49 protein-coding genes are annotated in these 42,102 nt (G+C 70.4%); 21 read left to right on the forward strand and 28 right to left on the reverse strand.

Annotated features, from left to right (window positions below; translation table 11 throughout):
- The first annotated feature begins 42 nt into the window (after positions 1-42).
- Positions 43-153 carry a TetR/AcrR family transcriptional regulator gene (locus H5411_RS36750; RefSeq protein ID WP_376772272.1) on the forward strand — a complete coding sequence of 37 codons (111 nt, stop codon included), beginning with the start codon at positions 43-45 and terminating at the stop codon, positions 151-153.
- A 53-nt stretch (positions 154-206) separates the two neighbouring features.
- Here H5411_RS36750 and H5411_RS36755 read toward each other — a convergent pair whose 3' ends face one another.
- Genes H5411_RS36755 through hisF form a run of 3 tightly spaced genes read right to left on the reverse strand, consistent with a single transcriptional unit; the run spans position 207 to position 1,695 of the window.
- On the reverse strand, positions 207-569 hold the full coding sequence (locus tag H5411_RS36755) for a DUF1304 domain-containing protein (protein ID WP_101434929.1): 363 nt from the start codon (positions 567-569) through the stop codon (positions 207-209).
- Positions 566-925 (reverse strand): phosphoribosyl-AMP cyclohydrolase, encoded by a 360-nt coding sequence (hisI, locus tag H5411_RS36760; protein WP_101434930.1) that lies wholly within the window; start codon positions 923-925, stop codon positions 566-568. The genes H5411_RS36755 and hisI overlap by 4 nt, the downstream gene beginning before the upstream one ends.
- Positions 922-1,695 (reverse strand): imidazole glycerol phosphate synthase subunit HisF, encoded by a 774-nt coding sequence (gene hisF, locus H5411_RS36765; protein WP_101434931.1) that lies wholly within the window; start codon positions 1,693-1,695, stop codon positions 922-924. The genes hisI and hisF overlap by 4 nt, the downstream gene beginning before the upstream one ends.
- Positions 1,696-1,793: 98 nt before the next feature.
- On the opposite strand from hisF, the gene H5411_RS36770 reads away from it, so the two are divergent.
- The 3 genes from H5411_RS36770 to H5411_RS36780 all read left to right on the forward strand — a co-directional run bounded on the left by H5411_RS36770 (position 1,794) and on the right by H5411_RS36780 (position 3,871).
- The gene (locus H5411_RS36770) at positions 1,794-2,309 is read left to right on the forward strand and encodes a SigE family RNA polymerase sigma factor (RefSeq protein ID WP_101434932.1); all 516 of its coding nucleotides are present in this window, start codon (positions 1,794-1,796) and stop codon (positions 2,307-2,309) included.
- Positions 2,306-3,274, forward strand: coding sequence for a hypothetical protein (locus H5411_RS36775; RefSeq protein WP_101434933.1), 969 nt, complete (start codon positions 2,306-2,308; stop codon positions 3,272-3,274). The genes H5411_RS36770 and H5411_RS36775 overlap by 4 nt, the downstream gene beginning before the upstream one ends.
- Before the next feature lie 213 nt (positions 3,275-3,487).
- Entirely contained in the window at positions 3,488-3,871 is a 384-nt protein-coding gene (locus H5411_RS36780; RefSeq protein WP_101434934.1) for a PPOX class F420-dependent oxidoreductase, read from the forward strand.
- Between the two features lies 1 nt (position 3,872).
- Here H5411_RS36780 and H5411_RS36785 read toward each other — a convergent pair whose 3' ends face one another.
- Both H5411_RS36785 and H5411_RS36790 read right to left on the reverse strand, forming a co-directional pair.
- Positions 3,873-4,214, reverse strand: coding sequence for a DUF1330 domain-containing protein (locus H5411_RS36785; RefSeq protein WP_101434935.1), 342 nt, complete (start codon positions 4,212-4,214; stop codon positions 3,873-3,875).
- Positions 4,215-4,300: 86 nt separating this feature from the next.
- Positions 4,301-5,227, reverse strand: coding sequence for a helix-turn-helix transcriptional regulator (locus tag H5411_RS36790; protein WP_101434936.1), 927 nt, complete (start codon positions 5,225-5,227; stop codon positions 4,301-4,303).
- 88 nt (positions 5,228-5,315) lie between these two features.
- On the opposite strand from H5411_RS36790, the gene H5411_RS36795 reads away from it, so the two are divergent.
- On the forward strand, positions 5,316-5,741 hold the full coding sequence (locus H5411_RS36795; protein WP_101434937.1) for a VOC family protein: 426 nt from the start codon (positions 5,316-5,318) through the stop codon (positions 5,739-5,741).
- Positions 5,738-6,064, forward strand: coding sequence for a YdeI/OmpD-associated family protein (locus H5411_RS36800; RefSeq protein WP_101434938.1), 327 nt, complete (start codon positions 5,738-5,740; stop codon positions 6,062-6,064). The genes H5411_RS36795 and H5411_RS36800 overlap by 4 nt, the downstream gene beginning before the upstream one ends.
- Positions 6,065-6,093: 29 nt before the next feature.
- On the opposite strand, the gene priA is transcribed toward H5411_RS36800, so the two are convergent.
- Positions 6,094-6,825 (reverse strand): bifunctional 1-(5-phosphoribosyl)-5-((5-phosphoribosylamino)methylideneamino)imidazole-4-carboxamide isomerase/phosphoribosylanthranilate isomerase PriA, encoded by a 732-nt coding sequence (priA, locus tag H5411_RS36805; RefSeq protein ID WP_009074946.1) that lies wholly within the window; start codon positions 6,823-6,825, stop codon positions 6,094-6,096.
- Between the two features lie 143 nt (positions 6,826-6,968).
- Complete coding sequence (hisH, locus tag H5411_RS36810) at positions 6,969-7,592, reverse strand: imidazole glycerol phosphate synthase subunit HisH (RefSeq protein ID WP_101434939.1); 624 nt, start codon at positions 7,590-7,592, stop codon at positions 6,969-6,971.
- A 130-nt stretch (positions 7,593-7,722) separates the two neighbouring features.
- Between hisH and H5411_RS36815 the strand changes: the two genes are divergently transcribed.
- Positions 7,723-7,908 carry a hypothetical protein gene (locus tag H5411_RS36815; protein WP_101434940.1) on the forward strand — a complete coding sequence of 62 codons (186 nt, stop codon included), beginning with the start codon at positions 7,723-7,725 and terminating at the stop codon, positions 7,906-7,908.
- Positions 7,909-7,941: 33 nt separating this feature from the next.
- On the opposite strand, the gene H5411_RS36820 is transcribed toward H5411_RS36815, so the two are convergent.
- Positions 7,942-8,832 (reverse strand): transketolase family protein, encoded by an 891-nt coding sequence (locus tag H5411_RS36820; RefSeq protein ID WP_183126458.1) that lies wholly within the window; start codon positions 8,830-8,832, stop codon positions 7,942-7,944.
- Complete coding sequence (locus tag H5411_RS36825) at positions 8,832-9,530, reverse strand: thiamine pyrophosphate-dependent enzyme (RefSeq protein WP_183126459.1); 699 nt, start codon at positions 9,528-9,530, stop codon at positions 8,832-8,834. The genes H5411_RS36820 and H5411_RS36825 overlap by 1 nt, the downstream gene beginning before the upstream one ends.
- Before the next feature lie 53 nt (positions 9,531-9,583).
- On the opposite strand from H5411_RS36825, the gene soxR reads away from it, so the two are divergent.
- From soxR to H5411_RS36840, 3 genes are read left to right on the forward strand one after another with little or no spacing between them, the layout of a single operon-like run.
- Complete coding sequence (gene soxR, locus H5411_RS36830; protein ID WP_037713059.1) at positions 9,584-10,045, forward strand: redox-sensitive transcriptional activator SoxR; 462 nt, start codon at positions 9,584-9,586, stop codon at positions 10,043-10,045.
- A gap of 46 nt (positions 10,046-10,091) precedes the next feature.
- Positions 10,092-10,640, forward strand: a complete 549-nt coding sequence (locus H5411_RS36835) for an RNA 2'-phosphotransferase (protein WP_183126460.1) — start codon at positions 10,092-10,094, stop codon at positions 10,638-10,640.
- 35 nt (positions 10,641-10,675) lie between these two features.
- The gene (locus H5411_RS36840; protein WP_183126461.1) at positions 10,676-10,894 is read left to right on the forward strand and encodes a hypothetical protein; all 219 of its coding nucleotides are present in this window, start codon (positions 10,676-10,678) and stop codon (positions 10,892-10,894) included.
- Positions 10,895-10,926: 32 nt separating this feature from the next.
- Here H5411_RS36840 and H5411_RS36845 read toward each other — a convergent pair whose 3' ends face one another.
- Positions 10,927-11,742: a class I SAM-dependent methyltransferase gene (locus tag H5411_RS36845; protein WP_183126462.1), complete on the reverse strand. Its 816-nt coding sequence runs from the start codon at positions 11,740-11,742 to the stop codon at positions 10,927-10,929.
- 70 nt (positions 11,743-11,812) lie between these two features.
- On the reverse strand, positions 11,813-12,388 hold the full coding sequence (locus H5411_RS36850; RefSeq protein ID WP_183126463.1) for a TetR/AcrR family transcriptional regulator: 576 nt from the start codon (positions 12,386-12,388) through the stop codon (positions 11,813-11,815).
- A gap of 194 nt (positions 12,389-12,582) precedes the next feature.
- On the opposite strand from H5411_RS36850, the gene H5411_RS36855 reads away from it, so the two are divergent.
- Positions 12,583-14,766 (forward strand): MMPL family transporter, encoded by a 2,184-nt coding sequence (locus tag H5411_RS36855; protein ID WP_101434947.1) that lies wholly within the window; start codon positions 12,583-12,585, stop codon positions 14,764-14,766.
- 64 nt (positions 14,767-14,830) lie between these two features.
- Complete coding sequence (locus H5411_RS36860; protein WP_101434948.1) at positions 14,831-15,475, forward strand: GNAT family N-acetyltransferase; 645 nt, start codon at positions 14,831-14,833, stop codon at positions 15,473-15,475.
- A gap of 405 nt (positions 15,476-15,880) precedes the next feature.
- Here the strand turns inward: H5411_RS36860 and H5411_RS36865 are convergent, their stop codons facing one another.
- Positions 15,881-16,039: a hypothetical protein gene (locus tag H5411_RS36865; RefSeq protein ID WP_162836028.1), complete on the reverse strand. Its 159-nt coding sequence runs from the start codon at positions 16,037-16,039 to the stop codon at positions 15,881-15,883.
- 17 nt (positions 16,040-16,056) lie between these two features.
- On the opposite strand from H5411_RS36865, the gene H5411_RS36870 reads away from it, so the two are divergent.
- Positions 16,057-16,794, forward strand: coding sequence for an MBL fold metallo-hydrolase (locus H5411_RS36870; RefSeq protein WP_101434949.1), 738 nt, complete (start codon positions 16,057-16,059; stop codon positions 16,792-16,794).
- A gap of 379 nt (positions 16,795-17,173) precedes the next feature.
- Here H5411_RS36870 and hisB read toward each other — a convergent pair whose 3' ends face one another.
- The 3 genes from hisB to hisD are packed head-to-tail and all read right to left on the reverse strand — an operon-like array spanning position 17,174 to position 20,201.
- Positions 17,174-17,773 (reverse strand): imidazoleglycerol-phosphate dehydratase HisB, encoded by a 600-nt coding sequence (gene hisB, locus H5411_RS36875; RefSeq protein ID WP_101434950.1) that lies wholly within the window; start codon positions 17,771-17,773, stop codon positions 17,174-17,176.
- On the reverse strand, positions 17,770-18,879 hold the full coding sequence (locus H5411_RS36880; protein ID WP_183126464.1) for a histidinol-phosphate transaminase: 1,110 nt from the start codon (positions 18,877-18,879) through the stop codon (positions 17,770-17,772). The genes hisB and H5411_RS36880 overlap by 4 nt, the downstream gene beginning before the upstream one ends.
- Complete coding sequence (gene hisD, locus H5411_RS36885; RefSeq protein WP_101434952.1) at positions 18,876-20,201, reverse strand: histidinol dehydrogenase; 1,326 nt, start codon at positions 20,199-20,201, stop codon at positions 18,876-18,878. The genes H5411_RS36880 and hisD overlap by 4 nt, the downstream gene beginning before the upstream one ends.
- 84 nt (positions 20,202-20,285) lie before the next feature.
- Here hisD and H5411_RS36890 point away from each other — a divergent pair, with 84 nt between their 5' ends.
- Positions 20,286-21,080, forward strand: coding sequence for a carbon-nitrogen hydrolase family protein (locus H5411_RS36890; protein ID WP_183126465.1), 795 nt, complete (start codon positions 20,286-20,288; stop codon positions 21,078-21,080).
- A 43-nt stretch (positions 21,081-21,123) separates the two neighbouring features.
- Positions 21,124-21,525 carry a DUF302 domain-containing protein gene (locus tag H5411_RS36895; RefSeq protein WP_183126466.1) on the forward strand — a complete coding sequence of 134 codons (402 nt, stop codon included), beginning with the start codon at positions 21,124-21,126 and terminating at the stop codon, positions 21,523-21,525.
- A 16-nt stretch (positions 21,526-21,541) separates the two neighbouring features.
- Here the strand turns inward: H5411_RS36895 and H5411_RS36900 are convergent, their stop codons facing one another.
- The 3 genes from H5411_RS36900 to eccB all read right to left on the reverse strand — a co-directional run bounded on the left by H5411_RS36900 (position 21,542) and on the right by eccB (position 24,308).
- On the reverse strand, positions 21,542-22,195 hold the full coding sequence (locus H5411_RS36900) for a response regulator (protein WP_009074915.1): 654 nt from the start codon (positions 22,193-22,195) through the stop codon (positions 21,542-21,544).
- The gene (locus tag H5411_RS36905) at positions 22,192-22,827 is read right to left on the reverse strand and encodes a response regulator transcription factor (RefSeq protein WP_167442129.1); all 636 of its coding nucleotides are present in this window, start codon (positions 22,825-22,827) and stop codon (positions 22,192-22,194) included. The genes H5411_RS36900 and H5411_RS36905 overlap by 4 nt, the downstream gene beginning before the upstream one ends.
- A gap of 74 nt (positions 22,828-22,901) precedes the next feature.
- Positions 22,902-24,308 carry a type VII secretion protein EccB gene (eccB, locus tag H5411_RS36910; RefSeq protein WP_183126467.1) on the reverse strand — a complete coding sequence of 469 codons (1,407 nt, stop codon included), beginning with the start codon at positions 24,306-24,308 and terminating at the stop codon, positions 22,902-22,904.
- Between the two features lie 153 nt (positions 24,309-24,461).
- On the opposite strand from eccB, the gene H5411_RS36915 reads away from it, so the two are divergent.
- Positions 24,462-25,544, forward strand: a complete 1,083-nt coding sequence (locus H5411_RS36915; protein WP_183126468.1) for a type VII secretion protein EccE — start codon at positions 24,462-24,464, stop codon at positions 25,542-25,544.
- Between the two features lie 155 nt (positions 25,545-25,699).
- On the opposite strand, the gene H5411_RS36920 is transcribed toward H5411_RS36915, so the two are convergent.
- On the reverse strand, positions 25,700-25,966 hold the full coding sequence (locus tag H5411_RS36920) for a hypothetical protein (RefSeq protein ID WP_101434957.1): 267 nt from the start codon (positions 25,964-25,966) through the stop codon (positions 25,700-25,702).
- A gap of 53 nt (positions 25,967-26,019) precedes the next feature.
- Between H5411_RS36920 and H5411_RS36925 the strand changes: the two genes are divergently transcribed.
- Positions 26,020-26,790, forward strand: a complete 771-nt coding sequence (locus H5411_RS36925) for a MerR family transcriptional regulator (protein WP_101434958.1) — start codon at positions 26,020-26,022, stop codon at positions 26,788-26,790.
- On the opposite strand, the gene H5411_RS36930 is transcribed toward H5411_RS36925, so the two are convergent.
- Positions 26,732-27,322 (reverse strand): NIPSNAP family protein, encoded by a 591-nt coding sequence (locus tag H5411_RS36930; protein WP_312878686.1) that lies wholly within the window; start codon positions 27,320-27,322, stop codon positions 26,732-26,734. The two genes, H5411_RS36925 and H5411_RS36930, sit on opposite strands and share 59 nt — an antisense overlap.
- A gap of 85 nt (positions 27,323-27,407) precedes the next feature.
- Here H5411_RS36930 and H5411_RS36935 point away from each other — a divergent pair, with 85 nt between their 5' ends.
- Complete coding sequence (locus H5411_RS36935; protein ID WP_183126470.1) at positions 27,408-28,361, forward strand: helix-turn-helix domain-containing protein; 954 nt, start codon at positions 27,408-27,410, stop codon at positions 28,359-28,361.
- On the opposite strand, the gene H5411_RS36940 is transcribed toward H5411_RS36935, so the two are convergent.
- On the reverse strand, positions 28,306-29,625 hold the full coding sequence (locus H5411_RS36940; RefSeq protein WP_183126471.1) for an MFS transporter: 1,320 nt from the start codon (positions 29,623-29,625) through the stop codon (positions 28,306-28,308). The two genes, H5411_RS36935 and H5411_RS36940, sit on opposite strands and share 56 nt — an antisense overlap.
- Before the next feature lie 95 nt (positions 29,626-29,720).
- Between H5411_RS36940 and H5411_RS36945 the strand changes: the two genes are divergently transcribed.
- On the forward strand, positions 29,721-30,668 hold the full coding sequence (locus H5411_RS36945; RefSeq protein ID WP_183126472.1) for an Lrp/AsnC family transcriptional regulator: 948 nt from the start codon (positions 29,721-29,723) through the stop codon (positions 30,666-30,668).
- On the opposite strand, the gene eccD is transcribed toward H5411_RS36945, so the two are convergent.
- Genes eccD through H5411_RS36975 form a run of 6 tightly spaced genes read right to left on the reverse strand, consistent with a single transcriptional unit; the run spans position 30,658 to position 36,017 of the window.
- Positions 30,658-32,034, reverse strand: coding sequence for a type VII secretion integral membrane protein EccD (gene eccD, locus H5411_RS36950; protein WP_183126473.1), 1,377 nt, complete (start codon positions 32,032-32,034; stop codon positions 30,658-30,660). The genes H5411_RS36945 and eccD overlap by 11 nt on opposite strands.
- A complete protein-coding gene (locus H5411_RS36955) occupies positions 32,031-32,354 on the reverse strand; it encodes a YbaB/EbfC family nucleoid-associated protein (RefSeq protein WP_101434964.1) in 324 nt (107 codons plus the stop codon). The genes eccD and H5411_RS36955 overlap by 4 nt, the downstream gene beginning before the upstream one ends.
- Positions 32,347-32,838: a hypothetical protein gene (locus H5411_RS36960; RefSeq protein WP_101434965.1), complete on the reverse strand. Its 492-nt coding sequence runs from the start codon at positions 32,836-32,838 to the stop codon at positions 32,347-32,349. The genes H5411_RS36955 and H5411_RS36960 overlap by 8 nt, the downstream gene beginning before the upstream one ends.
- A gap of 5 nt (positions 32,839-32,843) precedes the next feature.
- Positions 32,844-34,190, reverse strand: coding sequence for a WXG100 family type VII secretion target (locus tag H5411_RS36965; protein ID WP_183126474.1), 1,347 nt, complete (start codon positions 34,188-34,190; stop codon positions 32,844-32,846).
- 3 nt (positions 34,191-34,193) lie between these two features.
- Complete coding sequence (locus H5411_RS36970; RefSeq protein ID WP_183126475.1) at positions 34,194-35,213, reverse strand: WXG100 family type VII secretion target; 1,020 nt, start codon at positions 35,211-35,213, stop codon at positions 34,194-34,196.
- Between the two features lie 27 nt (positions 35,214-35,240).
- On the reverse strand, positions 35,241-36,017 hold the full coding sequence (locus H5411_RS36975; protein ID WP_183126476.1) for a WXG100 family type VII secretion target: 777 nt from the start codon (positions 36,015-36,017) through the stop codon (positions 35,241-35,243).
- 135 nt (positions 36,018-36,152) lie between these two features.
- Here H5411_RS36975 and eccCa point away from each other — a divergent pair, with 135 nt between their 5' ends.
- Complete coding sequence (gene eccCa, locus H5411_RS36980) at positions 36,153-40,097, forward strand: type VII secretion protein EccCa (protein WP_183126477.1); 3,945 nt, start codon at positions 36,153-36,155, stop codon at positions 40,095-40,097.
- 24 nt (positions 40,098-40,121) lie between these two features.
- Here eccCa and H5411_RS36985 read toward each other — a convergent pair whose 3' ends face one another.
- Positions 40,122-40,559, reverse strand: a complete 438-nt coding sequence (locus H5411_RS36985) for a WapI family immunity protein (protein ID WP_183126478.1) — start codon at positions 40,557-40,559, stop codon at positions 40,122-40,124.
- A 630-nt stretch (positions 40,560-41,189) separates the two neighbouring features.
- On the opposite strand from H5411_RS36985, the gene H5411_RS36990 reads away from it, so the two are divergent.
- Positions 41,190-41,894, forward strand: a complete 705-nt coding sequence (locus tag H5411_RS36990; RefSeq protein WP_101434971.1) for a S1 family peptidase — start codon at positions 41,190-41,192, stop codon at positions 41,892-41,894.
- Positions 41,895-42,102: the final 208 nt, after the last annotated feature.

The following is a 42,102-nucleotide window of genomic DNA, read 5'->3' on the forward strand; positions in this document are numbered from 1 at the left end:
CGGGGGGGGGGGTGGTGCGCTCCGGGGGGGGTGGGGAGGGGGTTGTCCGGGTCCGGGGCGCGGTTCCCGCCGATGGCGTCGGCGGAGGTGGACACGCTGGTCGCGGCGGTGGCGCCGACGTTGCAGCGCTACCTCACCGGCGACATCGACTAGCGCGCTCGTGAGTGGCTATCCCGGTTAGAACCGGGATAGCCACTCACGAGCCACTAGCGCGACAGCAGCAGGAAGAGCAGCGCGAGCGCGCCGGGCAGCACCTGGACGAGCAGGATCCGCTTCGACGAGGTCGCCGCGCCGTAGAGACCGGCCACGATCACGCACGCCAGGCCGTACAGCTTCAGCTGGAAGCCCGCCGGGTCCGCGGCGATGAGGCCCCAGATCAGCGCGGCGGCGAGAAAACCGTTATACAGCCCCTGATTCGCGGCAAGCGTCTTGCTCTCGCGGGCGAATTCCTCGGTGGTGCCGAACGCCGCGCGCGCCCGCGGAGTCGTCCACAAAGCCATTTCCAGCACCACGATGTACAGGTGGATCAGGGCGACGAGCGCGATCAGCACGTTCGCGACGACCGTCATCGTGCGCCTTCCTCGGCGAGCAGCAGCCGTTCGTCGGTGTCGAAGCAGGTGCGCGTGCCCGTGTGGCAAGCCGGACCGGTCTGGTCCACTCGGAGCAACACCGTGTCGCCGTCGCAGTCGATGCGGACTTCGCGCACGTGCTGGACGTGGCCCGAGGTCTCGCCCTTCACCCACAATTCCTGCCTGCTGCGCGACCAATAAGTGCCGCGGCGCGTGGTGAGCGTGGCTTCGAGCGCGTCGTCGTTCATCCAGGCCATCATCAGCACGTCGGACGTCGCGTGGTCCACCACGACGGCCGCGATCAACCCGTCCGCGTTGCGCTTGAGCCGTGCGGAAAGTTCCGGCGAAAGGCTCATCGCACGACCACCCCGCCGGTGCGCAGCGCGCCCTTCACTTCCCCGATCGTCAACTGTCCGAAGTGGAATACGCTCGCCGCGAGCACCGCGTCCGCACCGGCTTCCACGGCGGGAAGGAAGTGCTCGGTCGCGCCCGCGCCGCCGCTGGCGATCACCGGGACCCGGACCGCCTTCCGGACCAGGCCGATCAGTTCGAGGTCGAAGCCGGTTTTGGTGCCGTCCGCGTCCATCGAGTTGAGCAGCACCTCGCCCACGCCGAGTTCCTCGCCGCGCGCGGCCCATTCCACCGCGTCGATGCCGGTGCCGCGCCGGCCGCCGTGCGTGGTGACCTCGAAGCCGGACGCCGTCGGTTCGCTGCCTTCGGGCACGCGCCGCGCGTCCACGGACAGCACGACGCACTGCGCCCCGAACCGGCGCGACGCCTCGCGCAGCAGCTCCGGGCGGGCGATCGCGGCCGTGTTGATGCTCACTTTGTCCGCGCCGGTGCGCAGCAGCCGGTTGACGTCGTCGGTCGAGCGCACGCCGCCGCCGACGGTGAGCGGGATGAAGACCTGTTCGGCGGTGCGGCGGACCACGTCGAAGGTGGTTTCGCGGTCGCCGGAGGACGCGGTGACGTCGAGGAAGGTCAGCTCGTCCGCGCCCTCGGCGTCGTACCGCCGCGCGAGCTCCACCGGGTCGCCCGCGTCGCGCAGGTCGGCGAAGTTGACGCCCTTCACGACCCGGCCCGCGTCGACGTCGAGACAGGGAATCACCCGAACCGCCACAGCCATGCCGCCCAGCCTAGTCGGCCGCTCACTCAAGCCCGCCGCCACGGCTTCGTCACTATTTCGCGGAACCGAAGCATCAAAACCGGGGGCTCGCGCGTCTGATGATCGTGACCACCGGTTTCGACGAGTTCGTGGCGGAACGCCTCGACGGGCTCCTGCGCTACGCGACCGTCCTCGCCGACGACCCGCATCTGGCGCAGGACATCGTGCAGGACGTGCTGCTGCGCGCGCAGCAACGCTGGGCGAAGATCGATTCGCCGCCCACCTACGTCCGCCGGATGATCACCAACGAGTACCTGTCGTGGCGCCGCCGCGCCGCCCGCCGCGTGGTGCCGTCGAACCATTCGGTGCTCGATTCGCTCGGGCCGCCGACCGCCGATCCCAGCACCGCCTACGACGAACGCGACGAAATGCTCGCCTTGCTGGCCACTCTGCCGCGGAAACAGCGCGCCGCGGTCGTCCTGCGCTACTACGAGAACTACACCGACGCCGAAATCGCCGATTTCCTCCGCTGCGGCGTCTCGACCGTGCGCAGCCAGATCTCGCGCGCGCTGGCCACATTGCGCGCCGGAATGCCCTCGTTGCCGTCCGCCCTCACCACCGGAGCAGGAGAATGACCCCCTCGAACGAGACCGAGACGCTGGTGCGCGACAGCCTCGAACGGCTCGCCGAGCGGGCGCCGGACGGCAACGACGTGCTCAATGCGCTCGCCCGCGCCCGGCAACGCCGACGCCGTCCCCGTCTCGCGCTCGTCGCCGCGGCCGCCGCGGTGATCGCGGTCGCCGCCGGGGTGCCGCTGGTGGTCAACACGGTCACCGAAGCGCCCTCGCAGGTCACGCCCGCCGCCGGACGGCCGGTGCTCGCGTACACGCCGGGCTGGCTGCCGGACGGCTTCACCGAGCAGTACCGCTCCGGCGGGCCTGGGAACACCGCGCAGGTGCGGCAGTGGCAGGCCGGCGCGAGCAGGCTGGAACTCGCCGCGCATTCCACGGCGGATCCGGAATGGGCGCAGACCGCGCTGCGCATCTCGGCGTTGAAGGACCAGGTCGTGGTGCACGGGCGGGTCGCCATGGTGACCGGGCCGACCGACACGATCGCCACGCTGACCTGGATGCCGGACGACCACCACGTGCTGACCGCCAAGGTGGAAGGCGTCCCGGACGCACGCGCGGCGGCCGAGCGAGTGGCCGATTCCGTGACCATTGAGCCAGTCCAGGTCCGCGGCGAGGCTCGGTTCGGTCCATTGCCCGCCGGTCTTCGCGAAGAAGCCACGACGGTGCGCGGCAGCAGTTCCGACAACGCGACGACCGTGCTCGACGCCAGCGGCCCGAGCGGCAAGGTGCGCGTGACGATCGGCGGCGGTTCCCCGGCACTCGGCGGATCCGGGCCGGTGCGGGTGCGCGGTCTCCCCGGGGCTTACGTGCCCGCCTCCGGACCGGCCGACGCGCTGGTCGCCGTGCGGCTGTCGTCCGGACGCTGGCTGACCGTTTCCGGCCGGTTGCCGCGCGAACAACTCGTCGCGGTGGCGGACGGGATCGTGCTCGATTCGGCACCGGATTACGCCTGGCTGGGCTCCCGCTGACCACTACCGTGAAGCGATGTCCGAACTGGAGCGTCTCGGAGCACGCTTTCGCGGGTGGCGCACGCCGTCGGGATCTCGTGCCGTTCCTCCTCGCCGGGGCCGGGATTTCCGCGCTCCTCGGGCGGCTCACGGCGCGAAAGGCGGCTCGGCGTTTGCGCGGCACTCGGCCCGCCGACCGCTGCCATGGACTGTGCCGCCGTCTACCGTAGGGCTATGTCCGAACTTGAGCGTCTCGGCGCCGAGAAGTACGTCGTGCTGACCACTTTCCGCCGCGACGGCCGCGCGGTCCCGACCCCGGTGTGGGCTTCCCGCGACGGCGACGAACTGGTGCTGTTCTCGGAACGCAACGCGGGCAAGGTCAAGCGGATCCGCAACAACGGCGAAGTCCGCCTGCAAGCGTGCGACGTCCGCGGCCGCCGGGTGCACGGCGCCGAGGCGAGCGGGACCGCCCGGCTGCTCGCCGCCGCCGAGACCGAGCGCGTTCGCGGGGTGATCGCGCGGGATTACGGCATCGTCGGGCGGGTGACGATGTTCTTCAGCCGGCTCCGCGGCGGGCCGGAGCGGACGATCGGAATCGCGGTCAAGATCGCGGAGTGAGTCACCCGGCCGCGCGGAGCCGGGCGCCCAGCGCGGCCGAATCGTGGTCCGGCCCGCAGCCCTCGGCCAGGATCACGTCGCCCACCAGATGGTCGGTGCGCAGGTGCAGGATCTTGCGGTACTCCGCCGAGTCGTACCACGCCTCGGCGGCGGCGAAGTCGGGGAATTCGATCACGACCGTCGCGCCCGGCCAGGTGCCTTCCAGCACGCGGGTCTGTCCGCCGTGGACCAGGAACCGGCCCCCGAACGGGTCGAGCGTGGCCTGGATGAGCTCGAGGTAGTCGTAGACCTCGGGGTGCACGATTCCGGGCTGGCGCAGGTGGGCGATGGCGTAAGCGGGCATGTCCGGCTCCTCGGGTCGATTTCGTTGCCTGCCCAGCAATCTTGTCCGCTCGGATGCATGCCGTCGATTACCTCGCGGGTAATCGCTCAGCTCCCGTACCGGCCCGTCAGTTCCCTCCCGATACGGGCGAGTTCGGCGCGGACCGGCTCCGGTTCCACCACTTCGACCAGGTCGCCCCACCCCGCCAGCTGTTCCGCGATCGAGCGCACCCAGTGCGCCGCCACCTTGACCGTGACCCGGCCGTCCCGCTCCCCGAGCACCTCGCAGTGCCGCCCGAAACGCGACCGCAGCACGGGCAGATACCGCGCGTCGACCAGCACAGTCGCCGACACGAGCGAACGCCGTTGCTCCATCTCCTCCACGACCCGCGCCCACTGTTCGCGGAGATCGAAGTCGTCCGGCCGTTCGGAAGGCAGGTCCGTGATCTCCGCCGCCGACATCCGGTCGACGCGGAAAGTTCGTTGTCCCGCAGGGGTTCCGGCGAGGAAATACCAGACGCCGTCCTTGTCCGCGAGACCGTACGGATCGACCAACCGGCCTTTGCCGCTGTAGTCGAACCGCACCTTGCGCCGGTGCACCACCGCCTGCTGGAGGGATTGGACGAGTGCGGGCGGCTCGCGATCCCGCTCGCCCCACCTCGCCGGATCGGACACGACGGCTCGCGCGGCGGCTTCGGCGTCGGCTCGGAAGGTCGCGGGCAGCGCACGGACGAGCTTGCGCAACGCGGACGACAGTTCCGGACCGCCGGACGCCGCCGGGCCCAGCATCAAGAACAACGCCTGGGATTCGGCCGCGGTCAGCCCGCTGAGGTCGGTGCGCGCCCCGCCGACGAGCGACCATCCCCCGCCGCGCCCGGGCTGCGGATAAACCGGGATCCCGGCGGACGACAACGCCTCCAGGTCGCGGCGGGCCGTGGCCACGGAGATCTCCAGGTCCTTTGCCAGTTCGGCAGCAGTCACCCGGCCGCGGGCCTGAAGCAGCAGGACGGCGGCGACAAGACGGTCAGCTCGCATGTTTTCGATTCTCCCGCGCAAAGTGCTCAGAAGATGAGCACTTTGACGGAGAAGCTAGTCCTGCCACCGAGCAGACAAGGAATCAGAAATGCTTAAGGGACTCAGCACCGTCACCTTCTACTCCCCCGACTTCGAGGCGGCGAAGCGCTGGTACACCGACCTTCTCGGCGTCGCGCCGTACCTGGACACCCCGGCGTATATGGAGTGGCGCATCGGCGACTACCAGCACGAATTCGGCATCGTGCACAGCTCGTATGCCACCAGCGAGCTCTCCCGGACCGCCGACCTGGCCACCGTGGGGCAGCCCGCGGGCGCGGTCGTGTTCTGGCACGTCGAGGACGTCCCCGCGACGCTGGAGCGCGTTGTCGCGATGGGCGCGAAGGTCCACGACGCCCCGCGCGACCGCGGGACCGGATTCATCACCGCGTCGGTGATCGACCCGTGGGGCAACATCCTCGGCCTGATGTACAACCCGCACTACGTGTCGGTCCGGGAAACGCTGGTGCAGGCATGATGATCTTCGCCGACACCGCGTCGTGGCGGGACTGGCTGGCCGAGCACCACGACTCCGCCACCGAGATCTGGGTAGTGCTGGCGAAGACAGGCGCGCCCGGCCTCACCTACGAGCACGCATTGCAAGAAGCGCTCTGCTACGGCTGGATCGACGGTCTGACCCGCCGTCGCGACAGCTCGACCTACATCCAGCGGTACACGCCAAGACGGCCGAAAAGCCCTTGGTCACCGCGAAATCTCGCCCGGGCCGAACTGCTCCGGCAACAAGGACGGATGCACCCGGCCGGGCAGCTCGCGCTCGACCGGGCCGCGGTTCCGGCGTGAATTCCGTTTCCCGCCAACGATTCCCGCGATCAGCGGACCGCGGCGAGGGCCTCCGGCAGCGTGAAAGCGCCCGCGTACAGCGCCTTCCCCACGATCGAACCCTCGACACCGTCCGACGCCAGCGCGGCCAGCGCGCGCAGGTCGTCCACACTGGACACTCCGCCGGAGGCGATCACCGGCGCGTCGGTGCGGGCGGTGACCTCGCGCAGCAGGTCCAGGTTCGGGCCGCGCAGCGTGCCGTCCTTGCTCACGTCCGTGACGACGTACCGGCTGGCCCCGTCGCGGTCGAGCCGCTCCAGGACCTCCCACAGGTCGCCGCCGTCGGACGTCCAGCCGCGAGCGGACAGCCGGTGCCCGGCCTCGGTGATCCGCACGTCGAGGCCGATCGCGACGCGGTCGCCGTACTCCGAGACGACCTTCGCCGTCCAGTCCGGGTCCTCGAGCGCCGCGGTGCCGAGGTTGACCCGGCGCGCGCCGGTGGCGAGCGCCGCCTCGAGCGACGCGTCGTCGCGGATGCCGCCGGACAGCTCCACCTGCACGTCGAGCCGCTTGACGACGTCGGCGAGCAGCTCGCGGTTGCTGCCCTTGCCGAACGCGGCGTCGAGGTCCACGAGATGGATCCACTCGGCGCCGTCGCGCTGCCACTGCAGCGCCGCCTCGAGCGGACTGCCGTAGGAGGTCTCGGTGCCCGCCTCGCCCTGGACGAGTCGGACCGCCTGGCCGTCGGCAACATCAACTGCGGGAAGGAGCGTGAAAGTCACGCGCACAGACTAAGCGGCCGCCTCGCGCCCCCTGTCCGGGGGATATGCGCTCGGTCCGACGGCAGCGGCGACTCAGGCGGCCGGTCCGTGGCGACGACGTGAGCAGCAGCACATCCGCCAGGCCGATCCGGGCGGAACTCCCGCTACGCCAGCGTGCCGAGCCAGTTGCGCAGCAGCTGCGCCCCGGCGTCGCCGGACTTCTCCGGGTGGAACTGGGTCGCCCACAGCGGCCCGTTCTCGACCGCGGCGACGAAGTCCTCGCCGTGGTTCGCCCAGGTCACCTTGGGCTGCTGACCGGCGAGGCCGGAGTCCAGTTCCCACTTCCGCGCCGCGTACGAGTGCACGAAATAGAACCGTTCCTCCGGGTCGATCCCGGCGAACAGCCGCGAATCGGCGGGCGCGCGGACGGTGTTCCAGCCCATGTGCGGGAGCACGTCGGCGTGCAGGCGCTCGACGGTGCCCGGCCATTCCCCGGTGCCCTCGGTCTCCTCGCCGTGCTCGACGCCGCGCGAGAACAGGATCTGCATGCCGACGCAGATGCCCAGCACCGGACGTCCGCCGGCCAGCCGTTTGCCGATGATCCGGTGCCCGTGCACGCCCAGCAGCCCGCTCATGCACGCCGAGAACGCGCCGACGCCGGGCACCACGAGGCCGTCGGCTTCGAGCGCGGCATGCGGGTCGGCGGTGACCTCCACCTCGGCGCCCGCGCGCGCGACGGCGCGCTCGGCGGAGCGGAGGTTTCCGGAGCCGTAATCGAGGATCACCACACGAGACACACCCCGAGCCTAGTCCCCCGGAGAATTTCGTCCCGAGCCCGTTTCGTTCTCGCCCCGAACGGGTACCCACAGCGCTATGTGCGGGCGCAGTCGGCGCCCCCGGACCCGGAAAGAGGACGAAATGTCCGAGTCCGATCTGCTGTGCCGGATGTTCCAAGCGTGGCGGGAAGACATCGACAGCGTGCCGTTCCCGGAGTTCAGGGAGCTCACCATCCCGCTGCAGAAGACCCGGGCGGAGATCGACCTCGCCCGCCGGTCGACCGCGCGCACGGCGAACCCCGTGCGGCGCGCCGACAGCGGCTGGTGAGCCCGGGCGGTTGCCCGCTGCCGGGATTCCCCCTTATCCGGTGAAGAATTCCTTGAGCGACAACGCGATCGAACCCGCGTCGAGCCCGTGCACGAGATCGTGGTCGGCGCGCGTGCCGTAGATCCGCACCTCGGCGTCCCGGCGGGTGCCGAGGTTCAGCAGCCGGTGCGGCCGGTCCGCGAGGGCGTCGGCGACGCAATGCGCGGAAGTTCCCCTGAGATACGGCTCCACCAGCGCCACATCAGCCACGTCCCGCACCGCGGCCCGCAGTCCCTCGGCGTCGAACGGGCGCACCGTCGAGGTGTAGAGCACCGTCACGTCCATGCCCTCGGTCGCCTGCAGCACCCGGTCCAGCATCGGCCCGACCGCGATCACCACGCCGCGCGTGCCCTGCCGGATCGTCTGGAGCCCGACGCCCAAATGCGGGACGGAATTCGCCTGTGCGGACAGGCGCAGATACGTCCGGCTGTCCCCGGGCACCGAATCGAGCAGCAGCCGCCGCGCCTCCTCGGGATGGCCGGGAACGTGCACGTACCAGCCGGGCAGGGAATCGATCAGCGCGACGTCCCCGGGTGCCTGATGCGTGCGGCCCTCCATCGGCATGTCGTAGGAAGCGCCGTACGACACCAGCACCGCGCCGAGTTCCTGGTGGCTGAGGTCCAGCTTGATCTGTTCGAACGCGCGCTCCACGAGGAAGGCGTTGAAGGTGTGCACGATCGGCCGCAGCCCGGCGAGCGCGAGCCCGGCGCCGGTGCTCACGAGCAGCTGCTCGCGGATCCCGACGTTGATCACCCGGTCCGGATGCCGTCGCGCGGCCGCGGCGAGCGACGCGGCCGAGATGTCGGCGAGGACGATCGCCACGTCCGGGTCGGTGTTGACGATTTCTTCGGCGGTGGCCAGGAAGGTTTCCCGCATGTTCGGCATCAGTGCGCGCCTTTCGGTTCCACGACGGCGACAACCGCGAGCGGCCGTCCGGGATGAGGGGCGGTGAACGCGTCGTACAGCGCTTCGTGGTCGCGGCCGGAGACCGTGCGCACGGCCCAGCCTTCGATTTCGAAGCGGCGCGCGATGCCGCCGGGCCAGCCGTGCGTCGAGGACTGGTTGTCCACGACGACCGTGGTCAGCTTGTCGAGCCCGAGCCGCGCGGCGACGACGATCGCCTCGTGGTTGGAGCCCTCGTCGAGTTCGGCGTCGCCGACCAGCGTGACGATGCGCGAACTGAACCGGCGGGCGCGCAGGCCGAGCGGGGTGCCGACGGCGATCGGCAAGCCGTGTCCGAGCGAGCCGCTGGAGATTTCGACGCCGGGCGCGCGGACGCGGTCCGGATGATGGCCGAGCCGCGAACGCGCCGAACTCCAGTCGGCGAGTTCGTTCTCGTCCAGCCAGCCCTTCGCGACGAGCACCGCGTAGTACGCCATCGGCCCGTGGCCCTTGGACAGCAGGAACCGGTCGCGCCCAGGGCGGCGGGCGGTTTCCGGGCCGAGGTCGAGGACGCGGTCGAACAGCACCCACAGGACGTCCACTGTGGACTCGGCGGCCGCGTGGTGTTTGTCGTCGCCGGTCATCAAGGAGATCAGCCGGGGCAACTCCGCGTAGCCCGGCTCTGAAGTCGTCGTGGTCATGATCCGACCATGCAACCTCGACCAAACTGAAGGTCAAGCGCTAACCTGAAGCAATGACGAGGTTGGCGGACAAGCTGAGCATCGGCCAGGTCGCGGAACGCAGCGGAGTTCCGCACACGGCATTGCGGTTCTACGAGGAGCGCGGCCTGATCACGTCCGAGCGCTCGGCGGGCAACCAGCGCCGCTACGCGCGTTCGGTGCTGCGGCGGATCGCGTTCATCCGCGCCGCGCAACGGGTCGGGCTGTCGCTGGAAGACATCAGTGCCGCACTGGAGACGCTCCCCGCCGACCACGCGCCGACGAAGGCCGACTGGGCCCGGCTGTCACGCGAATGGCAGACCGAACTCGACGCCCGGATCGACGCGCTGCAGCGGCTGCGGGACCGGCTGACCGGCTGTGTCGGCTGCGGATGCCTGTCGCTGCGCAGCTGCGGCCTGTACAACGCGGACGACGAACTCGCCCGGTTCGGGCCCGGAGCCAGCAAGCTCCGCCCGGTTCTGGAGGGCGGGATCTGAATTCCGTTGCGCGCCAGTGCTTCGGTGTGGGTTACTACGGGCAGCGATGAACGAGAACGATCGAACCCGGGTATCCAAACGGCTCTCCCGGCATCTGCGCCACGACCCGGGCGGACTCGGCCTGACCCTCTCCCCCGGCGGCTGGGTCCCGGTCGCTGAACTGCTCGCGGCACTGGCCCGGAACAGGTTTCCGGTGAGCCGGGCGGAGCTGGACGAGGTCGTCGCGAATTGCGCCAAACAGCGGTTCGCCTTCGACGAAACGGGGACGCTGATCCGCGCCAGCCAGGGGCACAGCGTCCGGGTGGACCTGGAACTGTCGGACGCGGTGCCGCCGGAAATCCTCTTCCACGGCACGGCGACGCGGTTCCTGCCGTCGATCTGGGCGGAGGGATTGCGGCCGATGAAACGGCACGCGGTGCATTTGTCCGCGACCCGGGAAACGGCGTGGAAGGTTGGCGCGCGGCATGGCAAACCGGTGGTGCTGACAGTGGCTTCTGGGGAAATGGCCGCGCGTGGGCACGTGTTTCAGGTGAGCGACAACGGGGTGTGGCTTACTTCGGCGGTTCCGGCGGAGTTTCTGACGGTGCCCGCGTAGCGCATACTGAATCAGTCACGCCGAAGGAGATGGTCATGCCCGATTACACAATCGTCCAGTGCAGCGAAGGCCACTATTTCTCCACGATCTGGCTCCCGTTGGTGTCGGTCAAGGCGATCCGGCTCGGCGACCGCCGGCTGCAGAGATGCCCGGTGTGCCGCCGTTTCCGCAGTGTCGTCCGGGTTTCCGCGGATCAGCTCACCACCGAGGAACGGCGCGCGGCCGAAGCGCGGAAGGACTCCCGGTTGCCGTAATCAGCCGCGCCGGAAGGACGTTTCCGTCGTTTTCACCCTGTTTCTGCGACGCGGCACAGGATTTCTCCGTGCGGGATCGCGAACCAGCCGTCCGGGTCGGCGGCCCACGCGCGCCACGCGTCGGAGATCCCCTGCAGGTCTTCGGCGGACGCGTGCCCGCCTGCCACGGCCTGCTCGGCGATTTTGGAATTCAGGATCCGATCCGCCCACATGCCGCCCCACCACGCGCGTTCCTCCGGCGTGGAATGACACCAGATGGAGGCGCTCGGCGTGACGTCGCGAGCACCGGCGGCATGCGCCCAGGCCAGCAACCGCCGTCCGGCGTCCGGCTCGGAGCCGTTGGCGTGCGCGACCGCGCGGTACACCTCCAGCCAGCGGTCCAGTCGCGAGTCCGCCGGCCACCAGAACGCCGCGGCGTAGTCGGTGTCGCGGGCGGCGACAACGCCACCGGGCTGGGCCAGCGTCAGCATGCGCCGCAGCGCTTCCACCGGTTCGGTCAGGTGCACCAGCACCTGGTGCGCGTGCACGACGTCGAATCGGCCCACCGGTGGCGCCGCGGTGATGTCGGCGCGCTCGAACCGGACGTTGGCCACCCCTTCCCTCCGCGCGTGCGCCCGTGCCTGCTCCAGAACGGCTTCCGACACGTCGATGCCGACGACCTCGCCCGGGGCCACCCGGCGGGCGAGGTCCACCGTGATCGTCCCGGGTCCGCAGCCGACGTCGAGCACACTGCGCCCGGGAAGCAGTTCCGGTGCGAGATAGGCGGCCGAATTGTCGACGGTGCGCCAAACCTGAGACCGCACAACGCTTTCCGCGTGCCCCTGCCCGTAAGCGCTTTCCGAAGACATAGTTCGAGGCTAAGAGAATGTTCCCAAATACTGCAACAGAGTTCTCGCCAAGTGAAAATCTAGGGGGTGGTCAGCAAACCCGGCGACGCGGCCTGCCGAGCAGCCGCCTGCCCACCCCGATCAGCTCCTGGCGCAGGGTCTCGTCGTCCACCTCGGCCAGATCGGGCGACCCGCCCGCCATCGCGATGCCGGTGAACGCCACGATCGCCGCGACACGGCCGGTCACATCCGGCTCCGGCCCGGCCACGATCGTGATCAGCGCCTGCTTGACCCCTTCGACGCCGTGCCTCGATTTCGCGAGCGCGGCGTCGATGCCCGGGTCGCTGGAGAACAGCGCGACCAGCACGCGGTGCCGCACCACGAGATCGACGAAACCGTCCAGCAGATGGTCCACGCGCGCACCGTGCCGCCGGTGCTTCGCGGCCTCGACGACCAGTTCGTCCAGTTCCCGGATGCCCGGCTCCGCGACTGCCTCGGTGATCTCCGCCTTCGTCTTGAAGTGGTAGTACACCGCGGCCTTGGTGACGCCCAGCTCGTCGGCGATCATCTGCAGCGACGTGCCCTCCACGCCGTGCTCCGCGAACAGCCGCAGCGCAGTGGCGAGCAGCCTGGTCCGCGTGTCCGCGACCGGTTCGACGGTCGTCATCGCGCCCTCCTCGTCAAGCGGAGTGCGCTGCTCCGCAGCACGTCATGGTACTAGCCGCATAACTAGCCCGACACTTGCCGTGCGGCTAGTCACATCCTAGCCGATCGGCTTGGAAGATCCTTGCCGAACGGCTAGCTTCGAAAGGGCGATTCCAGTGCGGAGAGCCCGCTTCGGGCGCGAAACGGAGACGACTCGTGGCACCCTTTCTGTACCGGCTCGGCAGGCTGTCGTTCCGCCGCCGGGCCCTCGTGGCGGCGGTCTGGGCGCTTGTCCTCGCGGCATTGGGCGCGGGCGCGCTCACGCTGTCGGGCAAGCTGTCCGATTCGGTGACCATTCCCGGCACCGAATCCCAGCAGGCGATCGACCGGCTGGCCGAGCACTTCCCGCAGGCCGCGGCGGGCGGCGGCACCGCGCGCGTGGCGATCGCCGCGCCGGACGGGCAGAAGGTCACCGATCCGGCGGGCCGGGCGGCCGTCGAGTCCGTGGTGGGCAAGCTGAAGTCCGCGCCGAAGGTGGCCGCGGTCGTCGACCCGTTCCAGGCGAAATCGGTCTCCCCCGACGGCGGGGTCGCGCTCGCGCAGGTGAGCTACCAGGTCAAGGGCTTCGAGCTGTCCGATTCCGACCGCGCGGCGCTGCTCGCCACCGGCGACCACGCGAAGCAGCTGGGCTATCAGGTCGAGTACGGCGGCGACGCGGTGCAGGGCATTCCGGCGACCGGGGCCACCGAAGGGCTCGGCGTCGCGGTCGCGGCGGTCGTGCTCATCATTACTTTCGGCTCGCTGCTGGCGGCCGGCATCCCGTTGCTCACCGCGTTGATCGGGGTCGGCGTCGGGATGGCGGGCATCATGCTGGCGTCGGGTTCGCTGGAGCTGAACTCCAACACCCCGGTGCTGGCGTTGATGATCGGGCTCGCGGTGGGCATCGACTACGCGCTCTTCATCGTCTCCCGTTACCGGCACGAACTAGCCGAGGGCCGCGAGCCGGAGGAAGCCGCCGGTCGGGCGGTGGGCACGGCAGGCTCCGCCGTGGTGTTCGCCGGACTGACCGTGATCATCGCGCTCGCCGGACTGACTGTGGTCGGCATTCCGTTCCTCGGCCAGATGGGCATCGCCGCCGCGGCGACGGTCGTGATCGCCGTGCTGATCGCGCTGACGTTGCTGCCCGCGGTGCTCGGCTTCGCCGGCGCCCGCGTCGCCAGCACCAAGATCCGGGTGCGCCGCCGCACCGAAGGCCCGTCGCACGGTGAACGCTGGGCGCGTTTCGTTGCGCGGCACCGGGTTCCGGTCTTGCTGACCGCGCTCGTCGGACTGGCCGTGGTCGCGATTCCGGCGCTGAGCATGCAGCTCGGCCTGCCCAACGACTCGACTGCCGCGCCGGACACCACCCAGCGCAAGGCGTACGACCTGGTCAGCAAGGGCTTCGGCGAGGGCGCGAACGGACCGCTGCTGGTCGTCGTCGACACCGGCCCGAACCACAACCCGGCCGCCTTGAAGCAGGCCGCCGCCGACATCGGCAAGCTGCCGGACGTCGCCGCGGTGACGCCGCCGAAGGTCAACCCGGCCGGGGACACCGCGCTGCTCACGGTGATCCCGAAGAGCGGCCCGAGCAGCACGCAGACCGAGGACCTCGTGTCCGCGATCCGCGCGCAATCCGCGCCGCTGGCCGAAAACACCGGCGGCAGCCTCGCGGTGACCGGCCAGACCGCGGCCAACATCGACGTGTCCCAGAAGCTGTCCGATGCGATGCTGCCCTATCTTGCGCTGATCGTCGGGCTGGCGTTCTTGTTGCTGATGCTGGTGTTCCGGTCGGTCGTGGTGCCGCTGAAGGCGACACTGGGCTTCCTCGGCTCGGTGGTCGCGACGTTCGGCGCGGTGGTCGCGGTGTTCCAGTGGGGCTGGCTCACCGATCTGCTCGGCGTCGCCTCGACCGGCCCGATCATGAGCATGCTGCCGATCCTGCTGATCGGCGTCCTGTTCGGGCTCGCGATGGACTACCAGGTGTTCCTGGTGACCCGGATGCGCGAGGAGCACGTGCACGGAGCCGAACCGCAGGAGGCGATGGTGACCGGGTTCCGGCACGGGTCGCGGGTCGTCGTGGCGGCCGCGCTGATCATGATCTCGGTGTTCGCCGGGTTCGTGCTGGCCGAATCGACGCTGATCCAGTCGATCGGGTTCGCGCTGGCCTTCGGTGTGCTGGTGGACGCGTTCGTGATCCGGATGACCATCGTGCCCGCGGTGATGTCGCTGCTCGGCCGCGGCGCGTGGTGGCTGCCGAAGTGGCTCGACCGGATCCTGCCGAACGTGGACGTCGAGGGCGAGGGCCTCGTCCGCGAACTCGGCGCCCCCGGCGACGACGAACGCGAACTGACGCGGGTCTGACTTCTGCCGGTTTTTGTCGGTGGTGGTTCGTATCGTGGTCTCATCAGCGAACCGAGGGGGCTTGATGATCGAGGACACGGTACGGACCTGGGTAGCGGGATGGGCGTTGTCGCGGCAGACGCCGCCGCCGTTCGAGAAGCCATGGGGCCTTTTCGTCGAGGTGCCGGGCAAACCCGCGGAAGCGGGCAGGCACGTCCTTCCGGAGGCTGAGGAATCGCTGGTCCGCGCCGCCGCCGGTGCGGTCAGCGAACCTCGGACGTGGCTCAAGGCGCCCGCCGAACCGGAGACTGTCGAGCCGTGGATTCCGGACGGCTGGGTGGTCGCCCGGGACCACACCGGACATCTGATGGCGACGGATCTGCTCGCGACGAACCCGGTCGCGCCCGACGGCTACACCGTGACGGTCGAGGTCAGCGGAGCCGTCACGTTCCTCCGGGTCCTGGACGCGGCGGGCTCGCCGGCGGCGAAGGGCCAGATGGCGCAGGTCGGCGACGCGGTGATCGTGGACCAGGTGATGACCGAGGAAGCCCACCGGCGACGCGGACTGGGCGGGTTCGTGATGCGCTCGCTCGCCGACCGCGCGGTCGAGAACGGTGCGGTGCTCGGTGTTCTCGGAGCTACAGATGCTGGGCGGGCGCTGTACGAGACGTTGGGGTGGAAGAAGCACGCGACGCTGGCGGCGTGCATCTATCAGCCGCTGGAGGTTTAGCCGGGGGACGGCGCGCGTGGGGTGTGGGGGCCCGCGGCAGGTGTGTGGAGCTGCGCGGTGGTCGCGGGGAGGCTGCGTTAGCTGCGCGGAGCCGTGCGCTCATCGCCGGGAGGACGCGTTAGCTGCGCGGAGCCGTGCGCTCATCGCCGGGAGGACGCGTTAGCTGCGTGGAGCCGTTCAGCCACCGGGAGGGCGCGTTCGCTGCCTGGAACACGACTCAGCCACCGGGACGGCGCGTTAGCTGTGCGGAACCCTGTGTCAGCCATAGGGCTGCTGCGTCGGCGCGCGGAGCCGTGCGTCAATCGCCGGAAAGGCGCGCCAACTGCGCGGAACACGCGTCAGTCATCGGAAGGTCCGGACTCGGCGAGGGAAAGCGTGCGTCAAGTGCGAGGAGGCAGGCGATGGTCAGCTGACGAGCCAGGCGATGGCCCCGCCGATCGCCAGCACTGCCGCGATGCCCAGCACCACAGCGAAGAACTTCGCGGTCTTCCACAGCGAGTAGACCCCGCCGGCCAGGAAGCCGCCGAGGGCCAGCAGCAGGACCGCGATCAGTTCTTTGCTCACAGGGGTTAGCGTGCCACATGGCTTTCACCGTGACGGTACTGGGCAGTGCGACGCCGTACCCGCGCCCGGACGCGCCCTGCTCCGGGTACCTGGTGCGCCACGAGGACACCGCGATCTGGCTCGACGCCGGACCGGGAACCCTCGCTGCCCTGCAGGAACACGTCTCGCCCGCCGACCTGGACGCGATCTGGATCTCGCATCTGCACGCGGACCACGTCGCGGACCTGTTACCGACGGTGTACGCACTGTTGTTCGCGGACCTGCGACTGCGACGGCCGATCCCGCTGTACGGCCCACCCGGCACGGCGGCGCGGATCTCCGCGTTCCTCAGCAACACCGGCCGCGCGCCGATCGAGGAGGTGTTCGCTGTTCGAGAGCTGCACGACGGACACCGAACCCGAGTCGGCGAGCTGCGCCTGGAGACAGTGGCCGTGTCGCACGGGTTCCCGGCGTTCGGGGTGCGGATCACCGACGGGGCGCGGACTTTCGCGTACTCCGGGGACACCGGGCCCTGCTCGGCGCTGTCGGCCTTGGCGGAAGGAACGGACCTGTTCCTGTGCGAGGCCGACAGCATCGAGCCGTCCGCGGAACATCTGACTCCGGCCGAAGCGGGCCACGCCGCCGCCGGAGCGGCGAGGCTGGTGCTCACGCACGTCGGCCACACGATCACGGCCCGCGACGCGGTTCGCCTTGCTGCCGAACACTTCCCCGGCCCGGTGGCATATGCCGCGCCGCGCATCGTTTTTCGCGTATGAACCGGACTGCACCGGGCCGAAGCCCTCGAAGACCTGCTCGCCACCCGGTGGAGCTGCCGCGCCTGCCAGGACCGCCGGGTGCCGAAGATCTCCCGCGGCCAGGTTTCCTGCGGAACTCTTGCCGATCCGCGGGCGGTCTCGATTCGTGCTCTCCCAAAGCCTTCAGCAGGCCCCCGGGCCGGGTGTTCCCCTGCCACGGCGGCGAACAGCACTCGCACCGAGTATGCACCGCGGAAAAGGCGTCCCTTCAACGCATCCGGCAAGGGGCCAGCAGCGCCGGTATCGCGATGTCGAAGGCCCGCGAGGGAACCCCCAGGACTCTGATTCCCTCGCGGACTTCCGCCGCCAGCGGACCGAAAGACCCCACCGAGGGTGAGCTTTACAGCACGCCCTTCGTGGACGGAATCCCGCCCGCCCGCGGGTCCGGCTCCGTAGCCGCCCGCAGGGCCCGGGCCACGGCCTTGTACTGCGCTTCCGCGATGTGGTGCGGGTCGCGGCCGTGGATGACCCGGACGTGCAGCGCGATCTGCGCGTGGAACGCCAGCGAGTCGAAGACGTGCCGGGTCAGGACGAACGGGTAGTTGTTGCCGATCGTGAAAGTATCGAACTGCTCCGGCTCTCCCACGTGCACGCAGTACGGGCGGCCGGAGACGTCGATCGCCGCGTGGGCGAGCGTTTCGTCCATCGGGATCCACGCGTCGCCGAAGCGGCGGATTCCGCTCTTGTCCCCGAGGGCCTGACGCAGCGCCTGGCCGAGCACGATCGCGGTGTCCTCGACGGTGTGGTGGGCGTCGATGTGGACGTCGCCGGTCGCTTCGACCTTCAGGTCCAGCGAGCCGTGCACGCCGAACGCGGTGAGCATGTGGTCGTAGAACGGCACGCCGGTGGCGATCTCCACCTGCCCGGTCCCGTCGAGGTCCAGCTGGACCAGGATGGACGATTCCTTGGTGGTGCGCTCCACCTTGCCGACGCGGCTCATCGCTTGATTTCCTTACTCGCCTCGAGGAAGGCGTCGTTCTCCTCCGGGGTGCCGATGGTCACCCGCAGGTGCCCTTCGATGCCCACGTCCCGGATCAGCACGCCGTGGTCCAAATAGGACTGCCAGCTGGCCGGCGCGTCGCTGAACTGTCCGAAGAGGACGAAGTTGGCGTCGCTCGGCACCGGGGTGAATCCCAAGCCCAGCAAGGCTTCCACGACGCGGTCGCGTTCGGCGGAGAGCCGGTGCACCGACGCGAGGGTGGCGTCGGCGTGCCGGAGGGCGGCTCGGGCGGCCGCCTGGGTGACCTTGGAAAGGTGGTACGGCAGCCGGACGAGCTGCAGTGCATCCACCATCGCCGGTGCGGCGGCGAGGTAGCCCAGCCGTCCGCCGGCGAAGGCGAACGCCTTGCTCATCGTGCGCGACACGATCAGTTTCGCCGGGTACTCCGCGATCAGCTCGATCGCGCTGGCCTGCGACGAGAACTCCGCGTACGCCTCGTCCACCACGACGATCCCCGGGGCTGCGTCGAGCACGCCGCGCAGCTGGTCCAGCGGGATCGACCCGCCGGTGGGGTTGTTCGGGCTGGTCACGAACACGACGTCCGGCTTCCGCTCGGCGACCGCTTCGGCCGCGCGCGCGGTGTCGAGCGAGAAGTCCGCGCGGCGCGGCACCGGCAGCCAGTCGGTGCGCGTGCCGGTCGCGATGATCGGGTGCATCGAGTACGACGGTTCGAAGCCCAGCGCGGTGCGGCCTGGACCACCGAACGCCTGCAGGATCTGCTGCAGGATCTCGTTCGACCCGTTCGCCGCCCAGACGTTCGCCTCGGACAGCACGACCCGCGTGGACACGGTGAGGTAGTCCGCCAGGTCGGTGCGCAGCGCCAGCGCGTCGCGGTCCGGGTACCGGTGCAGCGACGCGGCTTCGGCACGCACGGCCTCGGCGACGTCGGCGACCAGTTCGGGCGGCGGCGGGTACGGGTTTTCGTTGGTGTTGAGCCGGATCGGGACGTCCAGCTGCGGCGCGCCGTACGGGGTGCGGCCCCGCAGGTCGTCGCGCAGCGGGAGGTCGGCGAGGGTGACCTCGCCGCCGGGGGTGGCTTCGTTCATCGGCCGTCTCCTTCGAAACGCGCGGTGACGGCTTCGCCGTGCGCGGGCAGGTCTTCGGCGTCCGCGAGCGCGACGACGCGGGGGGCGACCTCGCGCAGGGCGTCCTCGGAGTAGTCCACGACGTGGATCCCCTTCAGGAAGCTCTGCACCGACAGCCCCGAGGAGTGCCGGGCGAACCCGCCGGTGGGCAGCACGTGATTCGAGCCCGCGCAGTAGTCGCCCAGCGACACCGGGGCGTACGCGCCGACGAAAATCGCCCCGGCGTTGCGCACCCGCGCGGCCACCTCGCGGGCGTTCGCGGTCTGGATTTCGAGGTGCTCGGCGGCATACGCGTCCACCACGCGCAGTCCGTCGTCCACAGTGGACACCAGGATGATGCCGGACTGCTTGCCGCCCAGCGCCTGGCCGACCCGCTCGGAGTGCTTCGTCGCGGGGACGCGGGCAGCCAGCTCGGCCTCGACCGCGTCGGCCAATTCCTCGGACGTGGTCACCAGGACGCTCGCGGCCAGCGGGTCGTGCTCGGCCTGGCTGATCAGGTCGGCGGCGACGTGCGCCGGGTCGGCCGTCTCGTCGGCGAGGATCGCGATCTCGGTCGGACCGGCTTCGGAGTCGATCCCGATCACGCCGCGGACCAGGCGCTTGGCCGCGGTGAGGAAGATGTTGCCCGGCCCGGTGACGATGTCCACCGGGGCCAGCTCGGCGCCGTCGGTGTCGACGCCGCCGTACGCGACCAGCGCGACCGCCTGCGCGCCGCCGACCGCCCAGACCTCGTCCACGCCGAGCAGCGCGGCCGCGGCCAGGATCGTCGGGTGCGGCCGGCCGCCGAACGCGGCCTGCGGCGGCGAGCACACGACCAGCGAGCGCACGCCGGCCAGCTGCGCCGGGACGACGTTCATCACCACGGTCGACGGGTACACCGCCAGCCCGCCCGGCGCGTACAGGCCGACGCGGTCGACCGGCACCCAGCGTTCGCTGACCGTGCCGCCGGGGACGACCTGCGTCGTGACGTCCTGGCGGCGCTGGTCCGCGTGCACCTTGCGTGCGCGCTTGATGGACTCCTCCAGAGCGGCGCGGACCTGCGGGTCCAGCTCGGACAGCGCCTTGGCCAGCTCCTCGGCAGGCACCCGGACCGTCTCCGGGCGCACCTTGTCGAACCGCTCGGTGAACTCGAGGACCGCCTCGACCCCGCGGTCGCGCACCGCCTCGACGACCGGCCGGACCTGATGCAGCGCCGCGTCCACGTCGTACTCGGCGCGCGGAAGCGCGGCACGGAGCTCGGCAGCGGAGGGGACCTGCCCGCGCAGGTCGGTGCGGTTCAACATGGACACCAGGGTACGAGGTGGCCCGCGCGCTCCCGGCAGGGATACTCGATGCCGACCCGCTGTCCCCGGACCAGGGAGGCTCGTGTGCCCCGGATCGCGTTGTGCCAGCTCAACTCGGGCGACGACCCGGAAGAAAACCTGAAAACGGTTCGCTCCGGCGTGGAGGCCGCGGCGGCCGCCGGAGCGCGGGTGGTGGTCTTCCCGGAGGCGACGATGGCCCGGTTCGGCCGCCCGCTCGCCCCGGTGGCGCAGCAGCTGGACGGCCCGTGGGCGTCGGCGGTGGCCTCGATCGCCTCGGAGCACGACGTGCTGGTGATCGCCGGGATGTTCACGCCCGCCGACAACGGGCGCGTGCGCAACACGCTGCTGATCACCGGGCTGGGACAGCATCGGGGCTACGACAAGATCCACCTGTACGACGCGTTCGGGTTCGCCGAGTCGGACACCGTCGCGCCGGGGTCGGAGGTCGTGACGTTCTCCGCGGAGGGGACGGTGTTCGGCGTCGCCACCTGCTACGACCTGCGGTTCCCGGAGCTGTTCCGGCGGCTGGCCGACGACGGCGCGGACGTGGTGGCGGTCCCGGCGTCGTGGGGCGCGGGCGCCGGGAAGCGGGAGCAGTGGGAAGTCCTGGTCCGGGCCCGCGCGCTGGACTCGGGATGCTGGGTGGCGGCGTGCGGACAGGCCGATCCGGCGGCGACCGGGGTGGAGGTCAACCCGAAGGCGCCGACGGGGATCGGATATTCCCTGGTGGCGGACGGTTTCGGCCGCGTGGAGGCGCAGGCTGGGGCCGGACCGGAGATGCTCGTGGTGGACGTGGAGCCGGAGGTGGCCGGGAAGGCCCGGACGGCTACTGGGGCGCTGGCCAACCGCCGACTGTAGAGCCCCCGCCACCGACCGGGAACGCTGAGCGGCAGGAGAAGAAATGACCGGCCCCGGCATGATCACGGTCGCCAGCCCCTGGTCCGTCGAAGCGACCGTCGACCGGCTGGAGGCCGCGCTCACCGGCGTGGGCCTGCTCGTGTTCGCCCGGATCGACCACGCGGGCAACGCGGCTCGGGCCGGGATGGAACTCCGGCCGACCGAACTGCTGATCTTCGGCCATCCGAAGGGCGGCACCCCGCTCATGCGGGACCGCCAGACCAGCGGTCTCGATCTTCCGGTCAAGGCCCTCGCCTGGCAGGACGAAACAGGCCGAACCTGGCTGACCTACAACGACGCGAGGTGGTTCGCCGACCGGCACGGGCTCGGCGCCGGAAGCGAGCAGGCGCTCGAAGCCATCGAGTCGGGTCTGGCCCGTCTCGTCGAGCAGGCAGTGGCTCCCTAGCGGTCGGAGCGAAACCTCAGCGCAGCAACCCTTCCCGGATCGCCACCCGGACGAACCCCGCCCGTCGGCGTTCTCCCGTCTTGTCCCGGATCCGGTCCAGGTACGACCGCACCGTCCGGACGCTGATGTCCAGGATCTCCGCGACGTCGACGTCCCGCTCCCCCGCCGCCACCAGGCGCAGGACCTGTTTCTCCCGCTCCGACAGCACGATCTTCGGCCCCGCGTGCCGTTCGTCGCTGTCCTGGATGATCATCCCGGCCAGCGTCGGCGAGACATACGCGTTGTCCTCCGCGATCGTCCGGATCGCGCGCAGCAGTTCGTCCCCGTCGACGTCCTTCGACAGGAAGCCCTTCGCCCCGGCTTGCATCGCGCCAAGAACCTCGGGCTGTTCCGCGTGCGCGGACACCACGAGCACCTTGTGCCCCATCTGCCCCACCTCGAGCACCGCGGCCGCGTCCTGGACGCCGCGCAGTTTCAGGTCGAGCACGACCACACTGCCCTTCGGCTGGTCCTGCACCGCGAACCGGGCCACGGAGTCGGCTACCGCGCCCAGTTCGATGTCCGGTGCCTCGTTCAGCACGCGCGCGACCGCGTCCCGGTACAGCGGGTGGTCTTCGATCACCCCGACCTGGATGGGTCCGCTCCGGCGCCGCCCCTCGTCGGCTTTCACGTCACTGTTTCCTTCCCCACCAGGCCGCGGCGGATCGCTTCCTTCACGAGGCCGGGGCGCCGCCGTTCGCCGGTCTTGTCGCGGATCCGGTCGAGGTAGCCGCGCACGGTGCGGACGCCGATGCCGAGGATCCGCGCGATGTCGACGTCCCGCTCCCCCGCCGCGACGAGCCGCAGCACCTGCGCTTCGCGCGGCGACAACTCCATTTCCGGCCGGGTGACCGGGCGGTCGGTGTTGTCCTTGATGATCATTCCTGCGACGACAGCCGACACGTACGCGCCGCCGCCCGCGACCGCGCGGATGGCGATCAGCAGCTCGTCGACGTCGACGTCCTTCGACAGGAATCCCTTGGCCCCGGCGGCGATCGCGGCGAGCACCGTCTCCGGCTCGGCTTGCGCGGACACGACCAGCACGTGATGGCCCAGTTCGGCGACCTCGAGCACCGCGGCCGCACCGGCGACGCCGGGCAGGCCCAGATCGAGGAGTACGACGCTTCCGGCCGGCTGGCGCGCGACGTGGAAGCGGGCAACCGAATCGACCACCGCGCCGAGTTCGACGTCCGGGGCTTCGAGGAGAACCCGTTCCACCGAGCGGCGGTACAGCGGGTGGTCCTCGATGACGGCGACCTGGATGCTGCCGGGAACCGGGGATTCGGAGCGGTCCGGAACGTCGCTGGGTCGCTGCGCTGTCTCGGTCACCGGTTCGCTCACCCCGTCCCCGCAGGCTGCCCGGCCGCGGCGGGATCCAGCGCGGGACCGGTCGGCATCAGCGCGAGAAGCCCGCCCGCGACCGGATGCCCGGACCCAGAACCGTAGCCCAGCGACGTGAGCGCCGTCCCGTTCGCCACCGGATATTTTCGTCCTGTGTCCGTGACGAGATAAACCGTGCCGGACCCGGGATCGGTCGCGACCGCGCCGCGCGAGGGCGGAACGTAGACGACGTCCGCGACCCGGGCGTCGGTCCGGCTCTGCACCGGCAGCACGCGGGCGCCGGGCGGCACCGGCAGGTCCGCCGAGACCGTCACGCGGCCGTTCTGCGCGCACAGGGTCACCGCGCTGCCGGTGATCGGCGCCTTGCCGGGGATCCGGTCCGGGTACGCCGCCGGATCCGCGCCGCCGGAACGGGATTCGCTCACTTTCTTCACCGACGCGACGTCCGCCGCGCGCACCCGCGCCGGTTCCGGACGGCCCGGATACGCCGATTCGTTCGCCGGGGTCGTGACGAGCAGCGCGGCTTCGGTCTGGCCCACGGGTTCGAGACCGTCCGGGCGGACGAGGTAGTAGGTCGAGGCGTTCGCCGGACCGGCCATCGGGTCGACAACCGTCAGCACCTGGCCGACGCGCGTCTCCTGCGTTCCGACGCGCGGGCCGCGGTTTCCGGCACCGTCGACTGGTATCTCGCCGAGGTCGCGTCCGGCGGGCACGGTGTCGATCCAGCGCGCGGACACGGTGATCGTCGGGTAGCTGTCGAACTGCAGGGCCGCCGCCGCTTCGTCGCTCAGCCGGTACCGGTGGCCGCCCGCGAGCAGGAACCGGCCGCCCTGCGGAACGCGCACGATCACGCCCGAATCGCGCGGCAGTTCGACCCCGGTCGCCGCCGCTTCCAGCAGCACGGCGACGAGCGGTTCCGCCGAAGCGGGCGCGTCCTGGGTGGTGCGGCTGCAACTCGTCCACGGGGTGGTGATCAGCGTGCTGGGCAAGGAATCCGGCGCACCGACGATCCCGATCTGCGTGCCGCGCGGGGCGGTGCCGAGCTTTTCCGCGGGGACGGTGACGGTCTCGTGGCCGTTGCCGCCGGCCAGCAGCCGCGCGGACGCGTAGTTGAGCACCGGGTGCACCGCGCCGTCCGCGCCGAGCACGAAACGAGCCCCGCTGTCCTCCTCCACGATCACCTTGCCGCCGGCCAGCCAGTCCTTCCCGCCGGACGGGCTGACCAGGCCGATCACCCCGAAGACCGCGGTCACGAGCAGGGCCGCGCCGACGCCGAGCACTGTGCCGAGCACGAGACGGCGGCTGGGCGACACCGGATGGTTGGCGTCCGCGGCGACGAGCGCGGACACGAGGCGGCGGCGCAGGAACTGGTACGCCTGGATCTGGTCCCGCTGCGTCCACACGCTGTCCCCGCCCCCTGGAGCTCACATCCGCTTCCCGCGCAGGCTAGACAGCCCGCCGAGGGGCGCACGAGGGTAATTTTTACGCCCACGCGCCCGCGCGGGGGCGCTAGCGTTCGCGGGGCCGGGTCGCTGCCCGGGGAAGAGGGGAATGCGTTGTCCGTGTCCGCGCCGCCTGCCCCGGCTCATGCCCGCGCCCCCGGGACCGCCGGGATTCCGGGCACCACGCCGTGGCCGTGGCTGCTGCCGATCCGCCCGCTGCAGGCAGCCGGGTGGGAAATCGCCGCGCTGGCGCTGCTGCTCGCGTTCACCGTGCACGGCCTGGCCCAGCCGGTGCGGATCACCGTCGCCGCGCTGGCCGGGTTGGTGCTGGTGACGACGTCAGTGCGGGTCGCCGGACGGCATTTCGCCGGCTGGGCGTGGACGTGGCTCGCGCATCGCCTGCGTCGGCACGACAGCCGTCGCGACAGTCCGGACGCCCTGCTTCGCGTCGCCGGCCCGGTGAAGGTCCGCCAGCACGTCGACCGCGCGGGCAACCGATTCGGCGTCGCCGAGGTCGACGGCGACTGGAGCGCGATCGTCCGCCTCACGCCCGGCGCTGGGGAGCCGTCGACGGACGACCTGCTGGCCATCCTCCGCACGACGTTCCAGGGCACGGACATCCCGCTGGCCGCCGTGCAGCTGCTGACGTGGGCGGTGCCAAGGGAGGCGCAGGTGTACCGCGTGCGCTGGCTCGCGGTGCGCTACCGGCCGGACGACGCGCCCATCGCCGCCCTCGCCCGCGGCGGCGGTGAACTGGGCGCTTTGCGGAGCACGGCGAGTGCGGCGTTGAGCTTGATGGTGGCGCTGGCGGAGGCGGGGTATCCGTCGACGGTCCTCGAGGCTGGCGAGCTGACCAACGAGCTTCGGGTGGCGCTGGGCGTTTCGACCGGCAACCCGGAGTCCGACGGGGATTTCTGGCGCGCGTGGAAGTGGGGCGGGCTCACCCAGACGTGCTACTCGCCGCGGTCGTCGCGAGGCCTCGCCCGGACGTTGGGGACGGCGGTGCCGGGAGCGGCGTTCACCGCCACGTCCGCGACGCTGCGCCGAACACCGGGCGGGCGGGAGAAGCTCGAGCTGACCATCCGGGTGGGCGCGCGGGCGGAGGAAGTGCCGGTGCCGCAGGGGGTTTCGGTGGTCCCGCTGCACGGCGGTCACGGGGCTGCGGTGCGGAGGACTTTGCCGCTCGCGCTGACCTGATCCTGCCGACCGTGCGCCACCAACGGGCGAGCTTGCCCGTTCGCCGAAGGCTCCCGGCTGGCATCCGGTTGCGAAACTCGCAGCCGCCCAGTTTCGATGGTGCGAAATCCGGGAGCGCGGGCCATCTTTGCTCGCCGAATGCAGGCCCGGCCCGGTCACGCCCCGTCGCGCGGGCGAAGCAACCGTTCCAGCTCCGTCTCCGCTTCGCTGCTCCCCGCGTCCGAAAGTCGTTGCAACTCGCGCAGATCGCGCCTCTCCACCGCCCGGCGGGTCAGCAACCGCCCGGCGTGTTCGCTGCCCTCGTCCAGCAGGTCCGACAGCTCGGCCAGGTCGCCGCGGGCATCGGCGAGGTCGGCGAGGCGGTCCAGTGCGGTCTCGTTCCCCTCGTCGGCGAGCGCGCGCAGGGTCTCGTAATCGTGCATGCCGACAGCTTCCGTCCTTGCCCCTGGGACAAGGTCAAGCGCGATACTGGCGCATGCTCACCATCGGCCAGCTCGCCCGCCAAGCCGGGGTCTCGGCCAAGGCTGTCCGCGTCTACCACGCCAAAGGGCTCCTTCCCGAGCCCGCGCGCGACGCCTCCGGATACCGCCGTTACGACGCGCAGGCGGTCATCGACCTGGCCCGCATCGTCACGCTCGCCCAGGCGGGCGTCCCGCTGGCCCGTATCCCCCAGGTGCTGAACGCCGACGAGACCGCGGACCAGCTCGACCGGATCGACGCCGAGTTGCGCGAGCGGATCCGGCAGCTCGAACAACGCCGCACCCGGTTGCGGGACGTCGAGCACCCCGACCGGCTCTGTCTGCCGCCCGAAGCCATTGCCTTCGTGGAGCGGCTGAGGCCAGTCGGACTGTCCGAACGCCACGAGCGCGCGATCCGCGACGGCTGGATTCTCGCCTGCGCGCTGGCACCGGACGTCGCTCGCGCCATTCTCCGCAACCGCATCGCGTTGCTGGACGATCCGGAGTACATCGCCGTCCTGCGCGGCTACGACGAGGCCATCGAGTGGAGTCCCGACGATCCCCGGCTCGACACGATCGCCGACACGGCAGCCGCGCTCGCGCGGCGGATGACGTTGCCGTCTGATCTGCCGGACTTCCGGAAAGTGCCCCGGCAAGTCGTCGAGCTTCTCACCACGCATCTCGACAGCCCCGCTTGGCAGCGCCTTGACGAGCTCGTCGCTCAGCGGGTCAGCGAAGCGAAGAACGCGCGGTCGGAGCCAAGCGAAGCCGCTGCACCTGAGTCGTAGCCAACCGGGATTCGAACGACCGCAACGAAGCGAGGTCCGGGAAAATCCAGACTCCCACCCGGACGTTCTCCCCTTCCCGCACCGGCAGCGCGCGGAAAGTGTTCTCCGCTGGCTCGGTGACGAAGGAAGCGAAAGGTTCGGGGAAGGCAACAGAAGCCGGGCCGATGAGCACCAAAACGCGAGACGCGGGCTCGACGGCGTCGAGTGGCCGGTCCAGCGGCGGGAAGTCGGATTCGGGGCGCAGCAGCAGGACGTTGTCGCTGTCGAGCATGGTGGCGTTGGCCGCGTCGCGGTGTTTCCGCCAGGCCTCGCCTTCGAGATAGAACGCCGTCAGCGCGGCGTGCCGGGCCGCCAGGTCCGGAAAGGAGCGGAACCACACGAACCGGTCCGGGTCGTCCTCGTCGCGGAATTGGCCGACGACCGTGCAGCCCGCGGCCTCCTGCGGTTCCAGCAGTTCCCGGTCGAACAGGTCGATCAGGATGTCTCGTTGCCCGGGCCGGAGGGTGTACTGGCGGAGTTCCACGACGGTCACGGCACCGAATCTGCCACCGCGCCGAAGCACGAGCGAGTGGCAGGACTGACTCCTTTCGCATAATTCCTGCCGTATCATCGAGGCCATGCGAACGGTCGCGGTCGCGCTGGTCGACGACATGCCGCTGTTCGAGCTGGCCATCGCCGCCGAGGTGTTCGGGCCGTCCCGGACCGACCTTGCTGACCCCTGGTACGAGCTGCGGTTCTGCGCGGCGAAGCCGGAAACCCGCACCGAATTCGGCTTCCGCCACCACGCCAGTGACAGTCTCGCCGCGCTCAAGGACGCGGACACCGTACTGGTTCCCGCCCTGCCGTACGCGTGTGTCCAAACTGGACAGCCCGTCCCGGCGGAGCTGGTCGACGCAGTCCGCGTGGCGGCCAAAAACGGCGCGCGGATCGTTTCCCTGTGCACGGGCGCGTTCGCGCTCGCCGCGGCGGGGCTGCTGGACGGCCGGCGAGCGGCGACGCATTGGATGTACGCCGCCACGCTCGCCATGCTGTATCCGCAAGTCCAGGTGGACGCGTCAGTCCTCTACGTGGACGACGGACAGGTGCTCACCAGCGCTGGGCGCAGCGCGGGCATCGACCTCTGCCTGCACGTCGTGCGCAGCGACCTCGGCGCACACGTCGCCAACGAGGTCGCGCGCCGGATGGTGCTGCCCGCGCATCGCGGCGGCGGGCAGGCGCAGTACGTCTCCGCGACGGTGCCGGACACCGACGACGCCGGGCTCGGTCCGGTGCTGCACTGGGCGACGCGCCACCTCGACCAACCGTTGACCGTCGAACAGCTGGCCCGCCAAGCCGGAGTCAGCTCGCGCACGTTCGTCCGCCGCTTCCACGAGGCCACCGGGACCACGCCGTTGCAATGGCTGCTGGACCAGCGCGTCCTGCATGCCCGGAGCCTCCTGGAATCCACCGACCTGCCGATCGGCCTGATCGGCGAACGCAGCGGCCTCGGCTCGGCGGCCAACCTCCGCCGCCATTTCACACTCCGGCTCGGGACAGCTCCGACGGAGTACCGGCGCGCGTTCCGCGGATGAGCCCGATCGCGGTCAGCCCGGCCGCGAGGGTCAGGGCGACCGCCGTCCAGCACGCGATCGTCACGTCGGTGGCGAGGAAAACCATAGTCAGCACAGCGACTCCGATCGTTCCGCCGAGTTGCTGTACCGCGTTCAGCAGCCCGGCCGCGGAACCCGTCTCCGAGGGCCGGACGAGCGCCAGCGCCGCGGTGAAGAACGGCACGGTGAACAGTCCGGTTCCCGTTCCGGCGACCGCCAGCGCGACCAGCACCGGCCAGCCCACCGCGAGCCCGACGATACCAACAGCGAGAAAAGCCACGCCAGCAAAGAGAATCCGGGTTCCGAAGCGCGGGACGAGCCAGCGTCCGGCCGCAAAGGACGAAACCGCCAGGCCGCACGACCACGGCAGCAGCGAGAGTCCGGCGGTCCGCGCGTCGGCGTGCTGGGTCAAGTGCAGGAACAGGACGACGACTTGGGTCAGGCCGGTCATCACCGCGAAGAACAGCACTGACGTCGCCAATCCGGCGGGGAAGGCCAGGCCGCGGAAGAGGCTGCGCTCGATCAGACCGCCACGAAACCGTTGCTGGAGCGCGAAAACCACGAGCACCGCCACCCCGGCAGCGACGAGGTAACCGTTCCACTGCGTGAGCAATGGGTAGACCACGAGCCCGGCGCCGAGGACGACCAGGCCGGTCCCGAGCAAGTCGAGCCGCGGACGGGAGGCGGACCGGTCTTCCGCGAGCAGCCCGGACGCGGCGAGCACGGCGAGTCCGAGCGGGACGTTCACCAGGAACACCGATCGCCACGACCACGCGTCGGTCAGCAGCCCGCCGAGGACCGGACCGGCCACCGCGGCCAGCCCCATCACCGGACCGATCATGCCGAGCGCCCGCGCCCGGGCCGCGCCGTCGAACAGGACGCGGATCAGCCCGATCGTCTGCGGGATCACCAAAGCGGCCGAAGCCCCTTGCAGCGCCCGGAAAACGAGCAGGAACCCGGGAGCGGCCGCAGCCGCGCACAAACCCGAGGTCAGCACGAAACCGGCCACGCCGACCTGGAAGGTGCGCCGGCGGCCGATGATGTCGCCGAGGCGTCCGCCGGTGATCAGCAGGAGCGCGAAGGGCAGCGTGTACCCGGCGGTGTAGAAGGAGATCGTGCTGGCCGCGCCGCCCAGTTCGGCGTGCACCGCGGGAGCGGCGACCTGGACGATCGTGGTGTCGAGGAGGTTCATCGCTTCCGCGACGAGCAGGACCGCGAGCGCGGCCCAGCGGCGTGAGTCGTTCATGCCGCCAGCCTGGGCAGCGACCAGACAAGATTCCAGCCGCCCACGCAAACGAGCAGAAATCTTCCACCCCGGACTTTTTGGTGCAGAATCAAGCCATGCTCGACGACCTCGACCACGCCCTCGTCCACGCGCTCCAGATCGACGGCCGCGCCCCGTTCGCGCGGATCGGCACCGTTCTGGGCGTCTCGACGCAGACCGTCGCGCGCCGCTACCGAAGGCTGCGCGCCGAAGCAGGACTACGCGTCGTCGGGCTGGCCGCACCACATCGCGCGGGACGGACGCAGTGGCTCGTGCGGCTCACCGTCGTCCCGGCAGTCGCGCAGCGCGTCGCCGACGCGCTCGTCCGGCGCACCGACACCACTTGGGTCAAACTCGCCGGCGGCGGTACCGAAATCTGCGTCATCGTCCACAGTGCCAACGACTCCGAGCACGGCCTGCTGCTGCACGACATCCCGCGCACCACCGGCATCACCGCCGTCTCCGCGCACCAATTGCTGCACCTGTACCACGGCGGCCCCACCGCCTGGCTAGGCCGCGCCGAGATCCTGACCGACGCTCAACGTCGCCAGCTGGAACCGGAAACTCGCACCACGCACACCGAAGCGACCCCGGCCGACGAGCCTTTGCTCACCGCGCTTCAGCGGGACGGCCGCCTCGGCCAGACCGAGCTGGCCGCCGTCACAGGCTGGTCCGCCGCGACCGTCGCCCGCCGGATCGCCGACCTGCGCGCGGCCGAAACCCTCTATTTCGACGTGGAAATCGACGCCCGGCTCTTCGGCGCGACCACGCAGGCGCTGCTGTGGATGGCGGCAGCCCCAGCCGATCTCGACGCCGTCGCCACCGAACTCGCCACCCACCGCGAGCTGGCCGTCGTCGCCGCGACCACCGGGCCGACGAACCTGCTCGCGCACGCGCTCTGCACCGATCCGCCTGCCCTGCACCGCTACCTCACCCACCGGCTCGGCGCGCTGCCCGGCATCCGGTCCTGCGAAACCGCGCCGGTCCTGCGGACGCTGAAAACCGCCAGCCCGCTCAGCCGCTGACCGCCTCGTACACCCCGGCGATCAACGCCACGAACGGCACCAGCGACAACAGCACCAGGAATTCCGATATATCCAGCAGCCGCGACCAGTACGGCGACCGCACCCCGCGCGCGACCCGCGTCGCGTAGAACAGCGACACCACCGCGGCCAGCACCAGCGCCAGCCCGGCCGCGAGAAGTGCGATCCGCTGGTCGGCCGCGATCAGCCAGAAACCCGCGGTCAGCAAAGCGACGAGACCGAAGGCGACCAGGACCAGCCGTTGCGTGCGACCCGCGTACGCGCGGGAACGCTGAATCCACGCCGTCCCGAGGAGCGCGGCCAGCCCCGCTTCCCACGGTCCGCCGGTGGCGAGCACGATCGACGAGCCGACCACCACCAGCCCGAGCGCGACCAGCAGGCTGGTGAGCAACGCCTGCGCATACGTCGTGCGGCCGGCCATTTCCGCGCCGAGCGACGGCTGTTCGTTGGCGCGGAAGGATTCCATGTCGTCCGGCACGCGCGGAAGCGGCATCCGGCCCAGCCGCAGCGCGAGCATCGGCGCGACGGCTGCCAACGCGGTCGCCAGCACTCCCGCGACGGCCGCGGCGGCAACCGGCTTCGCCCCAGTCAGCAGCACGACGCCGGTCGCGATCGCGCCGATCCCGGCCGAGCCGACGGCCGCGACGAAGAACGGCAGCCGGTCGGCCACCGAAACCGCGGCCAGGACGCCGTAAACAGTCACCGCGGCGAGCCCCGCGGCAAGCGGCCCAGCGGAGAGCGAGAAGGCCGAATGCGGTGGCAGCAACGACATTCCAGACAGGAACGCCACGCCGACCCCGGCCAGCGCACCGGCCGCACCCGCGCCCGAATCGCCGTACGCCCGGCTCAGCGCACCGCCGCCGAGCAGCACTACGATCGCCAGCAGCCCGGTGCCGATCGGCGCGAGGACACTGCCCGCCAGCGAGGCCTGGATCAGCGCCCCGCCCGCGAACAGCAGCAACGCGGCCGTCGTGATCCCGGCCCGTCGCGCGATCTTCGGCCCCCACGCGGTCGACGCGGATTCGCCGACGCTCGCGATCGAGTCGACCACGTCGTCGAAGAGCAGCGGTCCGCGCGGACGTTCGCGCGGGGTCAGGTGCAGCACCTCGCCGTCGCGCACCTGCGCGGCGGCCACGGTGAGCCCGAGCGCGAGCGGAGCGCCGCCGAGCCGCGACAACACCCAGCCCGGATGCTCGGCCGACGCCTGTCCGGCCGCCCCGGCCAGCCGGACCAGCTGCGGCACCAGTTCGGCGAACGTGCTCTGCTGCGGCAGCGCGACGTCCACCCTGGCGCGCGGGGTGACGATCGTGACGCGCCGGGTCGACCCGGCGACGGCCGGCGCGCTCACTGCGGGGACCTGGACGCCTCGATCACCGGGGCGAACTTCGCGCTGCTCGCCTCGGCAAGCTTCTGCAGACCCGCGTTCACCGCTTCGAGAACGATCTCCGACAGCGTGCGCGCGTCGAACTCGCGGATCGCGCGCTGGTCGATGTCGACCGAGGTGAACCGGCCGTCGCCGCGCAGCGTCACGGTCACCTCGTTCTGTCGCGAGGCGGCCGTGACCTCCATCGCCTCGACCGTGCGCTGGATCCGCTGCACCTCTTCGGTCTGCTTGCGGACCTGCGCGAGCAGCTCGTCCATGTCCGGCACGGCATACGGTTCAGTCACCGTCGTTCTCCTTCTCCTGCGGGGTTTCCCGGCGGACGTGCACGCTGGCGACGAACTTCCGGAAGTCGGGGACGAGCGTGCGCGCGTCCTGCGGACCGGCCGTGCAGACCAGCTCCAGCACGACGCGCCCGGCCGGACCGGGCACGGTCAGGAACACCTGGACCTGCAGCAGATCCTGGCCTTCGCCGGTGCGCAGCCGCAATGTCTGGGTGCAGCCGGGGGCGGCGGGGCTGCCGACTTCCTGCCGGTCGAGGACCTCCAGCAACGCCATCGTCCGGCCGAGCCGTTCGACCGCCTCTTCGGCGATTTCCTTTATCGGCAAGGCATCCTCGCGCTGCTGGATGCCGAGCGTGATGTTCGGCGTGAAGTCCGCCTCCGGATTCGGGTGCACTGCCACGAAAACAACGCCGGACACGACAGGCGGCACCGGCGTCCAGCCCTCCGGGACGTCGAAGCCCAGCGGCAGTGTCACCAGATCCGCCATGGCGCTCACCACGAACCCACATACTGCACGGCGTCGTCCCAAGCCCCGCCCAGCGCGTTCGCCGCCTCGCCCGCGGCGTCGCCGACCGCGTCGATCGCCGCGCCGCCGTATTCGCTGACTGCCGCGCCGACCTTCGGCAGATCGATGTCGATCTTCGCGCCCAGTCCGGCACCGAGCCCTAATGCGGCACCGGCCTTGAAGTTCACCTTCACGTGCCCGTTGTCATACACGAACTGGCCGTCGAGCTGCGCGCCGATTCCATATTGGACACTTCCGCTCGCGCCTACGCCGACGCCCGCGACATCCGCCGCGACCTGGCCCTCCAGCTTGCCGCCGGCGAACGCGTTGGCGTGCACGCCGAGCCCGTGCACCCCCAGCTGCCCGGAAGCGCTGACCTCGCCGCCCGCGAAAGCGGAACCGCGAGCGCTGCCGTGCGCGGCACCGTAGTTTCCGCTCGTCCCGACGTCCTCCCGGAACCCCAGCTCAGCGTGTCCGGACGCCTTCGCGTCCCAGCCCTGCGAGGAGACTTTCCCGTCGTACTCCGGAATGAAGCCGTCTTGCTCGTGTGCCGTCTTGTAGTAGGTGATCTCGGTGGCGCGGGCGATCGCGCTCTTCGGCTTCGGCTGCCCGAACGGCGTGTCGGCCTTCTTCGGCGCGCGCGTGCCTTCCAAGCCGTTCCAGGTCAGCTTCTTCCAGCCGGAATTGCCGAACCACGACGGCACCGAACGCGGCCGCTTCCGCCCGTCGAGCGTGTCTCCGTTGACCCACGACAACGGGCCATAGCCGCGTTTGCCCAGCTTGCCCGGCTTGCTCATCGGCCCGGCCCACGGCGCGGGGAACAACTCCGCCAACGCGTCCGACAGCTCGTCGGCGACCTGCCCGGCCGCCGCGACCGCCTGCTCACCCAAATCCCTTGCGGCCGCGATAAAAGCACCGACCGCGTTCGGATCCGCTGCGCGCGCTTGATTGACGAGCTGCGCCCCGTACTGATCGAACTGCGAGAGGACTGAATCGACCCCAGAACGCGCCCACCGTAATAACTGTCCGGCCATCGACAGCCGCTCGCCTTGCTCGGCCAGCTTCGTGCCGTCTTCCGTCAACACGTGCGCAACGTTGGTCGCAGCTGTCGCGTACGCGGTGTACGCGGCACCGTCCCAGTCAGCATGCAATGCCGTGGCAGCGTCCGCGATTTCGGTGGCTTTGCCGGTAATCGTGGACGCGTTGGTGCCACAGCGGTTCGCCGCCGCTTCGAGCGCCGCCGGGTCGCCGGTGACCCGACGCTGGTATTCGACCAGCACCTGCCGGTAGTTCGACAGCACCGAGCTGACGACTCCGGACGCGTCCACGGCCACCGGCTACGCGCCCTTCGCGTCGATGTCGACGTGCTGCTGGAAGTGTTTGCCCTGATAGGTCACGTCGACATCGATGTCCACGTCCTGTCCGGCCGGGGCCTCGACGGTCGACTGCCCGGTGTTCAGATCGGTGTGGATCACGACCTCGTGCGCACCGGTCGACTGTCCGGGCACCGAAGGCGCGGGAGCGGGAGCCGGATCCACGGGGATCCAGCTGTTCGCCGGGTTCGCCCCGGTACCGGCACCGCCGCCGGAAGGCCAAGCTCCAGTTCCGCTGCCGGACGGCCAGCCGCCGTGGGACAGTGCGGGCGGCGTGTAGTTCGTGAACGACGGGACTCCGCCGCCGCTGCCGCCGATCGCCGCCTGCCCGGACGCGCTCGCGACCGGCGCGGGCAGCTGCGGCGCGCTGACCGGAGTACCGGAGATCGCCGCGTTGCCCGCCGCGCCATTGGCATCGGAAGAACCGTGGTGGAACAGCTTTTCAATGTCCCCGATGATCGTCGCGACCTGCGTGATCTGGTTCGCCAGGTCGCCCGCGCCGAGCGCCTTCAGCAGACCGCCGACCGCGGTGATGAATCCGCGCAGCGTGGCGCTGGTGGCGGTGGAAAGCGCGACCGCGGCCCCGTAGGTCCACCAGTTCGACATCAACGACGCGACGGTCGGGTTCACCGCCGCGACCACCGCCCGGTACGCCTCCTGCGCGGTTTTCACCAGCGTGCCCGAGACGCCGAGCAGTTCGGAGCCCTTCTCGATCACGTTGATGATCTTGGTGAGCTGATCGAGCGAGTGGGAGATCTTCCGCAGCGCCGACTCCGACGCCTCGCCGGACCACACCTTGCCGAGCTGGTCGGCGGCCTTGCTCAGCTCGGTGTAGAGCGAGGTCAGCTCCGCGGCCTTGTGCAGCAGGTCGAGGACGTGCTTCGCGATCTGCTCCGGCTGGCCGGTGACGATCTGCGGCAGCACGGTGATCGGGCCTCCGCCGGAAGCGGTGGCGTCCATCGCGCTGGAGTTCGGGAAGAGCATCGGACCTCACTTGGTCGGTGGTCGGGGTCAGACGGAGGCGGGCCGGTACACGCTGACCTTGGCCAGTCCGCCGAGGCCCGGATCGAGCAGGCCGTGGTTGTAGAGGGCGCCGCCGTCCCCGGCGACGCCGATCACCGGAGGGCGTTCGGCGACCTGCAGCGGCTCCACCACGACGACGTCGCCGCTGTGCACGCCCCCGGGCACGTCGCCGAAGGTGCGCGCGGTGCCCGAATAGACCTCGATCAGGCCGACGCGCGCCTGGTTGTCGGCGTCGCCGGCGAGCCAGTCGTTGAAGTCCGCGACGCCGTGGAACCGGGCATCGGTCAGCGGATGCTCGGCGAGCCTCCCGAGGTCCGCGTCGCCGAGGTAGCGCAGCACGTTGCCGACCGAGGACGGTTCGCCGTGCGCGCCGGCGCTGTCGGTGATCGCCGCCGCGGCCAGGTGCGCCGCGTGCGGGGTTCCCCAGATCGACGTCAGCGGCGGCGCCGAAGGCCCCCCGCCCCCGCCGTAGCCTTCGGAGACTGCTTCGTCGGCGCTTTGGTAAGCGTCCGCGCTGTGCTTGACCAGGTCGTTGATCTCCTGCAGCAACTGCAGCAGCGAGCGCACCGCGGTCACCTGCTGCGAGTGCAGAGCTTCGTTCGCGGCCGCGACGACGCTGCCGAAACTGGCGAACGTCGTCGGCTGCAGGACGAGTTTTTCCAGGTCTGCGACGGCGTTGATGCCGTGGGCGATCACGGCGCCCACGTTGCCGACGGTGGAGCGCATGGCCTCCGGCTCGGCCCGGTACTCGCCGATCGTGCCCATGGCGCTCCCTCCCGGTCTCCTGCGATCGACGCACCGGTGCGGGGCGTCTGCGCAGAGCGTAAGTTCGCGCCGCCGGGCGAGCGGACGGCAAAAGTACCCACCGCGAGCGGGCGACCGGCGGCCAAAATACGGGGCATGAGTTCCCCCCGCGACCGCCTCGGCCTGCTCGGCGAGCAGCCTGGGGAGATCATGCTGCAATCCCCGCCGATGCTGCCCAAGAGCGGCTCCGGCGGCGTGCTGCAGCTCATGATGTTCCTGCCCATGATGCTCGGCATGGGCGCGATGTCGTTCGTCTACATCGGACGCGACGGCGGGGTGATGACCTGGATCTTCGGCGCGCTGTTCGTCACCGCGATGGGCGGCATGATCGTAATGTCGCTCGGCCGCGGCGGCATGGCGAAAAAGGCGCAGATCAACGAGGAGCGCCGCGACTACCAGCGGTATCTCGCCGGTCTGCGCACGCGCGTCCGCGCGGTCGCCGACTCGCAGCGCGCCACGCTGATCGCGCAGCAGCCGGATCCGGCGGACCTGTGGGCGTATGTCGAAACCGACCAGCACTGGGACCGCCGCCGCGGCGACCGCTCCTTCGCGATGGTGCGCGCGGCGACCGGTCCGCAGCCGCTCGCGACGCCGTTGCGCGCACCGCAGATCGCCCCGCTGGAAGAGCTGGACCCGGTTTCCTCCACCAACCTCAAGCATTTCATCCAGACCTTCTCGACCGTCGAAGGCCTGCCGGTTTCGGTATCGCTGCGCTCGTACGCGGCCGCGACACTGTCCGGTCGCAGGTTCGACGTGCTCGGGATGACGCGCGCGGTGCTGGCGCAGCTGGTCACTTTCCACTCCCCGACCGACCTGCGCGTGGCGTTCTGCGTCGCCCCGGATCGTTCGCACGACTGGGAATGGGCGAAATGGCTGCCGCACGCCACCGCGCCGGTGCTCGCCGACGCGACCGGCCCGCGACGCTTGTTCGCCGACAACGCCACGGAACTCGCGAAGCTGCTCGGTCCTGACCTTGGCGACCGCCCGGCCTTCTCGCGTCGCGGAGCGTCGGCGGACCTGCCGCACATCGTGCTCGTCGTCGACGGCGGCGACTCGCACGGCGAACCGCGGCTGCTGGCTGAAGAGGGCCGGTTGGGCGTGACGGTGCTGGAGATCGGCGGCGACCAGCCGCGCACGACGTCGACCGAGCGGCTGCTGAGCCTGCACGTTTCACCGGACCAGCTCGGCATGGTGGTCCTGGACGGCACCGAAGCGCGGCTCGGCTTTCTCGGCACGCCGGATCGGCTCGACCACGGCGCGGCCGAAGCGCTGGCGAGGATGCTGACGCCGCTGCACCAGGGCGGCGCGGTGGTCAGCGAGCAGCCGATGTCCTCGACGTTCGGGCTCGCCGGACTGCTCGGCATCGGCGACCCGCGCGACACCGACCCGACCGTCACCTGGGCCCCGCGCCCGGCGCGCGACCGGCTGCGGATCCCGTTGGGCGTGAACCCCGAAGGCCGTTCGGTCGAGCTGGACCTCAAGGAATCCGCCGAGGGCGGCATGGGCCCGCACGGGCTGGTGATCGGCGCGACCGGGTCCGGCAAGAGCGAACTGCTGCGCACCCTGGTCACCGCGCTGGCTGTCACGCATTCGTCGGAGACGCTGAACCTCGCACTGATCGACTTCAAGGGCGGCGCGACCTTCGCGGGTATGACGAACCTGCCGCACACCTGCGCGGTGATCACGAACCTGTCCGACGACCTCGCGCTCGTCGACCGCATGGCGGACGCGCTGAACGGCGAACTGCTGCGGCGTCAGGAACTCCTGCACTCAGCCGGAAATTACGCGTCAGTGCGCGATTACGAAAAGGCGCGCGCGGACGGCACGCCGCTGCAGCCCTTGCCGTCGCTGCTGGTGATCATCGACGAATTCTCCGAACTGCTTTCGTCGCGGCCGGAATTCATCGACCTGTTCGTCGCGATCGGACGGCTCGGCCGCTCGCTGGGGATCCACCTGCTGCTCGCGTCGCAACGGCTGGAGGAAGGCCGGTTGCGCGGGCTCGACTCGCACCTGTCGTACCGGATCGGCCTGCGGACGTTCTCCGCCGCGGAAAGCCGCGCGGTGCTGGGTGTCGCGGACGCCTACCAACTGCCGCCGGTGCCCGGTTCGGCTTACCTGAAGTCCGACAACGACACTCTGATCCGGCTCAAGGCCGCGTACGTCTCAGGCGAATTGCCGCCGCGCAGCCGCATCGTGCGTACCGACGGACAACAACTCGGCGTGCTGCCGTTCACGCTGGGACCGGTTGAAGTACCCGTCGCCGAACAACCCGCCGCCGAGACTCCCGCGCAGGGCACTGGCGAGACGATCATCGGCGCGATGCTGTCCCGTTTGGAGGGACGCGGCCCGGCCGCGCACCAGATCTGGTTGCCGCCGCTGGCCGAACCGCCCACTTTGGACCAGCTGCTGCCGCCGATCGGCGAAGACCCCCGCCGCGGTCTGTGTCCTCTCGGCTGGGGCGGCAACGGCAAGCTGACCATTCCCGTCGCGTTGGTGGACAAGCCTTTCGAGCAGCGCCGCGACATGCTGTGGGCGGATTTCTCCGGTGCCGCGGGCAACGCGGTGATCGTCGGCGCACCGCAAAGCGGCAAGTCGACATTGATGAAGGACATCGCGGCGATGCTCGCCCTCACCCACACCCCCGCCGAGGTGCAGTTCTTCATCCTGGACCTGGGCGGCGGCGCGCTGGCCCCGATCGCCGGCCTCCCGCACGTTTCGGGCTACGCCACCCGCCGCGACCCGCAACGCTGCCGCCGGGTCGTCGCGGAACTCGTGACTTTGCTGGAACAGCGGGAAGAATTCTTCGCCGCCCACGGCATCGAATCGATGGCCGCCTTCCGCGGCCGCCGCGACGAGTTCACCGAAAGCAGCGACGACCGCGAGTTCGGCGACGTCTTCCTGTTCGTCGACAACTGGACCACCATCCGGTCCGAATACGAACGCCTCGAAGAACAAATCACCGCGCTGGCCCAACGGGGTCTGGGCTTCGGCATCCACGTCCTGGTCTCGCTGAACCAGTGGATCGGCGCCCGCGCGCAACTCCGCGACGCCATCAGCACCCGCTTCGAACTGCGCCTCGGCGACCCGGCGGATTCGTCCATCGACCGGAAGGTCGCGCAAAACGTCCCCGCCGACCGCCCCGGCCGCGGCCTCACCGCGGACAAACTGCACTTCCTCGCTGCTCTCCCGCGCATCGACTCCGACCAACGGCCAGAGACCGTCGGAGCCGGCGGCCTAGACCTCGTCCGCCGAGTCTCCGCAGCCTGGACCGGTCCGCGCGCTCCCCAAGTCCGGCTTCTCCCGCCGGAAGTCCCCCTGGACTCTCTACCTGCCGCCCCGCGCGGCCAGATCACCTTGGGCCTGGCGGAATCCACCCTGCGCCCGGTCCATCTCGACTTCCGGACGGACCCGCACTTCCTGGCCTTCGGCGACGTCGAATCGGGCAAGAGTTCCCTGCTGCGCGCCCTCGTCACCGGCATCTGCCGAACCACCACCCCCGACGAAGCCCTGATCCTGGTCGGCGACTACCGCCGGGGCCTGCTGGGCGCGGTCGACCAACCGCACCTGCTCGGCTACGCCGGTGCCGAGAACACCCTGACGGACCTGGTGAACCAGTGCGCGACCGCGATGCGCAACCGGCTCCCCGGCCCGGACGTCACGCCCGACCAACTGCGCAACCGCTCGTGGTGGCGCGGCCCGGACCTGTACGTGGTGATCGACGACTACGAACTGGTCGCCACCGCCGGACGGAACCCAGTGCTGCCGTTGCTGGAATTCCTCCCGCAGGCCAGGGATATCGGCCTGCATCTGATCCTGGCCCGCTCCTCGGGCGGCGCCGGACGCGGCTTGTACGAGGCGGTCATCCAACGGGTACGAGAACTGGGCTCGCCGGGTCTGATCATGTCCGGAGGAAAGGAAGAGGGCGCGCTTCTGGGCGATGTGAAGCCCTCGCCGCAGCCTGCCGGTCGAGGAACGCTGGTATCGCGACGGTATGGGACGGAACTGGTGCAGGTGGCGTGGACCAAGCCGGTGGAGGATTGAGCGGACTCAGCCGGGGAAGGAAGCTTACGAAAGCCCGAGGACCGGATAAGCCTTCTCGATCGCGGCCAGCCCCGCCACAACCTCCGCCAGCTGCGCGTATTCCATCCCCTCGAGCCGGAACAACAACCGGTTCCCGCTCGAATGATCGGCGACCGCGACGCCCTCCGCCTCGACCCGTCCATCAGCGGCGACGGTCACCGTCAGGTCCAGCCAATCCTCCAGCGACGTCAGCCGCGCACTGCCGCCGGACTCCGGGCAAGCCGCGAGCTCCTGCCGGAACTCCCGCAGTTCGTTGGCCCGCAACCCGGCGCCCAAGCGCGCGGTGAACCCGCCCGACACGATCTCGATCGGGCTGACCAGCCAGTTCCCGTCCCAGAAATCGTCCGCGCCCGGATGCATCCGCCCGTGCACAGCGATCACCAGACGATCCCCGCGCGGCGCGCCGAAGGTGACCGTGTGCATCCCTCTCCCCGGTAGTCGCCCGTCAGTTCTGCCAGCATATGCAGTCCGCGAGCGAGGGAGCCCTGATGCCCGGTCTGGTCGAACTGGCTTACACCACCGGCGGAGGCGTCGTCGGCGCCGCGCTGACGAACTACCTCACCAAGGTCCAGGAACGCCGCCACCTCCGCGCCGAGGTCTAGCGGCGGCTCGAAGCGATCCGCGCGATTTTCGGCGGCGTGCCCGATATCCGGATCGGCCGGCCTCCGAACACCGCGGCCAGCCGGAGATCCCTCGCCGACGCACTCGGGATCGTTGCCGTCCTCGAAGACGGAACGGACGCCCACCGCGCCCTCCGCGAAGCGCGGAAACCACCAGCCTCCTGCTCGCCGTCCTCTGGCATCCGTGGCGAGCCCGGCTCCGAGTACGCGGCCGGATTCGCAAGCTCCGCGTCGCCGTGCACGCGCTGCACCTTCAGCAGCGAGCCGCCCTCACCGTGCTACCCGTCCGAAGCAAGCCGAGACCCTGCACCGGCGGCTGGACCCGGACGGCACCCTCCGCGAAACGTGGATCGAAGACCGACTTCCGTAGGTTACCGGATTTCCAGATGTTGCCTACGGTCGGGAAATCACCACCGAGGCGGAGGGATTTTCCATGCGTTACGCGAAAGCGGCGGCCGTGGTCGCCGGGGCTGCGATGGCGTTCGGGGTCGGGGCGGCGGTCCCGGCGAGTGCCGACACGCACATCATCGGCGGCACCACCGTGCAGTCGGCCCCGTGGGGCGCCCAGGTGTTCTGGGACGACGTCACCGACTACGGCGGCTTCGAATGCTCCGGCACGATCATCGCCTCCCAGTGGGTGCTCACCGCGCAACACTGCCTGAACAAGGGCGGCATGCACGTCAAGGTCGGCGACGTCGCGCTGGGCAAGGGCACCGAGGCCGCCGTCGACGAGCAGAAGGCCTCGCCGAACGGTGACATCGCGCTGCTGCACCTCAAGTCCGCCGTGGACACCACGTTCATGAAGCTGGCCGACAAGGACCCGGAAAACGGTGCCACCAACCAGATCTACGGCTGGGGCCGCACCAAGGACCAGAGCCCGCCCTCGGACACGCTCAAGACCGCGGACGTCCAGGTGACCGGCGAGAGCACGGACGCCTTCAACGGCAAGGCAATCGCGAGCAAGGGCGTCACCGGCTCCTCCTGGCACGGAGACTCCGGCGGCCCGCAACTGGCCGACGGCGTCCAGGTAGGCGTCTGCTCCACCGGCGAAAACTCCGGCAGCGACGAACACGGCACCCAGAACTACGCCAGCGTCGCCAACAGCCGCGACTGGATCAAGCAAACCGCAGGCGTCTAACCGCCGCGTACGTGAAGGGCTCCTTGCGGGAATCTGTTTCCCACAAGGAGCCCTTCACGGCATCCAAAGCCGGAATCGTCCGCCACCGCCCGCGCGACACACCCAACCGCACACCGCGAACCCCACCCAACCACCCACCCCACTCACCAAACCGCCACCGACACACCCAACCCACCAAGCACCCCCCCCCCCCCCCCCCCACACCAAA

Source organism: Amycolatopsis echigonensis, from assembly GCF_014174495.1.
GTDB classification, from domain to species: domain Bacteria; phylum Actinomycetota; class Actinomycetes; order Mycobacteriales; family Pseudonocardiaceae; genus Amycolatopsis; species Amycolatopsis echigonensis.

What these genes read in the sequence shown, in the direction of transcription:
- H5411_RS36755 (WP_101434929.1), bottom strand. Translation starts at nt 569, where the DNA reads ATGACGGTCGTCGCGAACGTGCTGATCGCGCTCGTCGCCCTGATCCAC.
- hisI (WP_101434930.1), bottom strand. Translation starts at nt 925, where the DNA reads ATGAGCCTTTCGCCGGAACTTTCCGCACGGCTCAAGCGCAACGCGGAC.
- hisF (WP_101434931.1), bottom strand. Translation starts at nt 1,695, where the DNA reads ATGGCTGTGGCGGTTCGGGTGATTCCCTGTCTCGACGTCGACGCGGGC.
- H5411_RS36770 (WP_101434932.1), top strand. Translation starts at nt 1,794, where the DNA reads ATGATCGTGACCACCGGTTTCGACGAGTTCGTGGCGGAACGCCTCGAC.
- H5411_RS36775 (WP_101434933.1), top strand. Translation starts at nt 2,306, where the DNA reads ATGACCCCCTCGAACGAGACCGAGACGCTGGTGCGCGACAGCCTCGAA.
- H5411_RS36780 (WP_101434934.1), top strand. Translation starts at nt 3,488, where the DNA reads ATGTCCGAACTTGAGCGTCTCGGCGCCGAGAAGTACGTCGTGCTGACC.
- H5411_RS36785 (WP_101434935.1), bottom strand. Translation starts at nt 4,214, where the DNA reads ATGCCCGCTTACGCCATCGCCCACCTGCGCCAGCCCGGAATCGTGCAC.
- H5411_RS36790 (WP_101434936.1), bottom strand. Translation starts at nt 5,227, where the DNA reads ATGCGAGCTGACCGTCTTGTCGCCGCCGTCCTGCTGCTTCAGGCCCGC.
- H5411_RS36795 (WP_101434937.1), top strand. Translation starts at nt 5,316, where the DNA reads ATGCTTAAGGGACTCAGCACCGTCACCTTCTACTCCCCCGACTTCGAG.
- H5411_RS36800 (WP_101434938.1), top strand. Translation starts at nt 5,738, where the DNA reads ATGATGATCTTCGCCGACACCGCGTCGTGGCGGGACTGGCTGGCCGAG.
- H5411_RS36815 (WP_101434940.1), top strand. Translation starts at nt 7,723, where the DNA reads ATGTCCGAGTCCGATCTGCTGTGCCGGATGTTCCAAGCGTGGCGGGAA.
- H5411_RS36820 (WP_183126458.1), bottom strand. Translation starts at nt 8,832, where the DNA reads ATGCCGAACATGCGGGAAACCTTCCTGGCCACCGCCGAAGAAATCGTC.
- H5411_RS36825 (WP_183126459.1), bottom strand. Translation starts at nt 9,530, where the DNA reads ATGACCACGACGACTTCAGAGCCGGGCTACGCGGAGTTGCCCCGGCTG.
- soxR (WP_037713059.1), top strand. Translation starts at nt 9,584, where the DNA reads ATGACGAGGTTGGCGGACAAGCTGAGCATCGGCCAGGTCGCGGAACGC.
- H5411_RS36835 (WP_183126460.1), top strand. Translation starts at nt 10,092, where the DNA reads ATGAACGAGAACGATCGAACCCGGGTATCCAAACGGCTCTCCCGGCAT.
- H5411_RS36840 (WP_183126461.1), top strand. Translation starts at nt 10,676, where the DNA reads ATGCCCGATTACACAATCGTCCAGTGCAGCGAAGGCCACTATTTCTCC.
- H5411_RS36845 (WP_183126462.1), bottom strand. Translation starts at nt 11,742, where the DNA reads ATGTCTTCGGAAAGCGCTTACGGGCAGGGGCACGCGGAAAGCGTTGTG.
- H5411_RS36850 (WP_183126463.1), bottom strand. Translation starts at nt 12,388, where the DNA reads ATGACGACCGTCGAACCGGTCGCGGACACGCGGACCAGGCTGCTCGCC.
- H5411_RS36860 (WP_101434948.1), top strand. Translation starts at nt 14,831, where the DNA reads ATGATCGAGGACACGGTACGGACCTGGGTAGCGGGATGGGCGTTGTCG.
- H5411_RS36870 (WP_101434949.1), top strand. Translation starts at nt 16,057, where the DNA reads ATGGCTTTCACCGTGACGGTACTGGGCAGTGCGACGCCGTACCCGCGC.
- hisB (WP_101434950.1), bottom strand. Translation starts at nt 17,773, where the DNA reads ATGAGCCGCGTCGGCAAGGTGGAGCGCACCACCAAGGAATCGTCCATC.
- H5411_RS36880 (WP_183126464.1), bottom strand. Translation starts at nt 18,879, where the DNA reads ATGAACGAAGCCACCCCCGGCGGCGAGGTCACCCTCGCCGACCTCCCG.
- hisD (WP_101434952.1), bottom strand. Translation starts at nt 20,201, where the DNA reads ATGTTGAACCGCACCGACCTGCGCGGGCAGGTCCCCTCCGCTGCCGAG.
- H5411_RS36895 (WP_183126466.1), top strand. Translation starts at nt 21,124, where the DNA reads ATGACCGGCCCCGGCATGATCACGGTCGCCAGCCCCTGGTCCGTCGAA.
- H5411_RS36920 (WP_101434957.1), bottom strand. Translation starts at nt 25,966, where the DNA reads ATGCACGATTACGAGACCCTGCGCGCGCTCGCCGACGAGGGGAACGAG.
- H5411_RS36925 (WP_101434958.1), top strand. Translation starts at nt 26,020, where the DNA reads ATGCTCACCATCGGCCAGCTCGCCCGCCAAGCCGGGGTCTCGGCCAAG.
- H5411_RS36935 (WP_183126470.1), top strand. Translation starts at nt 27,408, where the DNA reads ATGCGAACGGTCGCGGTCGCGCTGGTCGACGACATGCCGCTGTTCGAG.
- H5411_RS36940 (WP_183126471.1), bottom strand. Translation starts at nt 29,625, where the DNA reads ATGAACGACTCACGCCGCTGGGCCGCGCTCGCGGTCCTGCTCGTCGCG.
- H5411_RS36945 (WP_183126472.1), top strand. Translation starts at nt 29,721, where the DNA reads ATGCTCGACGACCTCGACCACGCCCTCGTCCACGCGCTCCAGATCGAC.
- H5411_RS36960 (WP_101434965.1), bottom strand. Translation starts at nt 32,838, where the DNA reads ATGGCGGATCTGGTGACACTGCCGCTGGGCTTCGACGTCCCGGAGGGC.
- H5411_RS36970 (WP_183126475.1), bottom strand. Translation starts at nt 35,213, where the DNA reads ATGCTCTTCCCGAACTCCAGCGCGATGGACGCCACCGCTTCCGGCGGA.
- H5411_RS36975 (WP_183126476.1), bottom strand. Translation starts at nt 36,017, where the DNA reads ATGGGCACGATCGGCGAGTACCGGGCCGAGCCGGAGGCCATGCGCTCC.
- eccCa (WP_183126477.1), top strand. Translation starts at nt 36,153, where the DNA reads ATGAGTTCCCCCCGCGACCGCCTCGGCCTGCTCGGCGAGCAGCCTGGG.
- H5411_RS36985 (WP_183126478.1), bottom strand. Translation starts at nt 40,559, where the DNA reads ATGCACACGGTCACCTTCGGCGCGCCGCGCGGGGATCGTCTGGTGATC.
- H5411_RS36990 (WP_101434971.1), top strand. Translation starts at nt 41,190, where the DNA reads ATGCGTTACGCGAAAGCGGCGGCCGTGGTCGCCGGGGCTGCGATGGCG.